Source organism: Mesorhizobium sp. RCAM 05104, assembly GCF_059683645.1.
In genome coordinates, this window is sequence record NZ_CM185033.1 from 5,500,138 (window position 1) to 5,555,169 (window position 55,032).

54 protein-coding genes, 2 tRNA genes and 2 pseudogenes (2 of these 58 cut by a window edge) are annotated in these 55,032 nt (G+C 63.5%); 33 read left to right on the forward strand and 25 right to left on the reverse strand.

Annotated elements, in window-relative coordinates:
• Positions 1-344: the 5' portion of a glutamine-hydrolyzing carbamoyl-phosphate synthase small subunit gene (carA, locus tag AC56QP_RS26930; RefSeq protein ID WP_489862720.1), read on the reverse strand. Its footprint begins 862 nt before the window's first position; 344 of the gene's 1,206 nt are visible here — the first part of the coding sequence; its start codon is at positions 342-344; its stop codon lies off the left edge, out of view.
• A gap of 277 nt (positions 345-621) precedes the next feature.
• On the opposite strand from carA, the gene AC56QP_RS26935 reads away from it, so the two are divergent.
• Positions 622-1,071 carry a GatB/YqeY domain-containing protein gene (locus tag AC56QP_RS26935; RefSeq protein WP_489862719.1) on the forward strand — a complete coding sequence of 150 codons (450 nt, stop codon included), beginning with the start codon at positions 622-624 and terminating at the stop codon, positions 1,069-1,071.
• 629 nt (positions 1,072-1,700) lie between these two features.
• The gene (locus AC56QP_RS26940; protein WP_489862718.1) at positions 1,701-2,951 is read left to right on the forward strand and encodes a hypothetical protein; all 1,251 of its coding nucleotides are present in this window, start codon (positions 1,701-1,703) and stop codon (positions 2,949-2,951) included.
• A 105-nt stretch (positions 2,952-3,056) separates the two neighbouring features.
• Here the strand turns inward: AC56QP_RS26940 and AC56QP_RS26945 are convergent, their stop codons facing one another.
• A complete protein-coding gene (locus tag AC56QP_RS26945) occupies positions 3,057-4,058 on the reverse strand; it encodes a hypothetical protein (RefSeq protein ID WP_489862717.1) in 1,002 nt (333 codons plus the stop codon).
• 319 nt (positions 4,059-4,377) lie between these two features.
• Here AC56QP_RS26945 and AC56QP_RS26950 point away from each other — a divergent pair, with 319 nt between their 5' ends.
• The gene (locus AC56QP_RS26950) at positions 4,378-5,091 is read left to right on the forward strand and encodes a DNA helicase (RefSeq protein WP_489862716.1); all 714 of its coding nucleotides are present in this window, start codon (positions 4,378-4,380) and stop codon (positions 5,089-5,091) included.
• Between the two features lie 19 nt (positions 5,092-5,110).
• Here the strand turns inward: AC56QP_RS26950 and AC56QP_RS26955 are convergent, their stop codons facing one another.
• Positions 5,111-6,064 carry a hydrogen peroxide-inducible genes activator gene (locus tag AC56QP_RS26955; RefSeq protein WP_489862715.1) on the reverse strand — a complete coding sequence of 318 codons (954 nt, stop codon included), beginning with the start codon at positions 6,062-6,064 and terminating at the stop codon, positions 5,111-5,113.
• A 314-nt stretch (positions 6,065-6,378) separates the two neighbouring features.
• Between AC56QP_RS26955 and katG the strand changes: the two are divergent.
• Positions 6,379-8,575 (forward strand): annotated as a pseudogene (gene katG / locus AC56QP_RS26960) (catalase/peroxidase HPI).
• Positions 8,576-8,763: 188 nt separating this feature from the next.
• Entirely contained in the window at positions 8,764-9,321 is a 558-nt protein-coding gene (locus AC56QP_RS26965) for a GNAT family N-acetyltransferase (RefSeq protein ID WP_489862713.1), read from the forward strand.
• 6 nt (positions 9,322-9,327) lie between these two features.
• On the opposite strand, the pseudogene AC56QP_RS26970 reads toward AC56QP_RS26965, so the two are convergent.
• Together AC56QP_RS26970 and AC56QP_RS26975 are read right to left on the reverse strand one after the other, a co-directional pair.
• Positions 9,328-10,366 (reverse strand): annotated as a pseudogene (locus tag AC56QP_RS26970) (DmpA family aminopeptidase).
• Between the two features lie 3 nt (positions 10,367-10,369).
• Positions 10,370-10,786 carry a MerR family transcriptional regulator gene (locus AC56QP_RS26975; protein WP_489862712.1) on the reverse strand — a complete coding sequence of 139 codons (417 nt, stop codon included), beginning with the start codon at positions 10,784-10,786 and terminating at the stop codon, positions 10,370-10,372.
• 106 nt (positions 10,787-10,892) lie between these two features.
• Between AC56QP_RS26975 and AC56QP_RS26980 the strand changes: the two genes are divergently transcribed.
• Positions 10,893-13,148: a heavy metal translocating P-type ATPase gene (locus AC56QP_RS26980; protein WP_489862711.1), complete on the forward strand. Its 2,256-nt coding sequence runs from the start codon at positions 10,893-10,895 to the stop codon at positions 13,146-13,148.
• Between the two features lie 36 nt (positions 13,149-13,184).
• Here the strand turns inward: AC56QP_RS26980 and AC56QP_RS26985 are convergent, their stop codons facing one another.
• Complete coding sequence (locus AC56QP_RS26985) at positions 13,185-14,015, reverse strand: SDR family oxidoreductase (protein WP_489862710.1); 831 nt, start codon at positions 14,013-14,015, stop codon at positions 13,185-13,187.
• A 96-nt stretch (positions 14,016-14,111) separates the two neighbouring features.
• On the opposite strand from AC56QP_RS26985, the gene AC56QP_RS26990 reads away from it, so the two are divergent.
• Entirely contained in the window at positions 14,112-15,008 is an 897-nt protein-coding gene (locus tag AC56QP_RS26990) for a LysR family transcriptional regulator (RefSeq protein WP_489862709.1), read from the forward strand.
• 5 nt (positions 15,009-15,013) lie between these two features.
• Here the strand turns inward: AC56QP_RS26990 and AC56QP_RS26995 are convergent, their stop codons facing one another.
• From AC56QP_RS26995 to AC56QP_RS27005, 3 genes are all read right to left on the reverse strand, one after another.
• Positions 15,014-16,198, reverse strand: coding sequence for an MFS transporter (locus AC56QP_RS26995; RefSeq protein WP_489862708.1), 1,185 nt, complete (start codon positions 16,196-16,198; stop codon positions 15,014-15,016).
• A 148-nt stretch (positions 16,199-16,346) separates the two neighbouring features.
• Positions 16,347-16,556, reverse strand: a complete 210-nt coding sequence (locus AC56QP_RS27000; protein WP_489862707.1) for a DUF2061 domain-containing protein — start codon at positions 16,554-16,556, stop codon at positions 16,347-16,349.
• 108 nt (positions 16,557-16,664) lie between these two features.
• The gene (locus tag AC56QP_RS27005; protein WP_489862706.1) at positions 16,665-18,329 is read right to left on the reverse strand and encodes a Na/Pi cotransporter family protein; all 1,665 of its coding nucleotides are present in this window, start codon (positions 18,327-18,329) and stop codon (positions 16,665-16,667) included.
• Between the two features lie 386 nt (positions 18,330-18,715).
• Between AC56QP_RS27005 and AC56QP_RS27010 the strand changes: the two genes are divergently transcribed.
• From AC56QP_RS27010 to AC56QP_RS27040, 7 genes are all read left to right on the forward strand, one after another.
• A complete protein-coding gene (locus AC56QP_RS27010; RefSeq protein WP_489862705.1) occupies positions 18,716-19,084 on the forward strand; it encodes an RcnB family protein in 369 nt (122 codons plus the stop codon).
• 139 nt (positions 19,085-19,223) lie between these two features.
• Entirely contained in the window at positions 19,224-21,170 is a 1,947-nt protein-coding gene (gene dnaG, locus AC56QP_RS27015) for a DNA primase (RefSeq protein ID WP_489862704.1), read from the forward strand.
• Between the two features lie 453 nt (positions 21,171-21,623).
• The gene (gene rpoD / locus AC56QP_RS27020) at positions 21,624-23,645 is read left to right on the forward strand and encodes an RNA polymerase sigma factor RpoD (RefSeq protein ID WP_489862703.1); all 2,022 of its coding nucleotides are present in this window, start codon (positions 21,624-21,626) and stop codon (positions 23,643-23,645) included.
• A 183-nt stretch (positions 23,646-23,828) separates the two neighbouring features.
• Positions 23,829-24,122 (forward strand): GYD domain-containing protein, encoded by a 294-nt coding sequence (locus AC56QP_RS27025; protein WP_091581675.1) that lies wholly within the window; start codon positions 23,829-23,831, stop codon positions 24,120-24,122.
• Positions 24,123-24,194: 72 nt separating this feature from the next.
• Complete coding sequence (locus tag AC56QP_RS27030; RefSeq protein ID WP_489862702.1) at positions 24,195-25,253, forward strand: DMT family transporter; 1,059 nt, start codon at positions 24,195-24,197, stop codon at positions 25,251-25,253.
• Between the two features lie 5 nt (positions 25,254-25,258).
• Positions 25,259-25,651, forward strand: a complete 393-nt coding sequence (locus AC56QP_RS27035; protein WP_489863508.1) for a thiol-disulfide oxidoreductase DCC family protein — start codon at positions 25,259-25,261, stop codon at positions 25,649-25,651.
• Positions 25,652-25,745: 94 nt separating this feature from the next.
• Complete coding sequence (locus tag AC56QP_RS27040) at positions 25,746-26,360, forward strand: GyrI-like domain-containing protein (RefSeq protein ID WP_489862701.1); 615 nt, start codon at positions 25,746-25,748, stop codon at positions 26,358-26,360.
• 61 nt (positions 26,361-26,421) lie between these two features.
• On the opposite strand, the gene AC56QP_RS27045 is transcribed toward AC56QP_RS27040, so the two are convergent.
• On the reverse strand, positions 26,422-26,679 hold the full coding sequence (locus tag AC56QP_RS27045; RefSeq protein ID WP_489862700.1) for a DUF2798 domain-containing protein: 258 nt from the start codon (positions 26,677-26,679) through the stop codon (positions 26,422-26,424).
• A gap of 273 nt (positions 26,680-26,952) precedes the next feature.
• Here AC56QP_RS27045 and AC56QP_RS27050 point away from each other — a divergent pair, with 273 nt between their 5' ends.
• Both AC56QP_RS27050 and AC56QP_RS27055 read left to right on the forward strand, forming a co-directional pair.
• Positions 26,953-27,627 carry a PadR family transcriptional regulator gene (locus AC56QP_RS27050; protein ID WP_489862699.1) on the forward strand — a complete coding sequence of 225 codons (675 nt, stop codon included), beginning with the start codon at positions 26,953-26,955 and terminating at the stop codon, positions 27,625-27,627.
• Between the two features lie 113 nt (positions 27,628-27,740).
• Complete coding sequence (locus tag AC56QP_RS27055; protein ID WP_091582075.1) at positions 27,741-28,040, forward strand: HlyU family transcriptional regulator; 300 nt, start codon at positions 27,741-27,743, stop codon at positions 28,038-28,040.
• 26 nt (positions 28,041-28,066) lie between these two features.
• On the opposite strand, the gene AC56QP_RS27060 is transcribed toward AC56QP_RS27055, so the two are convergent.
• Together AC56QP_RS27060 and AC56QP_RS27065 are read right to left on the reverse strand one after the other, a co-directional pair.
• The gene (locus tag AC56QP_RS27060; protein ID WP_489863507.1) at positions 28,067-28,540 is read right to left on the reverse strand and encodes a VOC family protein; all 474 of its coding nucleotides are present in this window, start codon (positions 28,538-28,540) and stop codon (positions 28,067-28,069) included.
• A gap of 218 nt (positions 28,541-28,758) precedes the next feature.
• The gene (locus AC56QP_RS27065; RefSeq protein WP_489862698.1) at positions 28,759-30,465 is read right to left on the reverse strand and encodes an AfsR/SARP family transcriptional regulator; all 1,707 of its coding nucleotides are present in this window, start codon (positions 30,463-30,465) and stop codon (positions 28,759-28,761) included.
• Positions 30,466-30,610: 145 nt separating this feature from the next.
• Here AC56QP_RS27065 and AC56QP_RS27070 point away from each other — a divergent pair, with 145 nt between their 5' ends.
• Positions 30,611-31,279 carry a peroxiredoxin gene (locus AC56QP_RS27070; protein ID WP_091581693.1) on the forward strand — a complete coding sequence of 223 codons (669 nt, stop codon included), beginning with the start codon at positions 30,611-30,613 and terminating at the stop codon, positions 31,277-31,279.
• 39 nt (positions 31,280-31,318) lie between these two features.
• Positions 31,319-32,452, forward strand: a complete 1,134-nt coding sequence (locus AC56QP_RS27075) for an NAD(P)/FAD-dependent oxidoreductase (RefSeq protein WP_489862697.1) — start codon at positions 31,319-31,321, stop codon at positions 32,450-32,452.
• Between the two features lie 105 nt (positions 32,453-32,557).
• Here the strand turns inward: AC56QP_RS27075 and AC56QP_RS27080 are convergent, their stop codons facing one another.
• On the reverse strand, positions 32,558-33,760 hold the full coding sequence (locus AC56QP_RS27080; RefSeq protein ID WP_489862696.1) for an MFS transporter: 1,203 nt from the start codon (positions 33,758-33,760) through the stop codon (positions 32,558-32,560).
• Positions 33,761-33,950: 190 nt separating this feature from the next.
• Complete coding sequence (locus tag AC56QP_RS27085; protein WP_489862695.1) at positions 33,951-34,409, reverse strand: Lrp/AsnC family transcriptional regulator; 459 nt, start codon at positions 34,407-34,409, stop codon at positions 33,951-33,953.
• Positions 34,410-34,582: 173 nt separating this feature from the next.
• On the opposite strand from AC56QP_RS27085, the gene AC56QP_RS27090 reads away from it, so the two are divergent.
• Both AC56QP_RS27090 and AC56QP_RS27095 read left to right on the forward strand, forming a co-directional pair.
• Complete coding sequence (locus AC56QP_RS27090) at positions 34,583-35,317, forward strand: AzlC family ABC transporter permease (RefSeq protein WP_489862694.1); 735 nt, start codon at positions 34,583-34,585, stop codon at positions 35,315-35,317.
• Positions 35,314-35,613 (forward strand): AzlD family protein, encoded by a 300-nt coding sequence (locus tag AC56QP_RS27095; RefSeq protein ID WP_489862693.1) that lies wholly within the window; start codon positions 35,314-35,316, stop codon positions 35,611-35,613. The genes AC56QP_RS27090 and AC56QP_RS27095 overlap by 4 nt, the downstream gene beginning before the upstream one ends.
• Before the next feature lie 21 nt (positions 35,614-35,634).
• On the opposite strand, the gene AC56QP_RS27100 is transcribed toward AC56QP_RS27095, so the two are convergent.
• The 3 genes from AC56QP_RS27100 to AC56QP_RS27110 all read right to left on the reverse strand — a co-directional run bounded on the left by AC56QP_RS27100 (position 35,635) and on the right by AC56QP_RS27110 (position 36,972).
• Positions 35,635-35,928, reverse strand: coding sequence for a type II toxin-antitoxin system RelE/ParE family toxin (locus tag AC56QP_RS27100; protein WP_489862692.1), 294 nt, complete (start codon positions 35,926-35,928; stop codon positions 35,635-35,637).
• A 2-nt stretch (positions 35,929-35,930) separates the two neighbouring features.
• Positions 35,931-36,170: a CopG family ribbon-helix-helix protein gene (locus tag AC56QP_RS27105; RefSeq protein ID WP_489862691.1), complete on the reverse strand. Its 240-nt coding sequence runs from the start codon at positions 36,168-36,170 to the stop codon at positions 35,931-35,933.
• 166 nt (positions 36,171-36,336) lie between these two features.
• Positions 36,337-36,972 carry an FMN-dependent NADH-azoreductase gene (locus tag AC56QP_RS27110; protein WP_489862690.1) on the reverse strand — a complete coding sequence of 212 codons (636 nt, stop codon included), beginning with the start codon at positions 36,970-36,972 and terminating at the stop codon, positions 36,337-36,339.
• A 108-nt stretch (positions 36,973-37,080) separates the two neighbouring features.
• Here AC56QP_RS27110 and AC56QP_RS27115 point away from each other — a divergent pair, with 108 nt between their 5' ends.
• Positions 37,081-38,037: a LysR family transcriptional regulator gene (locus AC56QP_RS27115; RefSeq protein ID WP_489862689.1), complete on the forward strand. Its 957-nt coding sequence runs from the start codon at positions 37,081-37,083 to the stop codon at positions 38,035-38,037.
• Here the strand turns inward: AC56QP_RS27115 and AC56QP_RS27120 are convergent.
• Positions 37,970-38,596, reverse strand: coding sequence for a TetR/AcrR family transcriptional regulator (locus tag AC56QP_RS27120; RefSeq protein WP_489862688.1), 627 nt, complete (start codon positions 38,594-38,596; stop codon positions 37,970-37,972). The two genes, AC56QP_RS27115 and AC56QP_RS27120, sit on opposite strands and share 68 nt — an antisense overlap.
• 66 nt (positions 38,597-38,662) lie before the next feature.
• Between AC56QP_RS27120 and AC56QP_RS27125 the strand changes: the two genes are divergently transcribed.
• Complete coding sequence (locus AC56QP_RS27125) at positions 38,663-39,088, forward strand: VOC family protein (protein WP_489862687.1); 426 nt, start codon at positions 38,663-38,665, stop codon at positions 39,086-39,088.
• Between the two features lie 8 nt (positions 39,089-39,096).
• On the opposite strand, the gene AC56QP_RS27130 is transcribed toward AC56QP_RS27125, so the two are convergent.
• Complete coding sequence (locus AC56QP_RS27130; RefSeq protein WP_489862686.1) at positions 39,097-40,047, reverse strand: S1C family serine protease; 951 nt, start codon at positions 40,045-40,047, stop codon at positions 39,097-39,099.
• Positions 40,048-40,215: 168 nt separating this feature from the next.
• Here AC56QP_RS27130 and AC56QP_RS27135 point away from each other — a divergent pair, with 168 nt between their 5' ends.
• Together AC56QP_RS27135 and AC56QP_RS27140 are read left to right on the forward strand one after the other, a co-directional pair.
• Positions 40,216-41,088, forward strand: a complete 873-nt coding sequence (locus AC56QP_RS27135) for a S1C family serine protease (protein WP_489862685.1) — start codon at positions 40,216-40,218, stop codon at positions 41,086-41,088.
• 8 nt (positions 41,089-41,096) lie between these two features.
• Positions 41,097-41,726: a helix-turn-helix transcriptional regulator gene (locus tag AC56QP_RS27140; RefSeq protein WP_489862684.1), complete on the forward strand. Its 630-nt coding sequence runs from the start codon at positions 41,097-41,099 to the stop codon at positions 41,724-41,726.
• 6 nt (positions 41,727-41,732) lie between these two features.
• On the opposite strand, the gene AC56QP_RS27145 is transcribed toward AC56QP_RS27140, so the two are convergent.
• Positions 41,733-42,122 carry a type II toxin-antitoxin system VapC family toxin gene (locus AC56QP_RS27145; RefSeq protein ID WP_489862683.1) on the reverse strand — a complete coding sequence of 130 codons (390 nt, stop codon included), beginning with the start codon at positions 42,120-42,122 and terminating at the stop codon, positions 41,733-41,735.
• On the reverse strand, positions 42,119-42,385 hold the full coding sequence (locus AC56QP_RS27150) for a type II toxin-antitoxin system VapB family antitoxin (RefSeq protein ID WP_489862682.1): 267 nt from the start codon (positions 42,383-42,385) through the stop codon (positions 42,119-42,121). The genes AC56QP_RS27145 and AC56QP_RS27150 overlap by 4 nt, the downstream gene beginning before the upstream one ends.
• 177 nt (positions 42,386-42,562) lie before the next feature.
• Here AC56QP_RS27150 and AC56QP_RS27155 point away from each other — a divergent pair, with 177 nt between their 5' ends.
• Positions 42,563-43,429 carry an SDR family oxidoreductase gene (locus AC56QP_RS27155; RefSeq protein WP_489862681.1) on the forward strand — a complete coding sequence of 289 codons (867 nt, stop codon included), beginning with the start codon at positions 42,563-42,565 and terminating at the stop codon, positions 43,427-43,429.
• A gap of 105 nt (positions 43,430-43,534) precedes the next feature.
• Here AC56QP_RS27155 and AC56QP_RS27160 read toward each other — a convergent pair whose 3' ends face one another.
• Positions 43,535-44,050, reverse strand: coding sequence for a TIGR00645 family protein (locus tag AC56QP_RS27160; RefSeq protein ID WP_091581741.1), 516 nt, complete (start codon positions 44,048-44,050; stop codon positions 43,535-43,537).
• Between the two features lie 321 nt (positions 44,051-44,371).
• Positions 44,372-46,525 (reverse strand): OmpA family protein, encoded by a 2,154-nt coding sequence (locus AC56QP_RS27165; RefSeq protein ID WP_489862680.1) that lies wholly within the window; start codon positions 46,523-46,525, stop codon positions 44,372-44,374.
• Between the two features lie 198 nt (positions 46,526-46,723).
• Here AC56QP_RS27165 and AC56QP_RS27170 point away from each other — a divergent pair, with 198 nt between their 5' ends.
• Positions 46,724-47,170, forward strand: coding sequence for a YcgN family cysteine cluster protein (locus tag AC56QP_RS27170; protein ID WP_489863506.1), 447 nt, complete (start codon positions 46,724-46,726; stop codon positions 47,168-47,170).
• A 262-nt stretch (positions 47,171-47,432) separates the two neighbouring features.
• The gene (locus AC56QP_RS27175) at positions 47,433-47,786 is read left to right on the forward strand and encodes a hypothetical protein (RefSeq protein ID WP_489862679.1); all 354 of its coding nucleotides are present in this window, start codon (positions 47,433-47,435) and stop codon (positions 47,784-47,786) included.
• Positions 47,787-48,086: 300 nt separating this feature from the next.
• Here the strand turns inward: AC56QP_RS27175 and AC56QP_RS27180 are convergent, their stop codons facing one another.
• Positions 48,087-48,800: an SIMPL domain-containing protein gene (locus AC56QP_RS27180; protein WP_489862678.1), complete on the reverse strand. Its 714-nt coding sequence runs from the start codon at positions 48,798-48,800 to the stop codon at positions 48,087-48,089.
• A gap of 134 nt (positions 48,801-48,934) precedes the next feature.
• Between AC56QP_RS27180 and AC56QP_RS27185 the strand changes: the two genes are divergently transcribed.
• Positions 48,935-49,010 (forward strand) — tRNA-Ile (locus AC56QP_RS27185).
• 242 nt (positions 49,011-49,252) lie between these two features.
• Positions 49,253-49,325: transfer RNA gene (locus AC56QP_RS27190), tRNA-Thr, on the forward strand.
• 832 nt (positions 49,326-50,157) lie between these two features.
• Here AC56QP_RS27190 and AC56QP_RS27195 read toward each other — a convergent pair.
• Complete coding sequence (locus AC56QP_RS27195) at positions 50,158-51,213, reverse strand: ketopantoate reductase family protein (protein WP_489862677.1); 1,056 nt, start codon at positions 51,211-51,213, stop codon at positions 50,158-50,160.
• A gap of 280 nt (positions 51,214-51,493) precedes the next feature.
• On the opposite strand from AC56QP_RS27195, the gene AC56QP_RS27200 reads away from it, so the two are divergent.
• From AC56QP_RS27200 to AC56QP_RS27215, 4 genes are all read left to right on the forward strand, one after another.
• Positions 51,494-52,447 carry a thiamine pyrophosphate-dependent dehydrogenase E1 component subunit alpha gene (locus tag AC56QP_RS27200; RefSeq protein ID WP_497103703.1) on the forward strand — a complete coding sequence of 318 codons (954 nt, stop codon included), beginning with the start codon at positions 51,494-51,496 and terminating at the stop codon, positions 52,445-52,447.
• A complete protein-coding gene (locus AC56QP_RS27205; RefSeq protein WP_489862675.1) occupies positions 52,435-53,418 on the forward strand; it encodes an alpha-ketoacid dehydrogenase subunit beta in 984 nt (327 codons plus the stop codon). Before AC56QP_RS27200 ends, AC56QP_RS27205 begins: the two co-directional genes overlap by 13 nt.
• A gap of 1 nt (position 53,419) precedes the next feature.
• Positions 53,420-54,742 carry a dihydrolipoamide acetyltransferase family protein gene (locus AC56QP_RS27210; RefSeq protein ID WP_489862674.1) on the forward strand — a complete coding sequence of 441 codons (1,323 nt, stop codon included), beginning with the start codon at positions 53,420-53,422 and terminating at the stop codon, positions 54,740-54,742.
• 64 nt (positions 54,743-54,806) lie between these two features.
• Positions 54,807-55,032: the start of a M24 family metallopeptidase gene (locus tag AC56QP_RS27215; RefSeq protein ID WP_489862673.1), read on the forward strand. 1,028 nt of this gene lie beyond the right edge of the window; the window shows 226 of its 1,254 coding nt (coding positions 1-226); the start codon lies at positions 54,807-54,809; its stop codon lies beyond the right edge, outside the window.

Here is a 55,032-nt window from a genome sequence, read left to right on the forward strand (position 1 = left end):
CACTGGTCGAGACCGGTGCCGGCGCGATAGTTGGAGGGGTTGGTGACATCGGCCTTGAACACGGCGCCGACGGCGCCGGCGCGGGCGGCCGGGTTGAGGTCCTCGACGTCCTCGTCATTGGTGCCGATGTTGCCGATATGCGGGAAAGTGAAAGTGACGATCTGGCCGGCATAGGATGGGTCGGTGAGGATTTCTTGATAGCCGGTCAGCGCGGTGTTGAAGCAGACTTCGGCGACGGCGGAGCCGGTGGCGCCGAGGCCGCGACCTTCGATGACAGTGCCGTCGGCCAGCACCAGAAGGGCGGTCGGCTTGTCTGTGGTCCAGGCGGGCGTCATCTCGGCCATAGCGGCACTCCTATCGGGCTGTGCGTTTCAATCGGCCCGGCGGGCCATCCGCGCAGCAAACCGCGCAAAGCAGCGAATTCGCGGCTTCCACGCACCTAATCTTCAGTTCATGCAAGGCCCAGTACATAGGGGAACGGGGCAGAGCGGTCAATGATGATGCGAAATGCGGCTTGGATTTATTTCATCAAGCAATATCAGAGGCTTGCCCTGACATATCAGGGTTTGCGTTGGCTTGTCCCCGGCGCTATTGTCCGCGCCGATTGAAGGAGAAAGCACCATGCGCGGAAAAATCGCCGAATCCCTGAAGAGCGCGATGAAGGCGCAGGACAAGCACCGGCTGCCGACGCTGCGGCTGATCCAGGCCGCCATCCACGACCGCGATATCGCCAATCGCGGCGCTGGCAAGCAGCCGACCAGCGACGAGGAGATCCTGCAGATCCTGGCCAAGATGGTGAAGCAGCGCGAGGAATCGGCCAAGGCATTCGACGACGGCAAGCGGCCCGAGCTGGCGGCGCAGGAGCGCGGCGAGATGGAGATCATCCGCGACTTCCTGCCGACGCAGCTCGACGACGCGGCAATAGCGGCGGCCGCACGCGAGGCGATCGCCGCGACGGGAGCCGCTAGCCAGAAGGACATGGGCAAGGTGATCGCCGCGCTGAAGCAGAAATATGCTGGCCAGATGGATTTCGGCAAGGCGAGCGGCATCGTCAAGGGTCTGCTGCAGTAGGGCGATTTCCTGACCCCTGTGGCGATGCTCGGAAGTCTCACTCAAAACCAAAGTAGTCTGACTCGGAATCCGCAAAAGCCTGACTCATTGGCCTAATTGCAGCGCGGAGCATTTTTTCCACACTGCATGTAACTGGCGACGGGGTCCGAAGGCCCCCATTTTTCACTTTGCGAGGCGGAGATTCTCCCGCGCTTCACGGGTTGTCGCTTCGTAGACGGAAGGCTGATGATCCGTGAGTACTGTTTTTCGGCCTTAAGTTGCGTGACTGACAAAGAAGATCGTCTGTAAGGATTTGATCATCTCCAACGGTTAAGACAGAGCGCTCTGGAGAAGGATAGCGCTCGATGTTTACTTGGACAGGTGTTCTTGATCGACCCTCTTATGCATGGCGAGCGGCTGTTGCCATTGTATTCCTCATCGGAACAGTTTTTCTTTTCCCATTCCTTTTGAGGGGGATTGCGACGGCTTCACACTGTCAAATAGATACATGCGGCGCCGTCTCTCTCGTTGCTTCCACCGCGCTACGCCCTCTTTTCTTTGTTGGCGCCTTGGCAATTATCCTGAGCGCATGTATCCGTAGGGCACGTGATGCGGGGTTGCGCCCATGGATAGGGGCGTTCCCACCCCTCATGTTGGTCGGCGACCAGGGCTTCCTGCAACATGCAGGGTCAGGGTGGGCGTATCCGTTCTCGGCGGGCATCCTGTCATTTCATGCACCGATCTATGCTCTGTTTGGATTGGTCCTTATCGGTCTGCTCGGCTTCCCGTCACGTTATGTCCTTCGCTATGGAGGAAATCGTGTCCTGGACAATGCGATAGGGCTCTTGGCGGGATGGTTGTCGATTGCCGCCGCGTTGCGCGCAAGTGGCTTTCCACCATTCGGCCTTACGGAACTGCCAGTTCAGATCACGGCTCGGCTATTCTTGTTCCTGATCTACGCGCCATACACGATGGCGATCTTTCTCGCTTTGGCGGTCTACCGGGTCTGGCGGTCGCATCTGATTGCTCCCGCTACGCCGTCGGCGTTATCCGTTTCGGGGGGCGAAGCGCCGAACCTCTGGCAGCCGAAGCGCGCCGCCGTAATCGGCATGATTGCGGCGCTCGCTGTTTTCTTCTCGTCGCTCTCGACAAAAGGCCAAATGAGCGGTCAGCTCCTGCCGATCTTGCTCGCGGTTTACGCGCTGCCGATCTTGATGCCAACGTTCCTTCTCTACACCGGAGTCGTGGCATCGGTTTTGCGGCTCACGGCAAAACGAGACCTGATGGCTGTCGCGGCACTACTGGTCGCCTTGATACCATTTGGCCTGTGGGCAGCGTCGTTCTCTTCGGTTCAGGCGGCCAAAGCGCGTGAGAAGGCTGCCGTTGCTGCCATTTCCAAGGTCACGCTCCCGGCAAAGGTCAGCGGTGTGGTCATTGAAGGCGACGACTGGTCATTGATCAATTGCGCGCGGACCCGCGTTCTTTCCAGCGACCGTAAGGTCGGCGACGTCCTGACTCGCGGACAAAGCAAGAGCGCGTATCTCCGGTTCACGCGCGCGGCGGCAGGATCGCCAATCAATCAGGGCCAGGCGGCTGACACAGCGCCGTCTGATTATGTCCTCATTCGATTGCCGCGCCAGCCGCAATTTCTTAAGGACAGTCGAGTCGGCCAAGATATCGCATCGCCAGCGGTGGAAGTTTACGCGGTCGATCCGGGTGGCACACACCTCGTCGCGGCGACCTATACTGCCATTAATCGGCCTCCGGTTTTTCCACCCCTGTTGACCACTCATGGTTGGTATCGGCCTGAAAATTCGGCAACCACAAAAGAGTCGTGCGAGAGCGTCGGCGATTTCATCCAACACGAGTTTCTCGAAAAAATGTCGGCTGACCCTGCCTGAGCGTTTCAGGACTTAAATAGCCGTTCACGGTCCGATAGCTCGGTCCAGAATGGCATGCAGGCTGGGGACGTGAGTCACACTTTCGTGCCGAACTGTCTTCTTGAGTTAGGGTTCCTTGCAAATCGGCACCGGCTGGGGCGGTGGTGCCGGATGATCCTTCTTGTATTGCGCGATGATTGGCTCGAGGGTCTTTCGCGGCCAGAATTTCGGAGAGCCGATTTCCTTCAGGCAGGATGCATTCCAATAGGACCCCGCGCCTGACAGCGAACGCCCGGCCGCCACCGCTTGGGCGATGGCGGCGATGTCGCGTGATTCGGGATAGATGTAGAGCGTGGTCGGATTGTCCTTCACCATCGGGACGATCCGCTCCGCATCCGCCGGTGACCAGCTGGTGCAGCCATTGCTGCGGCCGCCGGCGTACTCCACCAGCTTGCCAAACGGCACGTAGCCATCATGGTCGGCGTATGAGCGGTTCGGACTTTTCCGAAGACACATGCCGCGCAGCACCTGGGCTGCGTGGCCGCCGATCACCCGCTGTCTGGCATTGGCGGTTTCGCCTTCGCCGTCAAACTGCACGAAGGTGCGCTGGAAAACCGCGTCCTGTTTCGCCCCGACGCGGTAGTAGCCCTTGAACGACGTTTTTTCCTCGCCGGTCATGTAGGCCCCGCCGGCCGTCAATTCCGAATCCATCGCATTGCCGAAGTTCTTCGCGCACCGTCTTCCATTCGCGAAATTGACGACGCCTTTCAAATTCCGGCCGCCGCCGTGACCCGCCGAAACCGCGCGAAACGAATGGTTGGCTTCGCAGATGATGTAGTAGCGGCGCCCCAGTTCGCCATTTCCCAGGTCGCCGGGGCGTGTCGCGTCCATGGCGAAGTAGCAGGGATTCTTGACGGTGCCTTCGCCTACCTTCTTCAGGTAAAGCGCGCGGGCCCGCTCCAGCACCACTTGTGCGATTTGACCTTCGCCTTCGCCGACATGGGCCTGCAGCCATGCCGGAACGCCCGAGGGCTGCAAAGCGGCAAAGGACCGGACCGATGCCGTCAAGGCAATGATGACGAGGAAGAGGCTGGTGACGACACCTAGCGGGACAGATTTCAACCGCACCGGATCAATTCTCCTGTCGAGGTCATTCCAGAGTCCTTGCGGGTGTTACCGCCGTGAATCCATCATAAATGGCCTTGCGCCAATCGGCGAAACACATCTTGTTCAGCGCCCCGCATGTCGATGCCGAAATTGCCCGCTGTGAACATCCCCGATTTTCGATCCTCAAGGATTGGGCTATGATTTGATTCTGGCGCGGCCCGCGCCTCCTCCCTCCGCTGGGAAAGCATCATTCATGCGGGGCTATCCGATCACCGAACCGACTGTTCGAGCACCAGGCATAAGGAGGGGTTGCGAAGACGGCTCGCACCAGGAGGTTGTGATGAAGCTATCCGCGCCTGTCCACAGGCTGAAGCGTCAAGCCAGGTTGTTGTCCCGCGAGGGCAAGGTTCCGCTCCACGAAGCGCTCGACCGTATTGCTGCACAAGAAGGCTTTGCCAGCTGGAGCCTGCTCGCAAGCAAGGCAGCCGAAACGGCGCCTGCCGGCGGACTGTTCGCGCAACTGGCGCCCGGCGACCTGGTTCTGGTCGGTGCGCGACCGGGGCACGGCAAGACCCTGATGAGCCTCGAACTCGCGGTGGAGGCCATGAAGTCCGGCAATCGGGGTGTCTTTTTCACGCTGGAATATACGCAAAAGGATGTGCTGGACCGGTTTCGCGCCATCGGGGCGGAGCCGGCGCATTTCAACCACTTGTTCGAATTCGACAATTCCGACGCGATCTGTGCCGACTACATCGTCAGGACCTTGGGGGCGGCGGCGCGCGGCACGCTGGTGGTCATAGATTATCTGCAACTGCTCGATCAGAAGCGGGAGAACCCGGACCTGATGGCGCAGGTCCGGACGCTGAAGGCCTTTGCGCACGACAGGGGATTGATCCTCGTCTTCATCTCGCAGATCGACCGCTCCTACGATCCGGCGAAGAAGCCGTGTCCCGATATCGGCGATGTCCGGTTGCCGAACCCGCTGGATCTGTCGCTGTTCAACAAGACCTGTTTCCTCAACAGGGGTGAAATCAGGTTCCAGGCAATGGGCTGAGGATCAGGTCAGGCGGCCCTCATTGCGCTGCCGCCGGCAGGTCGAAGGGCTGCGCGACCGGTGCCGGACCGTGCTGCTCGCGCATCGCGTCGGCCGACTGGCGAACCACTTCGGAAATCCGCAGGAGCTGCCTGGCGATCGGGCTTGTCTTGCGCCAGATCATGCCGATCGTTCGCGAGGGCTGCGGGCTGGCGAAGCGGGCGATCGAGACACAGGCCGAGCGTGTCTCCACCGGCACGGCCATTTCCGGGATCAAGGTGACGCCGACGCCGGCGCCGACCATCTGGACGAGGGTCGACAGCGAACTTCCGTCCAGCAGCTCCCTAGGTCGCGCCGAATGCATGTTGCAGAACGACAGCGCCTGGTCACGGAAACAATGGCCTTCTTCCAGCAGGAGCAGCCGCATCTCGCGCAGCATTTCGCGATTGGGTACCGGCTTGCCCTCGTCTTCGCCCGGCCGGACCAGCACGAAGTTCTCGGCGAACAGCACAATTTCGGTCAGTGAAGGTTCCGACACCGGCAGCGCGACAATGGCCGCGTCGAGCCGACCGTCGGCCAGCTCCTGGATCAGCTTCTGCGTCTGCGTCTCGCGCACGTGGATATCGAGGCCATCATGCATGCGGGCGAGGTTGCCGATGATGGCGGGCAGAAGATATGGCGCGATCGTCGGGATCACGCCGATGCGCAGCCGTCCCACCAGATGGTCGCGCGAGGCCCGCGCCAGGTCCGCCAGTTCATCCACCGAACGCAGGATGTCGCGGACGCGTAGCGCGAATTCCTCGCCGAAATTGGTCAGCCGGACCTGGCGCGCGCCTCTTTCGAAAAGCTCCGTGCCCAGCGTCTCTTCCAATTCCTTGATCTGCACCGAGATCGCAGGCTGCGAGATCGCACAGGCATCCGCCGCGCGTCCGAAGTGGTTGTGTCGCGCCAGCGCTTCGAAATAGCGCAGCTGCTTCAGCGTCAGGTTCGCCATAATGTCATCTTATCGCTGTAATCAGGAAATCCAACTTAAACTAATCAAGCGGCTTTGCTATAGGAGCGGTAAGGGAGATAGGAGCAGCCGGTGTCACACATGCCCGACCTCATGGGCATGAGTGGCGCGATCGGGCCTGTTTTGTTTTCAAGACAGTCTTGTCCAAGGCGAGCTCCCGGCAGTAGGACATTCGCATATTCGGGCTCCTGGCCATCGCGCAGGCGACGGAGCGGACCGTCTTCCAAGGGTATTCATAACCCTTGTTCACGCAGCAGTTGAGGCAACGCCCAACACAGCCACGATCGGAGAAAGACATGGACGCCAACACCGACGACAACAGCAAGGGCAAATGCCCGGTCGTGCACACTGCCGTTGGCAGGGTCAACCGCGACTGGTGGCCGAATCAGCTCAATGTCCAGGTTCTCCATCAGCAGTCGCCGCTGTCCGATCCGATGGGTGAGGCGTTCGACTATGCCGAGGAGTTCAAGAGCCTCGACCTCGACGCCGTGATCAAGGACCTGCATGCGCTGATGACGGATCTCGCAGGAGTGGTGGCCGGCCGACTTCGGCCATTACGGGCCGCTGTTCGTCCGCATGGCGTGGCACAGTGCCGGCACCTACCGCATCGCCGACGGCCGGGGCGGCGCCGGAGCCGGCCAGCAGCGCTTCGCGCCGCTGAACAGCTGGCCGGACAACGTCAATCTCGACAAGGCGCGCCGGCTGTTGTGGCCGATCAAGCAGAAATACGGCCGCAAGATCTCCTGGGCCGACCTTATGATCCTTACCGGCAATGTCGCGCTGGAATCGATGGGCTTCAAAACCTTCGGTTTCGCCGGCGGTCGCGCCGACGTCTGGGAGCCCGAGCAGGACATCTACTGGGGTCCTGAAGGCAAGTGGCTGGCCGACGAGCGCTACAGTGGCGACCGCGACCTGCAGAACCCGCTCGCCGCCGTGCAGATGGGTCTGATCTATGTCAACCCGGAAGGCCCCAACGGCAATCCGGATCCGCTGGCCTCGGCGCGTGACATCCGCGATACTTTTGCCCGCATGGCCATGAACGACGAGGAGACCGTTGCGCTGATCGCCGGCGGCCACACCTTCGGCAAGACCCATGGCGCGGGCGATGCAGCACTTGTCGGCGCCGAGCCGGAAGCCGCCGATATCGAGCAGCAGGGCCTCGGCTGGGCCAGCAAGTTCGGCACCGGCAAGGGCGGCGACGCCATCGGCAGCGGCCTGGAAGTGACCTGGACAACGACGCCGACCAAGTGGAGCAACAATTTCTTCGACAATCTGTTCGGCTTCGAATGGGAACTGACCAAGAGCCCGGCCGGCGCGCATCAGTGGACGCCGAAGGGCGGCGCCGGCGCCGGCACGGTGCCGGATGCGCATAATGCCGGAAAGCGTCATGCACCCTCGATGCTGACCACCGACCTCGCGCTGCGGTTCGATCCTTCTTACGCGACGATCTCGAAGCGCTTCCACGAAAACCCGGATCAGTTCGCCGACGCGTTCGCGCGTGCCTGGTACAAGCTGACCCACCGCGACATGGGCCCGCTCGCCCGCTATCTCGGCCCGCTCGTGCCGAAGGAAGAGCTGCCCTGGCAGGACGTCATTCCGGCGGTCGATCATGTGCTGATCGACGAACAGGACGCCGAAGCGCTCAAGGCCAAGATCCTGGGGTCCGGCCTGTCGGTGTCGCAATTGGTCTCGGCGGCGTGGGCGTCGGCCTCGACCTTCCGTGGCTCCGACAAGCGCGGCGGCGCCAACGGCGCTCGCATTCGCCTCAGCCCGCAGAAGGACTGGGCGGTCAACCAGCCGGCCGAACTCGCCAAGGTGCTCGACAAGCTCGAAGTCATTGCCAAGGACTTCAATGCCTCGCAGACCGGCAACAAGAAGGTCTCGCTTGCCGACCTGATCGTTCTCGGCGGCAATGCCGCCATCGAGAAAGCCGCGAAGGATGCCGGTCACAGCGTGGATGTCCCCTTCTGGCCTGGCCGCATGGACGCCTCGCAGGAGCAGACCGACATCCATTCCTTCGCGCCGCTGGAGCCGACAATCGACGGCTTCCGCAACTATGTCAGCGGCAAGCAGCGGCTGACCGTCGAGGAGGCGCTGGTCGACCGGGCGCAACTGCTGACGCTGACGGCGCCGGAAATGACGGTTCTGGTCGGCGGCCTGCGCGTTCTCGGTGCCAATGCCGGGCAGTCGAAGCATGGCGTCTTCACCAAGCGGCCGGAAACGCTGAGCAACGACTTCTTCGTCAACCTGCTCGACATGGGCACGGAGTGGAAGGCGACCTCGGACGCCAAGGACGTGTTCGAAGGCCGCGACCGCAAGACCGGCGAAGTCAAATGGACCGGTACCCGCGCCGACCTGATCTTCGGTTCGCACTCGCAGCTGCGCGCGCTGGCCGAAGTCTACGCGACGGCGGACGCCAAGGCGAAGTTCGCCCGCGATTTCGTCGTGGCATGGACCAAGGTGATGAACGCCGACCGCTTCGACATCGCCTGAGCCGGCAAAGGCAATCCGGCACGGCTCAACAGCCGCGTCAGGGTATCGACCGCTCCCGACGACATTGACCAGGGCCGCGTTTCCAGCGATGGGAACGCGGCCCTGTCGCAAGAGGCTACGCCCCGGTGGTACGTTTCTTCCCGAGCGGCGCTGCTATCTTGTCGGCACAGCGTCTCCGCCGGTGCAGCATGGTTGAAATCGTCAAACCCGCGCTTGAACATCTGCCATCCTACAAGGCAGCACTCGAGCGCGGCTGGTCGCCGGACAATGTGCGGCTCAAGGAAGCGACGCGCGAGCAGCTTGCCGCGATCGAAAAGGATCCAGTGGCGTTTCTCGCCGACCTCGACGATCCCGAAGCCAGTGGCGGCCCGATCACCTTGCCCGACGGCAGGCAAGTGCCGCGCCTGCCGGGCTTCCGCCGCTGGATCTGGGATGGCGAGGCCGCTGGCTCGATCGGCTTTCGCTGGCAACCGGGCACGGCAGAGCTGCCGCCGCATGTGCTTGGCCATATCGGCTACGCGGTGGTGCCTTGGAAGCGGCGTCGCGGCTATGCGACCGAAGCGCTGCGGCTGATGCTGGACGAGGCGAGGGCGGTCGGCCTGGCCCACGTCGAGATCACCGCCAAGCCGGGCAATCCGGCGTCGCACAAGGTGATCCTGGCCAATGGCGGCAAGCTCGTCGGGCGCTTTTTCGAGGACGCCGCCTATGGCGGGGTGGAGAGCCTGCGGTTCCGGATCGAGCTGTAGCTCGCTTTACAGCCTTTCGGCCTGGTCGCGCAGCCAGTCGCCGAGCGACGCGCGATGCAAACCTGCCCGACCCGTGAAGGCGTCGGCTGAAAGCATGGAGTTCAACACGGCTTCCTGCGTGGCCTCGGTCGCCGCCCGGAAAAGCAGGTCGATGCGCGCTTCGTTCAGGGTCATCAGCGGCAGCAGGTCGCGGGTTTCATCGTGATCGACCAAATTGCCGGTGCTGAAGGCTATGGCGATATCGCCGCTGCCTTGACCCCAGAAGGAGCCAAGCCTGGCGATGCCTGCTCCGGCGCGGCGCGCCACTCTCTCGAGCTGGCGGTGTTCGAGCGGCACATCGGTCGCCAGCACGACCATGATCGAGCCGTGTTCGGGCTGGTCCGGTTGCCTGGGATCGGGCCTGCGCCCATCGGGCAGAATGAGGTCGCCGGCCCTGCCGAAATTCGACAGGACGAGAACGCCAAGATGGCGTTCGCCAGCCAGATTGATCTTTCGCGACGCCGAGCCGATGCCGCCCTTGAAGCCGAAGCAGCTCATCCCCGTCCCGGCGCCGACATTGCCCTGCTCGACCGAACCTTCGTGGGCGTCCGCCAGCGCGGCGCGGGCGTGCTCCTCGGTAATCGCCAGTGCCTGGATATCGTTGAGCGGACCGTCATTGCATTCGCCGACCAGCGGATTGACGGTTCCGGTCGTGCGGCCGATATCCGGGTTCAGGCGGATCGCCTCGCGGATCAGCGCCGTGGCGCAGGTGCCGACCGAGAGCGTGTTGGTCAACAGGATCGGCGTTTCGATGGTGCCGAGTTCCTGCACCTGCGTCAGGCCGACAGTCTTGCCGAAACCGTTGATGACATGGCTTGCCGCCATCACCTTCTCGCGAAACAGATTCCCGCCATGCGGCAGGATCGCGGTCACACCGGTGTTGATGTCGCCGGTGCGCAGTGTACAGTGACCGACGCGTACGCCAGGCACGTCGGTGATCGCCGTTATGAGCGCCCGCCGGCAGGATGCCGCAGGTCAAGCCGTAGTCAACGACAGTCCTGGTCATGTGTCAGATGTGCTCGTCGGCACACAGCGCGTGGTCGGACAGCGCGCGGATGACGTAGCAGTCGCCGACCGTCTTGCCGTCGCAGCAGGAGGCGATGCGCTCCAGCTCGGCTTCCAGCCGCTTCAGCTGGGCGATCTTTTCCCGCACGGAAATCAGCTGTTCCCCGGCGATCCGGTCGGCGTGGCCGCAGGGCTGCTCCGGGTGGCCGCTCAACTCGATCAGCGAGCGGATGTCCTCGACGGCAAAGCCGAGGTCGCGGGCGTGGCGGATGAAGGCCAACCGCTCCAGCTCCTGCTTGGAATAGCGGCGCTGGTTGCCTTCCGAGCGCTCGGGCGCCGCGACCAGGCCCATCTGCTCGTAGTAGCGGATGGTCGGCACCTTGACCCCGGTGCGGCGGGAGAGATCACCGATCGAAAACATGAATTTTGCCTCTTGAAGCTCTAGTGACTAGAGCAATTACAGTGCCTGACATCAAGTTCAAGACATGCGGGCAGATGGTTCGCGAGTGAGACGGACAGGTGACGGGATGACGGCTCCCCACGAAACACCATTCAGGCAGACGCGGTTCAGGATCGGCGGCATGGACTGCGCCTCCTGCGCGGCCAAGATCGATACGGCGATACGCCGCCTCGACGGCGTCGCCGATGTCTCGGTTTCGGTGACCGGCGCCAGCATGACCGTCAGCCACGGCGGTTCGCTCAACGACGACAAGGTGCTGCAGCAGGTTGCGCGCCTAGGCTACGGCATCGTCAAGGCCGAAGCCGGGACCGATGGACGCGCATCCCCGGCGATCGTGCATGACCATGCCGACCACGACCATGAAGGCCACGATCACGGGAACCATGATCATGACCATGGCGGCGAACAGCTCGCCAAGGCGGCCACGGGCCCATCTCATCTCCACGGCGATGCCGAGCCGGGGCAGGCGTGGTGGCGCTCCCGCCGGGCGGCGCTGACACTGGCTTGCGCGGCAGCGCTTGTTGCCGCCTACGGCATCGGCCATTTGTTCCCTGTGGCCGAGCGCTGGGTTTTCCTGGTCGCTCTGCTGGTCGGCCTGGTGCCGATCGCGCGGCGCGCGCTGATGGCGGCATTGGCCGGCACGCCGTTCTCGATCGAGACATTGATGACGATAGCCGCCGCCGGCGCCGTGATGATCGGCGCCACGGAAGAAGCGGGCGCGGTGGTGGTGCTGTTCCTGATCGGCGAACTTCTGGAAGGTGTCGCCGCAGGCCGCGCGCGGGCCAGCATCCAGGGGCTTGCCGACCTGGTGCCGAAGACGGCACTGGTCGAGCGGCCGGGCGGCACGATCGAAGTTCCCGCCGACCTGCTTGTGGTCGGCGATGTGATCGTGGTGCGGCCGGGCGATCGCATTCCGGCCGATGGCGAGATTGTCGAAGGGTCGAGCGATATCGACGAGGCGCCGGTGACAGGGGAGAGCACGCCGAAGCGCAAGGGAATCGCGGAAGCTGTGTTCGCTGGCACGATCAGCAGCGACGGCGTGCTCAAGGTTCGGGTCAGCGCCGCCGCCGCCGACAACACCATCGCCCGGGTGGTTCGTCTGGTGGAGGAGGCGCAGGAATCCAAGGCGCCGACCGAGCGCTTCATCGACCGTTTCTCGCGATATTATACGCCGGGGGTGCTGGGGGTTGGTGCGCTGGTGGCGCTGCTGCCGCCGCTCGTCGCCGGCGGTGACTGGAACGAATGGATCTACAAGGGCCTGGCGATCCTGCTGATTGGCTGCCCCTGCGCGCTGGTCATCTCGACGCCGGCGGCAATCGCTGCGGGTCTGGCGACCGGCGCGCGGCGTGGCCTGTTGATGAAGGGCGGCGCGGTGCTGGAAGGCTTTCGCCGGATCACGGCCGTCGCCTTCGACAAGACCGGCACGCTGACCGCGGGCAAGCCGGTGGTGACCGACATCGTGGCGTATGGGGGCGATGAACGCACCGTGCTGGCGCTGGCGGCGGCACTGGAGCAGGGCTCCAGCCATCCGCTGGCGACGGCCATCCTGGACAGGGCCAAGGCCGACAAGGCGCCGGTGCCGCCGGCGCTGGTTGCCAAGGCGATCCCAGGCAAAGGTGTCGAAGGCAGCGTCGGCGGCGTCGCCGTCTTCCTTGGCTCCGGCCAGGCGGCGAGCGAGCGCGTGGTGATGACCGAAGCGCAACGCCTTGCCATCGACAGCCTCAACGGCCAGGGCAAGACCGTCTCGGTGCTGATGGCCGATGGCGTGGTGGCAGGGCTGATCGCCATGCGCGACGAGCCGCGACCGGATGCGGCGGCCGGCATCATGGCGCTGAAGGCCGAGGGCATCCGCACGGTGATGCTGACCGGCGACAACCGCCGCACGGCGCAAGCCATCGCCGCTTCGCTCGGCATCGAGGCGCGGGCAGAGCTGTTGCCTCAGGACAAGCAGCGCATCGTCGGTGACTTGCAGCGCGAGGGGCTGAAAGTGGCCAAGGTCGGCGACGGCATCAATGACGCGCCGGCGCTGGCCGCCGCCGATATCGGCATCGCCATGGGCGGCGGCACCGATGTGGTATTGGAAACGGCGGACGCGGCGATCCTGCATGGCCGCGTCACGGATGTCGCGCGCATGGTGCGGCTGTCGCGGGCGGTGATGGCCAATATCAGCCAGAACATCACCGTGGCGCTCGGGCTGAAGGCGGTGTTCCTGGTCACCACCATTGCCGGCATCACCGGCCTGTGGCCGGCGATCCTGGCCGACACGGGCGCCACCGTGCTGGTGACCGCCAACGCCATGCGCTTGCTGCGCTGGCGGGGGTGATCCGGCGTTCGGCGGACGCCGCTCAACCGCTAGCCGTCAGGGGTCGATATCCATCGCGAGCGCTGCGTCCTTCTGGTTCTCCAGTTCCGTGAGCCTGCCTTGGAGCGCGCTGCGGATCGAGGCGTAGGCGGCAGCGCCGAAGGTCAATCGGCGCGGAGCGGGATTCTGCTCGACCGAAGCAATCATCGCTTCGACCATCTTGTGCGGGTCGCCCTTGACGTCGAACGAGCCCTCGGCAAAGGACTTGCGCAGGTCGCCGACCGGCGTGTTCGCATAGATTTCCTCAGACTGGGAACTGATCAGGCTGGCGCCGAAGTTCGTCTGCGTCGGTCCGGGCTCGATGAGTGTCAAGCCGATGCCAAAGGACGCGACCTCCTGCCGAACGGATTCGACGAAGCCTTCGATGCCCCATTTGGTGGCGTGGTAGAGGCTGAAACCGGGATAGGCCATCTGGCCACCCTCCGAAGAGACTTGCAGGATGCGGCCGCCGCGCTGTTTCCTCAGATGCGGCAGTGCTGCCCGGATTACCTGGATGGAGCCGATAAGATTTGTGTCGATCAGGTCGCGGATCTGGTTGTCGTCAAGCTCTTCGGCGGCGCCGAACAGGCCGTAACCGGCGTTGCTGACGATGACATCGATGTGCCCTAGATCGTCAAAGGCTTTGCCGATCGTTGCCCTGATCGCATCGCTGTCGGTCATTTGAAGAGAAGCGATCCAGAGGTGATCGCCATGATGCGCTTTCAAATCGGCCAGCGCCTGCGGCCTCCGCACCGTTGCGGCAACTCGATCGCCACGGACCAGAAGCCTTTCCGTCAGAAGCCGTCCGAAACCGGACGAGGTGCCGGTGATGAACCATGTCTTGGCCATGGGAGAAGTCCTTTCGTTGTTGACTTCAGCCAAGACTATTCCACCCAACTCATGATACTATCCGTTCAATTTTGGATAGCTTGATGAAGATTCGCCATGAATTCGAAGCCCGGACTTCCCGAATTGACGGCGCTGGCCGCAATCGTCTTGCATCGCAGCTTCCGCAAGGCGGCCGACGATCTTGGCCTGTCCCCCTCGACGCTCAGCCACATGATGCGGACGCTGGAGCGGGGCATGGGCGTGCGCCTGCTCAATCGCACCACACGCAGCGTTGCGCCGACCGAGGCTGGCGAACGGCTGGTCGCACGCCTGCGGCCGCTCTTGTCGGATATCGATGCGGCACTAGCCGAGGTTGATGACTTCCGCGGTCTTGCCTCAGGGACACTGCGGATCAACACCAGCGAGATCGGTGCCCGGCTGTTGCTCAGATCCGTGTTGCCGTCGTTTCTTCAGCGCTACCCCCAGGTCTCGCTCGATCTCGTCACCGAGGGAAAGCTGGTCGATATCGTCGCCGAAGGCTTTGATGCCGGCATCCGCCTGGGCGAGGCCGTACCGCAGGATATGGTCGCGGTGCGCTTCGGTGGGCCGACACGCTTCATCGCCGTTGCATCGCCGGCCTATCTCGCCGGCCGCCCGGCTCCGCACACGCCAGATGATCTCGGGGATCAAGCCTGCATCCGGTTCCGCTTGCCGAGCGGTAAGCCCTATCGGTGGGAGTTCGAGAAACATGGCCAGGAGATTGCCATCGATGTTCAGGGCGTACTGACACTCGACAATATGGAGTTGATGGCCGAAGCAGCGGCTTGCGGCATGGGCGTTGCCTACATATCGGACAAGACTGCCAAGCCTTACCTCGATCAGGGATCGCTCGTCACCGTGCTGGACGATTGGTGTCCGCCCATTCCCGGCTTGTTCCTCTATTATCCAGGCCACCGGCTGGTGCCGCCGGCGCTGCGCGCCTTCATCGACGTGTTGAAAGAGACGAAGGGCTGAGGTCGCTACTCGGCTGGGGCCGTCAGCGGCGGCGTGGCGTTGCTGCGCCACTCCCAGACATACGAGCCGAGCGCGACCGCGACGGCGACCAGCATGGCGAAAGCGCCAAGCAGCGGCAGGCTGCGGTAGCCGAAGCCGGCATTGAGCATGGCGGCGCCCAGCGACGCGGCCAGCGCGATGCCGACATTGAAGCCTGACGGAATGAGCGACGAGGCGAGGTTCGAGGCGTCGGCCGTCCAGGCCAGGATGCGGGTCTGGATCGGCGTGCCGATGGCGAAGTTGAGGCCTCCCCAGACGACGATGGCGATAACCATCGGCACCGGATAGGGGCTGACGGCATAGATGACGGCAAGCGTCACTGCCTGCAGGGCCAGCATGGTGATCAGCGACGGCATCAGCTTCCAGTCGGAGAGCTTGCCGCCGAGGAAGACGCCGAGCGTGGCGCCGACGCCGTTGAGCAGCAGCACCCAGGGCACCAGGCCCTCGTCGAGACCGGTGACCTCCAGCAGTGTCGGGGTGATGTAGGTGAATAGTCCGAACTGGCCGATCATCAGCATCAGCATGAGGATCAGCGAGGTCCAGACCTGCTGTCGCGCCAGCACGCGAACCTCGCGGGCAAGGCCGGCGGGCCTGGCCGACGAGCCTGTGGTGCGCGGCAGCAGCGCCGCCATGGCAAGCGTTGCCGCCACGCCGAGCGCGCACATCACCCAGAAGGTCGCGCGCCAGCCCCAGATGTTGCCGATCGCGGTACCCGCCGGCACGCCGATGACGTTGGAGACGGTGAGGCCCGACAGGATGACGGCGACCGCCATGCCGCGCTGGTCCTCGCGCACAAGGCCGACCGCGACAACCATGGCGACGCCGAAATAGGCGCCATGCGCTACCGCAACGGCAATGCGCAAAAGCAGCATCGAGGTGAAGTCGGGCGCCAGCGCGCAGGCCGCCTGGCCGATGGTAAAGGCGAGGGCGAGGCCGAGCAGCAAGGTCTTGCGCGACAGCGACTTGGTAGCGAGCGCCAGCAGCGGACCGCCGATGGCGATGCCGCAGGCATAGCCGGAAACGAGATAGCCGGCGGAGGGAACCGAAACGCCAAGCCCTTCCGCCACTTGCGGCAACACGCCGGCGATGACGAATTCGGTGGTGCCGAACGCGAAGGCGGCGATGAACAGGGCGATGAGCGGCAGCGACATGGCGGGGGAGCGATCCTCGAGTGCTGGCCTCAAACCATGGATGCGCCTCGTGGGCAATCCAGAAATTATGGACGCCGCTTTAGCTTTTCTTGATCGATTCTCGTGTGACCAGCCGCGCGTCGGCTGGGTAAGGCGGGGCCCGGGGGCGCTACGCCGGCGTCTTGCGTCCGTATGGAATCTTGAGCCACGCCCGTTCGTGGAAATAGTAGAGCAGCGACTTGGTGACGACCTCGGTCAGGCCGATGGTCGCGGCGAGCTTGAGGCTTCCGGTCACGACCAGCGAAATGATCATCGTGTCGATGGTGCCGGTCACGCGCCAGGAAAGCGCCTTGGCGAAACTGCGTGAATGGGTGTCCATCGATTTCCTCCGAAAGGCTGGGCCAACCGACCCTTATCCTGACTGATGGAAACAGAGCAAAGGTATTTTGCCGCCGAAACGAGGACGGGTGTGCGCGATGGCCGTGAATCAGCTCGCCTTCAGCCGCGATCCGGTGAGCAGGCCGCGCTCTTCCAGCACGGGATAGGCCATCGAGGCGAGCAGCGAGTTGATCTGCTTCAAGTCACGGATGGTGTCGAGGTGAATCGAGCTGGTCTCGACGCTCTTGGCGGTGCCGTCGCGCAGGCGCACGAAATGGCTGGCGCTGGTTTCCTTCTCGCGATCGCGCAGCTGGTCCTTTTCCAGGACCAGCTGGCGGGCGGTTTCGGGATCGCGCGACACCAGCACGTTGAAGGCAAGCCGCGCATTGGCGAGCACCGAGGCGTGGAAGGCGCACAGTTCGCGCCAGCCTTCGTCGGTGAATTCCAGCCCGCGTTCGAGCTTCTTCTTCACATGCACCAGCATGTTGCGCACGATGATGTCGCCGACCTGCTCCAGCTTGACGCAGGCGCCGATCAGCTCCTGGCAGCGCAGCGCCTCGTCCTCGGTCAGCGGGTTCTTGGTGACCTTGGCCAGATAGAGCTTGATCGCCGCGTGCTTGCGGTCGACACGGTCGTCAAGGGCTGCCAGCGCCTTGATCTTGTCGGCGTCGGCGCTCTCGTAGAGCTCGATGATACGCTTGAGCATGATCTCGACCGTCTCGCAGACCCGCACCACCTCCCGCGTAGCGTTGGCCAGCGCCTGGCTCGGCACGTCGAGCGCGCTTTCGTTGAGCGCCGACAGTTCGACAACGTCCAGCGTGCCGGCCGGCGCCGACCGGGTGCCCAGTGCGACGATCTTCTCCGAGGCGCGGTAGACGAACGCGGCCAGCGGCAGGCCGGCCAGGAGGATCAGCACATTGAACAGGATGTGGGCGTTGACGATCTGGTCGGCCGCCGTCGAACCGAGGAAGGCGAAGTGCGGCCTGAAGATCATGACGACGATCAGCATGACCAGCGAGCCAAGCCCGCGCATCAAGAGGTTGCCGATCGGGACGACACGCACTTCGGGGCTCGAGGAGCGCGTCAGCATCGGCGCGATGATCGAAGAACCGAGATTGACACCGAGGATGAGAACGACGCCGAGTTCCGGCGTGATCAGGCCACGGCCGGCCAGCGTTGCCATCAGGAGAACCGCCGCGATGCTCGACTGGAATAGCCAGGTGATCAGTGCCGCCAGCAGATAGGCGGTGATGGAATCGCTGGAAAAGTAATTGATGATGACCGGCAGGAGCTGGCTGTTGCGCAGCGGCTCCGATGCCTGGCCGATCATTTCCAGCGACAGGATCAAAAGGCCGATGCCGACCAGGATGCGGCCGGACTGACGCCAGTCGCGCCGCTCGGTGGCCATGAACATCACCGTGCCGGTGATCAGGCAGAGCGGCACCAGCAGCGTGAGATCGAAGGTGAGCAGCTTGACCACCAGCGCCGAGCCGATCTCGGCGCCGCGCACGGCAAGCTGGCCGGCGGCGCCCGAGACGATGCCGGAGCCGGCGAAGGAGCCGACCAGCAGCGTGACGGCAGTGGAGCTCTGCAGGGCGATGGCGAGGCCGGTGCCGGCCAGCACCGCCATGATCGGATTGCGCATGGTGGCGCGCAATTTGTGGCGCAGCACGTCGCCATAGGCGCGTTCGACGCCGGTCTTCACCATGCGGGTGGCAAACAGCATCAGCGCCACCGCGCCGGCCAGATGCAGAAGAACGACCGAACCGCTCATCGCGGCGCCCGCACGCAGGCAGGGGGCGCGACGCGGACAGCGTGGCGAGCAGGGTGAAAAACAGGATTACGAATCATGATCATGACAGTCGTCGATAATAGCTCGGATATTTTAGCCGGATAATAAAATCTTGTCGATTTCAAGGGTCCGTTGCGGCGCGACAGGCCGTGTCGGAAAATGGACGGACGCGCGGATGGTTGCATCGCCAAGCCGCGCTCGTGCCGCGGATGGCAACGTCGCCGCGCTTCTGGCGCCTCGCTTTGCGACGATGTTCAATTCCCTGCGATAAATGAAGGAATTCATTACATAATTGTAATGCGAGTATTCAGTTTCGGTTCATCCCGTGGCGGCTATCCCTTTGGCATCGACAACCAAGGAGACTTGTTATGAAACGCATTGTCCTTTCCGCCCTCGCTTTCACGATGCTGGCCGCCACGTCGCTCACCGGCCAGGCCGCGCCGATGAATGCACCGAACGCCCCGCAGTCGAATTACAGCCAGGTCGACTGGCAGAAGCCCGGCCACCACGCCGATGTGAAGAAGCGGGTCTTCAAGAAGAAGGTCGTCGTGAAGCGCAACCACTGGCGCAATGGCCAGAAATATTCGAGCTGGAAGCGTCATCAGCCGATCCGCGACTACGGCCGCTACGGTCTGCATCGTCCCGGCCGCGGTCAGGAATGGATCCGCGTCGGCAACGACTATGTTCTGGTCGGCATTGTCTCCGGCGTCATCTTCGGCGCGCTCGCCGCGCATTAAATCCCGGCCTGGAACTGAAAAAGAGAAGGTGGCCCGCAATGGCCGCCTTTTTTTTGCCCTGTGGAAACCGGGTATGGTCCGCATTAGGGGTCGTCGGCCCCGACAGGCATGATTATATGAGCGGGAAACGAGTTACCCGATGCGCTTTCCGCCCGCCTTCCTCGACGAGATACGCGACCGCGTGCCGATTTCATCGGTTATCGGCCAGCGTGTCGCGTGGGACAGGAAGAAGACCAACGCGCCGCGTGGCGATTATTGGGCCTGCTGCCCGTTCCATGGCGAGAAGAGCCCGTCCTTCCACTGCGAGGACAAGAAGGGCCGCTACCACTGTTTCGGCTGCTCGGTCTCGGGCGATCATTTCAAATTCCTCACCGAACTCGACGGGATGAGCTTTCCCGAAGCGGTCGAGAAGATCGCCGACATGGCCGGCGTGCCGATGCCGGTTCGTGATGCGCAAGAGGAGCGGCGCGAGAAGGAACGCGCCAGCCTGACCGACGTCATGGAGATGGCGACCGCGTTCTTCCAGGAGCGGCTGCAAGGACCGGAGGGGGCGAAAGCCCGCGCCTACCTGCGCGACCGTGGGCTGACACCGGCGACGCAGCAATCGTTCCGGCTCGGCTTCGCGCCCGACAGCCGCAATGCGTTGAAGGAGCATCTCGCGGCAAAAGGCGTTCCGAAAGCCGACATCGAGGCCTGCGGGCTGGTACGACACGGCGACGACATTCCGGTTTCCTATGACTGGTTCCGCGACCGCATCATGTTCCCGATTCCGGATTCGCGCGGCAAGATTATCGCCTTCGGCGGGCGGGCGCTGGCGCCCGATGCCCTGGCCAAATACATGAACTCGCCCGACACCGAGCTCTTCCACAAGGGCAATGTGCTCTACAATTTCGCCCGCGCCCGCAAGGCGCTGGCCAAGGGCGGCACGGTCATCGCCGTCGAAGGCTACATGGACGTGATCGCGCTGGCGCAGGCTGGCTTCGAGAACGTCGTGGCGCCGCTCGGTACCGCGTTGACAGAAAACCAGCTCGAGCTGCTTTGGCGCATGGCGCCGGAGCCGATGCTGTGCTTCGACGGCGACAAGGCCGGGCTGAAGGCGGCGTGGCGGGCCGCCGACATGGCGCTGCCGTCGGTGCAGGCCGGCCGCTCGGCGCGCTTCGCGCTGCTGCCGGAAGGCAAGGATCCCGACGATCTGGTCAAGGCCGAGGGGCCGGACGCGTTCCGTGCCGTATTGGCGGACGCCAGGCCGCTGGTCGACCTTCTGTGGATGCGCGAGACGGCGGGCGGCGTCTTCGACACGCCGGAGCGGCGGGCGGAACTGGAGAAGACGCTGCGCGAGCTGACCAGCCACATCCGCGACGAAAGCCTGCGCTACCACTATCAACAGGAGATGCGCGAGCGCGTGCTGAGCTTCTTCGGCTCGCAGCGCGGTGCGCGCCATGGGCGTCAGGATGGCGGCCGGCCAGGCGAGCGCGGCCAGGGCAAGGCGGCCGCGCCCGGCGGACAGTTCGCCAAGAGCGGCGGCGGCCGCATCGCGATCACTCAAAGCCTCGGCCAGTCGGCGCTGGTCAAACGCGGCAGCGAGGGGATGTCGATGCGGGAGGCGACGATCATCGTCGCGCTGGTCAACCATCCGGCGCTGATCGACGAGAATTTCGCCCATATCGAGTTTCTCGATCTCGCCAATTCCGACCTGCAGCGACTGCACGCTGCCATTCTCGACGCGATGGCGCATGACATGGCCAATGACCGCCACGCGGTGATCGCGACAATCGAGCGCGCCGGCTGCGCGGAGATCTGGGAGCGCGCCGTCGGCCTGATCCGGCGGGCGCGCCAGTGGCCGGCGCTGGAAACCGCCGCGCTTGACGATGCCCGCGACGCTTTCAGCCAGGCACTGCACTTGCAGCGCAGCGCGCGTACCTTACATAAGGAGCTGAAACAGGCGGAAGCGGCGCTCGCCACCGATCCCACGGACGAAAACTATCGGCACCTGATCGAAATTCAGGCGCAATTCCAGGATGTACAGGCGACGGAAGCGCTGATCGAAGGGTTCGGCGTGTCCTCGGGCCGGGCCGGGCGGGCTTAGAGCATGATCCCGAAAAGTGGGAAAACATCATGCTTCCACCAAAAGAAAGATAGAGCCGATTCCGGCCCACCGGGGCGGAATGGGCTCGGGCATGAGAGTGAAATGTGAAAGCGTTGTTGCGCGTGCAATCGGCGCGTGGCGGGCTAAGTCGGGTAATTGATTCGCTTTTTTCATGCGAATCATGCGAGAGGCGCTTGACCTTCCGACAGAATGGCGGAATCAGGACGATTCGAAACGTTAACCCGCACCCGCGTCGACGGGAAATGCAGCGATGTGAGGTACTGGTCACTGGACAGGCAGGCTGCCTGCCACAGATATCAGGGTTAATCTGGACTTAACGTAGATGCAGTTACTGGCCCGGTGAAGCGCGTTTCACAAGCGAGCGCATCCGATTTCACTGGTCCGGCAGCTTACGCGGCTTCGATGTTCGGCCGCTAGGAGAAGAAAAAGACTATGGCGACAAAGGAAAAGGAAGAGGTCGAAACCGAACGCGAAGGCGCCACCGATGGCCCTCTGCTCGACCTTTCCGATGATGCTGTCAAGAAGATGATCAAGGCCGCCAAGAAGCGCGGCTATGTCACCATGGACGAGCTGAATTCGGTGCTGCCGTCGGAGGAAGTCACCTCCGAGCAGATCGAGGACACGATGGCGATGCTGTCCGACATGGGCATCAACGTGGTCGAGGACGACGAGCAGGGCGAGGAGCCGGAAGGCGGCGATACCGCCGCCGACGCCGAGGAAGACGCCAACGAACTGGCCGAGCAGACCGGCACCGCCGTTGCCGCCACAACCACCAAGAAAGAGCCGACCGACCGCACCGACGATCCGGTGCGCATGTATCTGCGCGAGATGGGCTCGGTCGAGCTCCTGTCGCGCGAAGGCGAAATCGCCATCGCCAAGCGCATCGAGGCCGGCCGCGAGACGATGATCGCGGGCCTGTGCGAAAGCCCGCTGACCTTCCAGGCGATCATCATCTGGCGCGACGAGCTCAACGAATCGAAGATCCTGCTGCGCGAGATCATCGATCTCGAAGCCACCTATGCCGGCCCCGAAGCCAAGCAGGCACCGGTGGTCGAACGCATCGAGGAGGCCAAGGTCGAGGAAAAGCCGCGCCGTTCGCGCGACGAGGAAGAAGACATCACCAATGTCGGCGCCGACACGCGCGGCTTGGTCGATGACGACGAGGAAGACGAGGACGAGGCGAGCCTGTCGCTGGCGGCGATGGAAGCCGAACTGCGCCCGCAGGTGATGGAGACGCTCGACGTCATCGCCGACACCTACAAGAAGCTGCGCAAGCTGCAGGATCAGCAGGTCGAGAACCGGCTGGCCGCCGCCGGCACGCTGTCGCCCAGCCAGGACCGCCGGCTGAAGGAGCTGAAGGACCAGCTGATCAAGGCGGTGAAGTCGCTGTCGCTCAACACGGCGCGCATCGAGGCGCTGGTCGAGCAGCTCTACGACATCAACAAGCGCCTGGTGCAGAATGAAGGCAAGCTGCTCAGGCTGGCCGAAAGCTATGGCGTGCGCCGCGAGGAGTTCCTGAAGGAATATCAGGGCTCGGAGCTCGACCCGAACTGGACGCGCTCGATCGGCAACCTGACCTCGCGCGGCTGGAAGGAATTCACCAAGAACGAAAAGGACGCCATCCGCGACCTGCGCGCCGAGATCCAGCATCTGGCCACCGAAACGGCGATCTCGATCCTGGAATTCCGCAAGATCGTCAACCAGGTGCAGAAGGGCGAGCGCGAAGCGGCGATCGCCAAGAAGGAAATGGTCGAGGCCAATCTGCGCCTCGTCATCTCGATCGCCAAGAAATACACCAATCGCGGCCTGCAGTTCCTCGACCTGATCCAGGAAGGCAATATCGGCCTGATGAAGGCGGTCGACAAATTCGAATACCGCCGCGGCTACAAGTTCTCGACCTACGCGACATGGTGGATTCGGCAGGCGATCACGCGTTCGATCGCCGACCAGGCGCGCACCATCCGCATTCCAGTGCACATGATCGAAACGATCAACAAGATCGTGCGCACCTCACGCCAGATGCTGCACGAGATCGGCCGCGAGCCGACGCCGGAGGAACTGGCCGAAAAGCTCGCCATGCCGCTCGAAAAAGTGCGCAAGGTGTTGAAGATCGCCAAGGAGCCGATCTCGCTCGAAACGCCGGTCGGCGACGAGGAGGATTCGCATCTGGGCGATTTCATCGAGGACAAGATGGCGATCCTGCCGATCGACGCGGCGATCCAGGCCAACCTGCGCGAAACCACGACGCGCGTGCTGGCCTCGCTGACGCCGCGCGAGGAGCGCGTGCTCAGAATGCGCTTCGGCATCGGCATGAACACCGACCACACGCTGGAAGAGGTCGGCCAGCAGTTCTCGGTCACCCGCGAACGCATCCGCCAGATCGAAGCCAAGGCGCTGCGCAAGCTCAAGCACCCGAGCCGCTCGCGCAAGCTGCGCAGCTTCCTCGACAGTTGATATTTCCCGAACAACCACGATTTGAAGGGCGCCATTGGCGCCCTTCTTCGTTCGTGGCGCGCGCTCTTGCGGCGCATACACTTCGGGAGGATAATTTTGCGTCGGATGCATTTTCTGGGCGACAAACCCGGATGCCCGCCCCGGCGAAGCGCCGTGCTCCGTGGCCCCGGAGGGAGGTGTGCCATGACAAGCTACATCGTGCTGATGAACTGGACGGAGCAGGGCGCCAGAAGTGTGCGCGAGTCACCGAAGCGGCTCGACGCCGCCAGGAAGCAGTTGGGGGACATGGGCGGATCGTTCAAGGCGTTCTACCTGACCATGGGCGAATACGACATGGTGGCTGTGGTCGAAGCGCCCGACGATGCGGTCCTGGCTCGTTTCTCGCTGATGCTGGCGGCGGGCGGCAACGTCAGGACGCGGACACTGAAAGCCTTCCCCGAACTCGCCTACCGCGAGATCATCACCTCGCTCGGATAGAGCCCTGAAAACAGTGCGGCGGCTGACGATCAGGCGCTGTCTTGGCGGCGCCTGATCCGTTAGGATGTGGCCATGTCCGAAGCGAATTCACACGCACATCTGTGGCCAGGTGTGCCGCTTGCCCTGGGCTCCGCCGCCTTGTTCGGCGCGGCGCCGCCGCTTTGCAAGCTGCTGCTCGACAGCGTCAACCCCTTCATGCTGGCCGGCCTGCTCTATCTCGGCGCCGGTGTCGGGCTGGCCCTCTATCGCCTGGCTCGCGGCACCGGCGCCGGCGAGGCGCAACTGACCGCCAGGGACATGCCATGGCTGGCGCTGGCGATCGGCGCCGGCGGCATCGTTGCCCCGGTGCTCCTGATGTTCGGCCTCAGCCTCAACACCGCGTCCAGTTCCGCGCTGCTGCTCAATCTCGAGGGGTTGGCGACGATGGCGATCGCCTGGCTCGTCTATCGCGAGAATGTCGACCGGCGCCTGCTTCTGGGTGCCTTCGCCATCCTTGCCGGCGCCGTTCTGTTGTCGTGGCAAGGCGAGGGCGTTGCCTTCAACCTCGGTGCCGTGCTCGTCGCCGGAGCATGCCTGGCGTGGGGGCTGGACAACAATTTCACGCGCAGGATCTCGGCCACCGATCCGGTGGTGATCGCCATGCTCAAGGGGCTGGTGGCGGGTGTCGTCAATGTCGGGCTGGCGCTTGCCGCCGGGGCTTCGTTTCCCCCGGCGTCAATCGTCGCCATCACCGCGGCCGTTGGTTTCTTCGGCATCGGCGTCAGCCTGGTGATGTTCATCGTGGCGCTGCGCCATCTCGGCACGGCGCGGACAGGGGCCTATTACTCGCTCGCCCCCTTTATCGGCGCGTTGCTGGCGATCGCCATCCTCGGCGACGCCGTTACGCTCAAGCTGGCGATCGCCGGGCTTCTGATGGGCTTCGGCCTCTGGCTGCATCTGTCTGAGCGCCACGAGCACGAGCACGACCACGAAGAGCTCGAGCATGAGCACAGTCATGTCCATGACGAGCACCACCAGCATCACCATGACGGGCCAGTGAGCGAGCCGCATTCGCACTGGCACCGGCATGCGCCGATGCGCCACCGGCATCCGCATTATCCCGACCTGCACCACCGGCATGGCCACGGCTGAGCATGATGCTCGGGCAAGGGACCAAGCCGGAGCTGACTGTCTGGTACAACACGCACTGCCCGGTCTGTAACGCCGGCATCGGTAGGCAGAAACGGCGGCTGATCGAGGCGGTCAAGGCAGGCCGCATCGAATTTCGCGACATCAACTTTGAACCAGCAGCACTTGCCGGATTTGGAGCCTCGCTGGAGGATATCCGCCGCCGGTTGCACGCCACCGATGCACAGGGCCAGCTGCTGGTCGGCGCCGATGTGGCAATCGCGGTCTGGAAGGCAACGCCGGGCGAGGGCTGGCTGGCAACGCTGTTCGGCAATCCGATCGCCTTGCCGCTGACCCGCTTCGCCTATGACCGTTTCGCCGACCTGCTCTACGCCTGGAACCGGCGCAACGGCCGCTGGTAGTCCTTGTCTCGCCTGTCGTGGCATTGACCTCAATCAATGCCGCCCTTGTCGGTAGCCTCGATTGTGGAACCATCGCTTTTGATGAGGGCATGTGATGGAGAAGGTCGACTTCAAGAAAATCATGAAGGCGTTCTGGCAGCCGCCGGTGGGTGTGTTTTCCCTGGTCGATGTTCCCAAGCTGCAGTTTGCCATGATCGATGGCAAGGGCGATCCGAACACCTCCGAAGAGTACCGGCACGCGATCGAATGGCTCTACTCGGTGAGCTATCCGCTGAAGTTCATGTCGAAAAAGGAACTCGGCAAGGACTATGGCGTCGCTCCGCTGGAAGGGCTGTGGTGGGCCGAGGACATGTCGAGCTTCCTGACGGGCGACAAGCATCTCTGGTCGTGGACCATGATGATCATGCAGCCGGACTGGATCAGCGGTGAGATGTTCCAGGCGGCCCTCGACAAAGCGCGGGCGAAGCTCGGCTCGCCGCCCGAAGACCTCAGATTGCAGTTCTTTCACGAAGGGCCGGCGGTGCAAATCATGCATATCGGACCCTATAGCGCCGAAGGACCGACGATCCTGCGCCTGCACGAGGAATTCCTGCCGGCCAACGGTCTCGTGGAAAACGGCAAGCACCACGAGATCTACCTGGGTGACCCTCGCAAGGCGGCACCAGAAAAACTGAGAACAGTGATCCGCCAGCCGGTCAAGAAACGATAGACTAGGCGCCACCGCAGGCCGAAGGGCCCGAAATCGCCTTCGGGCCCTTCCGCGTTGCCGTCTAGCGAGCCGAGGGCTCGCACAGCCAGCCGACAATGCGGCGCACCAGCGGCAGAACCAGCAGCAGCGTCGGAAACGCCACCAGCCAGGACGGGCCCCAGGCGGTCATCCAGATGGCGGCCAGGCTGGGCTGGAACCCAAGGCTTTTCAACGTCGAGATGAGCGAGACGATGAAGGTCATCAACATCGACAGCACCAGCGGGCTGAGAATCGCGGCATAGCGCGCAGGCAGCTTCCTGCGCTGATTTCTTGCAGTCATTTGGGAATTTCCCTGAAGTGTCCGGTCCATCGCATTCGGCATCCGTTCGCCCATTTCGGCGTAACTGCCCGGAAAGAACCGGGTGTGGATGCGTTGCTTGACGTCAGACGCTTACGGAGCGGTCGTCGACCCTCGAGCGCCTTCTAGCCACGTGTCGCGGCGAGGGCAAGCCTCTTGCGGTACCATTTAGATACATCGTAAGATATATCTTGACTCGACAGCGATGCGCGCCTAATTAAGATATATCGTAAGATACAACTCAAGGAGCAATCAATGCATAAGCATGACAATTTCGGACACAAACATTTCGGCGAGCGCATGTTCATGCACATGGCCGGCAAATTCGGTGGACGTGGCGGCGGTTTCGGACCGTTCGGCCATGGCGGACGTGGCGGCGGACGCGGCGGCCCGGGTGACATGTTCCGCGCCGGGCGCATGCTCGCCGACGGCGATCTCAAGCTGATCACGCTGTCGCTGCTGGCCGAGGCGCCGCGCCATGGCTACGACATCATCAAGGCGCTGGAAGAGCGCACCAGCGGCATCTACAGCCCGAGCCCGGGCGTGGTCTATCCGACGCTGACCTTCCTCGAAGAGGCCGGCTACGCCGCTTCCGCCGCCGACGGCAACAAGAAGGTGTTCTCGATCACCGAGGCCGGGCAGGCGCATCTTGCCGACAACCGCGAGATGATCGACGCCGTGCTAGACCATCTCGAGCGCTTCGGCCGCAAGATGGCCAAGGCGCGCGACTGGTTCGGCTGGAACGATGAGAGCGAAGAGGGCGGGCGTCGCGGCGGTCGTTCGGACGCGCGGGACGAATTCCGCGCGGTGCGCCATCGCTTGCGTAGGGCTCTCGGCGACTTCGTCGATGCCCCGGCCGAGAAGCAGGCCGAGGCGATCGCCATCCTCGAAGGCGCCGCCGAGGCACTGGAAGCGCTGTCGCGCAAGTGAGGCCTTCCGGCCCAGCTGGATGCAGCCCTTGCCCGCCAGGCCAAGGACCGATAGTGAAATTCATCCCGCGCCACGCTACATGGTGCGGGATGAATGCTGTTGGAGGAACACCGATGTCTTTTCTGAAGCGTCTTTTCGGCGGTGGCGGCGGCAGCGGTGAGGCGGGCGAGCCAAAGAGCGCCGCGCCGGCCAAGCAGGTCGAGCACAAGGGATTCCTGATCAGCGCCACGCCCTACAAGACGGACGGCCAGTACCAGACCTGCGGCGTCGTCTCCAAGGAGATCGACGGCGTCATCAAGGAACACAAATTCATCCGCGCCGACCGCTTCGCCGGGCTCGACGACGCCGTCGACATCTCGATCAAGAAGGGCATGCAACTGGTCGACGAGCAGGGCGAGCGGATTTTCGGATAGGCAAGGCTGGGGGCAACCCAGGACCGTCAGCCGCGCCGTGCCGCCTCGATCGCGGCGACGTCGATCTTCTTCATGTCCATCATCGCATCAAAGGCGCGTTTTGCTTCATCGCCGCCGGCGGCCATCGCCTCGGTCAGCACGCGCGGCGTGATCTGCCAGGAGACGCCCCATTTGTCCTTGCACCAACCGCAGGCACGTTCCTGGCCACCATTGCCGACGATGGCGTTCCAGTAGCGGTCGGTCTCCTGCTGATCGTCGGTGGCGATCTGGAACGAGAAGGCTTCGTTGTGTTTGAACATGGGCCCGCCATTGAGGCCGAGACAGGGGATGCCGGCGACCGTGAACTCGACCGTCAACACGTCGCCCGCCTTACCGGACGGGTAGTCGCTGGGAGCGCGGTGGACGGCACTCACCGAGCTGTCGGGAAAAGTTTCGGCGTAGAACCGGGCAGCGGCCTCGGCATCCTTGTCATACCAAACGCAGATTGTGTTCTTGGCGATTGCCATTGCTTGTCCTTTCGCTTTTGAAGCCATTCCGGTGGGTTTCCCACGCACTCCAGGCTGTTCGCGGCCAGCCTCAGGGGTTGCACGCGAAGCTAGAATGCGTTCATGCGATCTGATGTTCCGGCGGCAAGGCGCACAAAAACCATGCCGGAACTCAAATCAGGGCGACCGGCGAACGGATCTTCGGATAAGCGGACCCGAATTTTCAGCGCATTTTAGCCCGGTGTGGTCATTCGCTCCAGACAACGGGCCTCATCGATGGGCCTGCCGAGAGCGGCGAAGCGCGAGGCCGCTTCTTCAAATGCCGCCATGGCGCGGTTTTCGCTCTGCTCGGCGCGGCGCTGCACGCCGCGCGCTTCCCAGACGGCCGCCACCCAGGGTCCGCCATTCCACATGCCGGCCACCCGCTCAGCCTCATCGAGCCGCCGGTTGACCTGTTCGACTTCGCCCGCCTCGGCCAGTGCAGTCGCCGCGGCGGTGCGGAAGGTCATCGAGCAAGGTTGGCAGCTGTGGCCGGCGGACAACATGCGGTCGCCTTCCCTAATGGTCGCGGCGATCTTTTCGGGCGTGGAGCCGGCCCGCACCTCGAGGCCCTTCAGGCTGATCAGCAGATGCGGTGCAAGCCAGGAAGATTGGGCAAGGGTCGTGGCGCGCCGGATCAGCCGTCCCGCCTGCCATTTCTGGCCACGCGCCAGGGCAAGTTCCGTCAGACGCTGGAGCGCCAGCACGCGGCCGGCAATGGCGCCAACCTGCGCATAGAGCTTTTCGGCTTCCGTCAGCATGCGTTCGGCCTCGGCCAACTGGCCCGAAAACAAGGCAGCTTCGCCCAGCACCAAGGAGGCGAGGCCGCGCCCGGCAAGCGAGCCGGCGCCCTCGGCGACCGATAGCAGTTCACGCGCCGAAGCGGCGATGTCGTGATGGCCCCTGGCACTGCAAAGGCAGAATTCGGCCAGGCACAGATGCCCGTCAAAGACGTTGGAGACGAAGGCTGGTTTGGCCCGCACCCATTCGATGAATTCCGCCCGGAACAATTCGCGCCATTGCCCCTGCATATGCGCCACCAGCCCGATCAAGGCGCTGGCCTCGCCAACCTCGCGGGCAAGTCCGGCACCCATAGCCAGCTCGCGGGTTTCCCTGCCGACCTGGGCGGCCTTGGCGAAATCGCCGCTTTGCAGATGCAGCAGGCCCCAGGCCAGCGAGGCGCGGATGCGGTCGCTCAACCCGACTGGGTCAATCGAGGGCACGGCCAACGCCTTTTCGTAGAGCTTCACGGTTTCAGCACCCGGGCCGACTCCAAGGTCGATGCGCAGGCTTTGGCTGAGCTGATTGAACAGCCTGATTGCTTCGGCCCTGTTGCCGGCGTCCAGCGCTGCCTGCATCAGGGCGCATTGGGCCTGCTCATCGGCGGGGTCCATCGCGATCAGACGATGCCAGAGCTTGCCTGCCCGCAGCACATCGGCATAGCGCTGGCGCAAGGCCTGCCGGGGGGTCTCGAACCAATCGACATAGGGGTCGTCCGGCAGCAGGTCGCCGGCGTAAAGGTCGGCCGCCACTTCGCAGGGGGCAGGATCGGAGCCGCGCAAGGCAAGCTTGGCGGCGGCCTCGAAAGCGTCAACGTCAATTTCAAGATCTGCCGCTGGGGCAAGGGCGATGACATCGGCCGTCTGCTCGATCAGGTCATGAGCACCCAAGGCGCGGCGGGCGAAGTGGATGGCCTTGCGGAGGTTCGCTCCGGCCGCCTCCGGATCAAGATCGGGCCAGAAGGCCTCCATGACCTGTTCGCGGTGAATGCGGTGCGAACGGGTGACGGCAAGCAGCTTCACCAGCGCCGCGCCACGGTCACGGCGCCACGCCGTCGCCGGAATGACTTGACCGTCAAGACCGACACTGAACCCGCCGAGCAATTGAATTTGAACGCGCACTCGAAGCCCCCTTCAGCATGCGATCCGCCATTGCCGCCAAAAGGTACGGCCGTCACAAGCCCCCGTGCGGCAGGGAACGCTGGCGGAACATAGGTTGCCTAGTCTGCCCTGGTAGTCAATTCCAACCCTCTGACAGGAGAACCAAATGTCTCTTCGTATCGCCGACATGGCGCCCGACTTCACCGCCGAAACCACACACGGTCCGATCAATTTCCATGACTGGCTGGGCAACTCATGGGGCATCCTGTTTTCCCATCCCAAGGATTTTACCCCCGTCTGCACGACCGAGCTTGGCTACATGGCCAAGCTGAAGCCCGAGTTCGACAAGCGCGGCGTCAAGATCATCGGGCTCTCCGTCGACCCGGTCGAGCGTCATGCCGGATGGGCTGATGACATCGCTGAGACCCAGGGCCTTGCACCGAACTTCCCGATGATCGGCGACCCGATGCTGGCCATTGCCAAGCTCTACGATATGCTGCCCGCCACGGCCGGCGACAGTGCTGAGGGGCGCACGGCAGCCGACAACCAGACGGTGCGCCATGTCTACGTCATTGGCCCCGACAAGAAGATCAAGCTGATGATCGCCTATCCGATGACCACCGGCCGGAACTTCGACGAAATCCTGCGCGTGGTGGACTCCATGCAACTGACCGCCAAGCACCGCGTGGCCACGCCGGTGAACTGGCGGCAGGGCGACGAGGTGATCATCGCGGGTTCGGTGTCGAACGACGAAGCCAAGGTCCTTTACCCCGAAGGCTGGAAGCAGCCCAAGCCCTACATCCGCATCGTCCCGCAACCGCACAGCAACGCCTGAGCCTTCTTTCCAGGCAACCCGGCAACAAGAGGTGACAGTATGAAACCCCGTATCCTTATCCTTGGCGCCGGTTTTGGTGGGCTTGAACTCAGCACGTCCTTGTCCGAAGCCCTGGGTGACAGCATTGCTGTCACCCTGATCGACAAGTCGGATGCCTTCGTGTTCGGCTTTGCCAAGCTCGATCTGATGTTCGGCCGCGCAACCGAGACGGCTGTGCGGCTACCCTATGCCGACTACGCCAAATCCGGCGTCACGATGAAGCGCGAGACCGTCACCGCAATCGACCCGGAACGGCGGCGCGTGACGACCGACAAGGGCGTGCACGAGGCGGACATACTGGTAGTCGCTCTCGGCGCGGATTACGACGTTTCGGCCACGCCTGGCATTACGCTCGGCCGCAACGAATTTTACTCCGTACCGGGCGCCGCCCACATGGCGAAGGTGCTGCCCGGCTTCACCCGCGGCCATGCCGTGATCGGCGTCTGCGGCGCGCCCTATAAATGCCCGCCAGCACCGAGCGAGTGTGCCCTGATGCTGCACGACTACCTCATGGAGAGAGGTGTCCGGGGCGACTGCCAGATCACCTATGTGAACGCGATGTCGAGCCCGGTGCCGCCTTCTCCCGAAACCTCGAAGGCGCTTCTCGCGGCTTTCGCCGAACGCGATATCGCCTTCATTGCGAGCACCCGCGTGGTTTCCGTGGACGAGGGTCGCAAGGTCGTGACGCTCGACAATGGCAGCGAACTGCCCTGCGATCTGTTCCTTGGCGTGCCCATGAACCGCGCTCCGGATGTCGTCGTCGAGGCCGGCTTGACCGAGGGCGGCTGGGTGACCATCGATCCCCGCACACTCGAAACCGGCTTTCCCGGCGTCTACGCGCTGGGCGATCTGGCCAATACGGGTGCGCCGAAGGCGGGGGTCTTTGCCGAGGGCGCCGCGCGCACCGTTGCAGCGAACCTGATCGCCAGGCTGCGCCATGAGGAGCAGACGGCAAAGAACCCAGGTGCGGGATCCTGCTACATCGAATTCGGCGCCAACAGGATCGCCAGGGTGGATGTGGATTTCTTTTCCGGCCCAAAACCCACCGGTGCTTTCTATGAACCGTCGGAGGCATTGCGAGTCGACAAGGTGAACTTCGGCTCCAGCCGCAAGGCCCGCTGGTTCGGGCACTGAGCTTCGGCAAAGGCGGGCGCCGAAGGCGCCCGTCCCGTCCGATAGAGCGGGTTTGGTTGACGCAATTCCCTGGGAAAAGCGCTACGCGCTTTTCCTGGAATTGCTTCAGGCCATCTGCAGCTGCCTGCGCGGCAGTGGCGGGAAGGCGATGGCGATGCCGGCCGCGCCAAGCCCGATGATGGCTGAGCCGATGAACAGCCAGGAATAGCTGGCGTAGGCATCGAACACCATGCCGCCGGCGAGCGGTCCGAGTGCCATGCCGAGGCTGGACAACATGGTGGCGGCGCCGAACACCGTGCCGAGGATGCGCTGCCCGAAATATTCGCGCGCCAGCACCGCATAGAGCGGCATCACGCCGCCATAGGTGGCACCGAAGATGACGGCGAGCATATAGAACTGCTCGAGCTGGCTGATCGAGAGGTAGGCGGCAATCACGATCGCCTGGATGGCGAGGCCCGCGATCAGCACCGGCTTGACACCCAGCCGGTCGGCCAGCACGCCATAGAGAAGCCGGCCACCGAGGCCAGCGAGGCCCTCGACGCTGTAAATCGAGACCGCCGCCATGGGGGCTACGCCGCACAGCATGGCATAGCTCACCATGTGGAAGATCGGCCCGGAATGCGCGGCGCAGCAGGCAAAGAAGGTCAACCCCAGCACGATGAACTGCGGCGAGCGCAGCGCCTGGCCGACCGTCATGCCGGCGCCTTCGGCAACAGGCGTGGAACTGGTCTCGTGCCCAGCCGGCTTTGGTGGTTGGCGCACCAGAAGCACCGCCGGCAACAGCAGCACCCAGGCCGTGATACCGATGTCGAACATTGCGGTGCGCCACTCATAGGCCGAGATCAGCCAGCGGGCGAAGGGCGAGATGGTCATCGGAGCCACGCCCATGCCGGCCGAAACCAGCGAAACGGCAAGGCCGCGATGGGTGTCGAACCAGCCCGTGGTCAGCGCGATCATCGGCGCGAAGAAGGCGCTGGCGGCGAGGCCGACCAGCACGCCATAGGTGATCTGGAAGGTGAGGAGCGAGCCGGCGCGGCTGGCCAGCACCAGCGCCAGCCCGAGCAGCACAGTGCCGATCATGACGACGATGCGGGCGCCAAAACGGTCCGACAGGGCGCCCCAGGCGAAGCCGCCAAGGCCCATCACCAGGAAGTTGAGCGTCATGGCGCTCGAAATGCCGGCGCGCGACCAGCCGGTGTCGAGCGCCATCGGCTCGAGGAAGATTGCCAGCGAAAACATCGTGCCGATGGCGACACAGGACATCAGCGCGCCAGCGGCGACGATGACCCAACGATAGGAAAGGCTCATTCAAATCTCCCATGCCAGAGGGCAGCGCCGCGCGCTGCTTGCATCCGAAGGACGCTGACACCGAAGCCGATCCTACAATCCGGTTGCATTTTTTATCCAGTCTGGAATGGCCTCGTTTTTCCGGCTGCTTCTGGTCGCTTTCCGTGCTGGTCGCTGCCCCAAAGCCGCTTCGCACTTTGGACGACTGCCGTCAGATCGGCAGTTCCGACGTGTACTTGATCGTCCAACTCGGAACGTCGGTCTTGACGTTCTGCACGCCCTTGATACGGCTCAGATGCTCCGACTGGAAGCGGCGATAGTCGTTGATGTCGGCCGCCACCACACGAACCATGGCGTCGCAGTCGCCGAGCATCAGGTAGCATTCCATCACTTGCGGCAGTTTGGCCACTTCGGTGGCGAAGTGCTCGATCGTGTCCTCGTCCTGCGTCTTCAGCCAGATGCGGGTGAAGAAGGTCAGCCCCTTGCCGATGCTGGCCGGGTTGAGCACCGCGACATAGCGGTCGATGACGCCGGCCTCCTCCAGCAGTTTCACGCGCCGCAGGCATGGCGAGGGCGACAGCCCGACCTCATTGGCCAGATCGTTGTTGGCCATGCGCCCGTTGCGCTGCAGCGCCCGCAGGATGCGTTTGTCGATCTCATCCAGGTTCATTGGCTATGGATTCCATTATTCTTCAAAATCGTGATGTGTGGTGCCAATTTTTGGCAGATGAAGTGCATCTTCGCAACCAAATTGCGGGCGGGCTTGGGTATCTTCGCTGCCGACATCACGAGATTTCAAGCGTAACCGGAAGCGGCGGCCGCGAGGCCAGCCCATGGATAGCCATGAGCATTTCACAGGCAGTCGAGACGACTGGCAATGGTTCGAGATCCGAGTTCCGCCGTGGCGTGGCGTCCTGTGCGCCGGTGCTGCTCGGCACCATCCCCTATGCGCTGGTGCTCGGCGCCCAGGCCACGCAGAAAGGCTTGAGCGTCTTCGAACTGTCCGTCATGACAGGGCTGAATTTCGCCGGCGGCTCGGAATTCGCCGCGATCCAGTTGTGGACATCGCCGCCGCATATCGTGCTGATCGTCGCCATCACCTTCCTGGTCAACAGCCGGCATCTGCTGATGGGCGCGGCCCTGGCGCCGTTTCTGCGTCATCTGCCGCGACGCAAGATGTTTCCGGCGCTGTTCTTCCTATGCGACGAGAGCTGGGCGCTCGGCCTTGCCGACGCCAGGCAGCGTGCCGCCGCGGGCGTAACGCCAGCCTTCAGCCCGCACTATTACATGGGCGCGGCACTGGCGATGTATCTCACCTGGGTGGTCTTTACCACGGCAGGGGCCTTGCTCGGCCCGATGCTCGGTCACGTCGAGATCTATGGTTTCGACATGGCATTTCCGGCTGTCTTCCTCGTGCTGATGCGTGGCATGTGGAAGGGCATGGCGCCGGCGCGGCCCTGGCTGGTCAGCCTGGTCGTTGCCGCCCTTGTCTATCTCTTGGTTCCCGGCGCCTGGTATGTCGCCGCCGGCGCGGTGTCGGGGCTGCTTGCTGCCTGGCTGATGGCAGGCGATGCATGATCGAGCCAGCGACCCTTTTCACCATCGTGCTCATGGCCGGCGTCACCTATCTGACGCGGATCGGTGGCTATGTCGTGTTGCGCAACCGCGTGCTCAGCGCCCGCGCCACGGCGGTGATGGAAGCGGCGCCCGGTTGCGTGCTGATTTCGGTCATCGCACCGGCCTTCGTGTCGAGGCACCCTGCCGACCTCCTGGGGCTGGCGATCACCTTCGCCGCCGCGACACGGCTGTCCATGCTGCCGACCGTGCTGATCGGGGTCGCCTCGGCGGGGCTACTGCGGCATTTCATCGGCTAGAAAAGCAGCTACCGGTCGGGCTCACAGGGTCTGCGGCCACTGTTGGGCGGCGTGTATGACGGTGAGTACTTCGATGGTATCTCCGTTTACACGGTAAGGGACGATATAGGGGATATCGACCAAAACGAGCTCTCGCGTCGCTTTGATGCGCCCAACGCGACCCATGGCTGGCTGCTCGGTGAGCAACTCCGCCGCCGACAAGATACGCGCAATGACACGAGCGGCCGCCTCGGGACTGTCTTCCGCGATATGCGCGCCGATTTCGTCAAGCCGACGCAATGCCCGCTTGGTCCAGCGGATTGTCCTTCGGCTCATAGTCAGCCGGCGGACTTGACGTATTTCCCGATCACGGTGGCCAACTCTTGCTCACTGGCAAATTCACCACGATCGGCCTCGGCCAACCCTGCCTCTATCTCCGTGAGCTGCCATTCCTGGCGGGCTACAAAGTCCTCAATGGCCTGGGCGGCCACATAAGAGCGCGAGCGGTCAAGCTTTTCGGCGAGCTGGTCGAGCCTGTCTGTCGTGTCGTCTGGGAGCCGTACGGTAAAAGCGGTCATAGTTACAATTCACCTTGGTTCACTATGATTATTGATGAACCAAGGTGAATCGTCAAGGCTGCCATATTGGGAGGCAAGCGGCGAGGGGCTGCCCACGCTTTTGTGAGACAGCAAGAAAAAGGCAGGCGCACCGCGCCTGCCTTTCGATGGGGATAGGATCAGTATTTTACGCGGCTGCCGCGACATCACGGCTGGCCGCGACCACGGCGTCGACCTTGGCGGTCGCCTTGGCAAGCGCGGCGGTCACCGCGTCAGGGCCCATGCCGACGCCTTCGATGCGGATGACGTCGACATCGGTCATGCCGAGGAAACCGAGCACGCCGCGCAGATACGGAATGGCGTGATCGAGCTGCACGGCCGCACCTTCGGAATAGATGCCGCCCGAAGCCAGCACGATGTAGACCTTCTTGCCGGTGACGAGGCCCTTCGGACCATTTTCGCCATAGGAAAAGCTCTTGCCGGAGCGGGCGATGTGATCGACCCAGGACTTCAGCGTCGAAGAGATGTTGAAGTTGATGAAGCCGGTGGCGAGGATCACCGTGTCGGCGGCGAACAGCTCGTCAAGCGCGACGTCGGAAACGCCGACGACTTCAGCCTGGCGCGCGGTACGGGCTTCGACCGGCGTGTAGATGCCGGTCGCGTAGTCGGCATCGATATGCGGCAACGGGTTGGCGACGAGATCGCGCACGACAAGCGTGTTCGACGGATCGGCGGCAAGCAGCTTCTCGGCGAATTCAGTGGCGATGCGGGTCGAGTGCGAGGCAGCGCCGCGCGGGCTCGAGGTTACAAGAAGAATGGACATGGCGGGTCTCTCCAGTGGGAATTGAATTGTCCCGCCAGATATGGGGCTACCATCTCATCTGAAAAACTGGTATATTTTCTATATTATCCATCCATAAAATAGATAGCTATGCAACCCAACCCGACACTTGACCAACTTCAGATCCTGGTGACGGTGGCCGAGACCGGCAGTTTCTCGGCCGCCGGCCGCAAGCTCAACCGGGCACAATCCGTGATCAGCTATGCCATCGCCAATCTCGAGGCACAGCTTGGCATGAAGCTGTTCGAACGCGACGGCACGCGCGAGCCGCAACTGACCGAAGCCGGACGGGCGACGCTGGAAGATGCAAGGCGCATGGTCAGTGTGCTGCAGCGCATCCGCTCGCGGGTCGACGGCTACAGGCAAGGGTTGGAGTCCGAAGTCACCGTGTCGGTCGACATGACACTGCCGTCATCGGTGCTGGTGCGGGTGCTGAAGGCGTTCGAGGTCCAGTTTCCGACCGTGACGCTACGCCTGCATATAGGCTCGCTGGGATTGATCCCCGACCACGTCGTGAATGGACAGGCCGATCTCGGCATTGGCGGCCTGCTCGGCGAGGTCGACGTCCATCTCGTGCGCATCGGCTTCATGTCGATCGTGCTGGCCGCGGCGCCCGGCCACCCGCTGGCGCTGCTGCCAAAGCCACTGGCGATCGAGGATGTGCGCGAACACACCCAGCTTGTCGTGACCGACCAGTCCGAACGCACGAAGGGGCGCGACTTCGGCGTCTTTGCCTACCGGACCTGGCGCCTGACGGACATGCGCACCAAGCATATTCTGATGCGCGAGGGGCTGGGCTGGGGCGGCCTGCCGCGCTGGCTGATCGCCGACGATCTCGCCAGCGGCCGGCTGGTGGAACTCGACCTTGAACCCTTTGGCGAGGTGCGCTCTCCACTCTTTGCCATGCATCGCAATGACAGCAGTCCGAAGCCGGCGGCAGCCTGGTTGATCGACCAGTTCAAGCGCCAACTCGGCTGTTTCAACGAGTTCGAGCCGGGCCAGGTGCCTGACGAAGAGCCGGGGACAATCCCTCAATCAGCGCCATGAGAACGGCGCGATAGTCCTCGGCTGAGCCGCCGGCCTCGATGGCCAGTGCGGCACGGTCGAAGGCGGAAGCAAGCAGCGCGGTCAGCGCCTCCGCCGGCAGTCTCGTCATCGTGTTGGTCCGCATCGCAGCGACAAGGCCTTCGCGCAGCGAGCGGTTGCCGTGGCGGTTGTCGATCGCGTCCATGGCGGCGCGCCCCAGCACGGCCGGGCCATCGAGCAGCAGCAGCCGCGTGCGGCCGGGCGCGCGCATAGCGGCGAGATAGGCATCGGAGCCGGCAATCAGCGCGTCGCGGGCGCTGAGCGAGGACGGCGAGGCGCGCTCGATCTCATCCGCCACCGCCGTCGCTTCCTGCTCGACCACGGCGGCAAACAGCGCCTGCTTGTCGGCAAAATGGTGGTAGAGCGCGCCGCGCGTCACGCCGGCGGCGGCGACGATCTCGGGCGTGCCGGTCTCGGCGTAGGATTTTTCGGTGAACAGTTTTCGCGCCGCGGCGATCAGGTCGGCGCGCGTCGCCTCGGTGCGGTCGCGGTTGGAGCGGCGCGCAGATCTCAGTTGCATGCATGCAGCCTGTATGTTATTTCAATTTACATGCAGACTGTATGTTAATTAACGGAAGAAGGAAAGATGAAGACCACGAGCTATTATCCGGTGCTGATGACCGGCGACGTCACCGGCACGGCGGCCTTCTATGTCAAGCATTTCGGCTTCCAGCCGCTGTTCGAGAGCGACTGGTACGTGCATCTGCAATCGGTTGAGAACAAGCGTGTCAATCTCGGCATCGTCCAGGGCGACCATGAGACGATCCCGCAAGAGGGGCGGGGCCGCGCATCGGGCCTGCTGATCAATTTCGAAGTCCGTGACCCGGATGCGGTGCATGAGCGGATCCTGGCCGCCGGCCTGCCGATCCTGCGTTCCCTGCGCGACGAGCCCTTCGGCCAACGCCATTTCATCACCAGGGACCCCAATGGCGTGCTGATCGACGTCATCAAGCCGATCCCGCCGACCGAGGCGTTCTTGGCGCAATATGCGGAGGGCGCGGCGGGGGCTTGAGGAGCGCCTCAACTGGCCCTTGCCACCGGCGTCACCGTCACCTGGCTGACACCGCTGCGGCGTACCACCGTGCACAGCGTCTCGCGGCCGATGCGTTCGGCGTCGAGCATGCGCACGAGGTCGTCGACGCCGGTCACCGGGCGCCCGTCGATGGCGGCGATGATGTCGCCTTCCCTGAGGCCGGCCTTGGCCGCCGGGCCGTCCTTCTCGACGCTGCGCAGCCGCACCGCCGTGCTGGTCGATACCTGTGACAGAAGGGCGGCGCGGCGCGGCAGGTTGGCGGTGTCGGCCGAAACGCCGATGAAGGCGCGGCGCACGCGGCCGAAGCGGATGATCTCAGAGATGACGAAATTGGCGGTGTTGGAGGCGACCGCGAAAGCAATGCCCTGCGCGCCATGGATCATGGCGGTGTTGACGCCGATGACCTCGCCGGCCGACGACACCAGCGGCCCTCCGGAATTGCCGGGGTTGAGTGCCGCGTCGGTCTGGATGACGTCGTCGATCAGCCGGCCGGTCGAGGCACGCATCGAGCGGCCGAGCGCCGAGACGACGCCGGAGGTGACGGTCCATTCGAAGCCGAGCGGGTTGCCGATGGCAATGGCGATCTGGCCGCGGCGCAGGCGCTTGGAATCGCCAAGGGGTGCGACATCGGTAAAGCTGCCGTCGGCGCGCACCAGTGCGATGTCGGTGTCGGGATCGCGGCCAAGCACGCGGCCTTCGCCGGAGGCGCCGTCCGGCATCGAGACGCGCACCGTCCTGGCGTCGCCGACGACGTGGAAATTGGTCACGACCAACCCGTCCGGCGCGATGACGAAGCCGGAGCCATGGCCACCCTGACCGCCGATGCGCTCGATGCGGCAGACGGCCGGGCCGATGCGGTCGACGGCGTCGGCCACCGTCGTCGAATAGGCGTCGAGCAACGTGTCGTCGGATTCGAATTTGGCTGCGGCGAGGGCCATGGAAGGGCTCCGTGTTTTCAGGCTTGATCGTGACTATATGTGCGGAGCAGTCCAATCGGCCGCGACCTGACCAGATGGCCAGTCAAACCAGCAACTAGCCGTCAGGCGAGTACCTCTGAACACGCCGCCGAGCGATATCTGGGGCATGACAGAACCCAGGAGACCAATATGAGCGATTTCAATCTGAGCGCATTTTCCGACGCCATCGCCGATCTTGCCGCGAAGGCGGCACCGGTTACAGTGAGCCTGTCCACGCATCATCACCGCACGGTCACCGCCTTCCACTGGCGCGACGGCTATTTCGTCACCGCCGAGGAAGCCGTGGAAGCCGGCGAGGAGATCGAACTGACGCTGGCTTCGGGCGAGACGGTGAAGGCCGAACTGGTCGGCCGCGATCCCTCGACCGGTGTCGCCCTGCTGAAACCCGCAGATGCGGCCACCGCGCCCACGCTCGTCAAGGCGGACGCGGTACGGCCGGGCAATATCGCCATCGCCATCGGCAACAGCGACGGTTCCGCGCTGGCGGTGTCGGGCTCGGTCGGCGAGGTCGGCCCGACCTGGCGCTCGATGCGCGGCGGCACCATCGACCGGCGGCTCAATCTTGCCATCGGCGCCGGTGGCCGCTTCGAGGGCGGCCCGGTGCTCGACGCCAAGGGCGCACTGATCGGCATGCTTCTGTTCGGGCCGCGCGGCCGCGCGCTGGTCATGCCTTACGAGACGATCGAGCGGGCGGTGGCAACGCTGCGCGAAAAGGGTCATGTCGCGCGCGGCTATCTCGGCGCCGGCCTGCACCCGGTGCGCGACCGCGATGCGCGCGGTGCGATGGTGATGAGCCTCGACGACGATGGCCCGGCCAAGGCAGCCGGCCTCTCTCTCGGCGACATCATCGTGGCGTGGAACGGCGAGGCCGTGCACGGCCCGCGGGACTTGATCCGCAGGCTCGGGCCCGACAGCGCCGGCACTTCGGTGACGCTTGGCGTGGTGCGCGGCGGTGAACAACGTGATGTTCAACTCACCATCGGCGAAAAGCCGCTTTCCTGAGAGGATTGATGGACAGGCTCGCCAGCGACCGGATCACGGGTGACGGCACCGCCTCGCGGCGGCTGGTGGTGCTGATTGCGCTTGGCGACGCGGGCCGCGCCGAGGGCCTGTCCGCCGCTCTTGCTGCCAGCGATGACCTGTTGCCGGTCGTGGCAGGCGCCGCCGACGTCGCCATCGTTGACGACGGGAGCGGTGATGCCGTGCCGGCCTCCACGCCACGGGTGCTGTTGTCGGGGCGCTCCAACGTCGAGCGGCCTGCTGGCGAGGTGATGGCCATCCTGCCTGCAGGCGCGGATGATCAGCTGATCGCCGCGGCGGCGCGGCTGGCGGCGGCCGGCTATCGCGTCTCGGGCGATGGCGGAAGCAGGCGCCAGGAGGATTTCCATGCCGGCGAGGGCGAGCCGTTCGAGGATGAGACCTCCGACGAGCACGCCATGCGACCGACGCTGTCACCGCGCGAGGCGGAAGTGCTGGCGCTGCTGGCCGAAGGCGCGCCCAACAAGGTGATCGCGCGGCGGCTCAACATTTCCGTGCACACGGCAAAGTTCCACGTCGCCGCGATCCTGATCAAGCTCGGTGCCGCCAACCGCACCGACGCGATCGCCATCGCCATGCGGCAGGGCCTGGTGCTGGTCTGATATCGATCACACCGCCGCTTCGATGTCGGTCAGCCGAAAATCGTCGCCCTTGAACAGCAATGGCATGGCTTCAAGACGCGCCGTCGCATAGGCGATGCAGTCGCCGAAGTTCAGCGCTGCCGGATGCCGGCCCTTGCCGTAACGCAGGAAGGCCTGGCGGGCGACGGCGGCGTGGTCGGCGGTGAAGGCGATGGTTTCGATCGAGGCCGCGCGCAGGAAATCGTCGAGGCGATCAAGGATCTCATCCTGCCAGCCGCCAGCGAGCACCATGGTCGTTTCAAGAAGTGTGGGCGCCGCCAGCAATCGCCTTTTTGCCTGTGCGATCGCCAGCACGAAACGCTCATGGCCGGGCTCGGCGCGCAGGACCGCAACCAGGGCCGAGGAATCGATGATCATTTCGTCGGGATTCCGAACTCGTCGTAGCCGAGAATCTCGTCGTCGGTCATGGCGCCTTCACGTTTGGGAACTTTTCCGGCCCTGTCGGAGATCGCCATCAACCGTTGAAAAAGGTCGCTGGTTTCGTCGCGCGGCACCAGCCGCTCGCGCGCTACCTCGCGCGCGAGACTCTGGCGGATCGCCTCCGTCACCGATACGCGGCGACGACGCGCGAGTTCGCGCGCCAGTTGCTCGACTTCCGTGTTCTTGATCGACAGTGCCATTCTATATTCTACCTATTCGTATGGAATATATACCGAGCACCAGGTAAATCCAACAGGTTTCAAGCGGAGGCCCCGCCAGCCTCCGCAGCGTCACCATGGCTTCCCGCCGCAAGCTCTTGTATCCGGCAGCGGCGCGGGCAAGGATCGCGTGAAGAGGCACAGGGAGGCGGAGGAAAAATGTCGCTCAAGGGAAAGACGCTGTTCATCTCCGGCGGGTCGCGCGGCATCGGGCTGGCGATCGCGCTGCGCGCCGCGCGGGACGGCGCCAATGTGACGATCGCCGCCAAGACCGCCGAGCCGCATCCGAAGCTGCCGGGCACGATCTATACGGCGGCGCAGGAGATCGAGCAGGCCGGCGGCAAGGCGCTGCCGGTGCTGTGCGACATCCGCGAGGAGGCACAGGTCGCCGAAGCGGTTTCAAGGACCGTCGAGAAATTCGGCGGCATCGACATCTGCGTCAACAATGCCAGCGCCATCCAGCTTACCGGCACGCTGGAGACCGACATGAAGCGCTATGATTTGATGCACCAGATCAACACGCGCGGCACGTTCCTGGTGTCTAAAATGTGCATTCCGCACCTGAAGTTGGCAAAGAATCCTCACATCCTGAATCTGGCGCCGCCGCTCGACATGAAGGCCAAGTGGTTCAAGAACCACGTTGCCTACACCATGGCCAAGTTCGGCATGTCGATGTGCACGCTGGGCATGAGCGCGGAGTTCGCCAAGGACGGCATCGCGGTCAATTCGCTGTGGCCGATCTCGACCATCGACACGGCGGCGGTACGCAATCTGCTGGGTGGCGCGACGGTCGCGGCGATGAGCCGTTCACCCGACATCATGGCCGACGCCGCGCATGCCATCTTCATGCGGCCGTCGCGTGAAACGACCGGCAATTTCTACATCGACGAGGAGGTGCTGCGCGCCGAGGGCGTCACGGATTTTTCGATCTATGCGCCGGGCGCGACTGGGCCGCTGGCCGGTGACTTTTTCGTGCCGGACGAGGTGTTCGCCCGGACGGACAGCAAGATCAAGAGCATCTATTAGGCAGGCCGGCTTGCCACCTGCAAGTCGCCGAGCCGGGGAAAGCCTTGCTCATACAAGGCGATAGGGCGTCGATCCTGCCGGAATGATTCAACATCCGGCAGGCGCTCAGCCCTCGTCCTTCTTGGCCTTGCCCAGGCCCATCAGCCGGTCGATATAGGCGAGCATCAGCGCCGAGACGACGAAGGTGAGGTGGATGATGGTCAGCCACATCAACTGGTCGGTCGTATAGGAGACCGAGTTCAGGAACACCTGCAGCAAATGGATCGACGAGATCGCCACGATGGTCGAGGCGACCTTGACCTTCAGCGAGCCGACGTCGATCGTGCCCAGCCAGTGGACCTTGCCGTCATTCTCGTCGAAACGGCTGACGAAATTCTCGTAGCCCGAGATGATGACCATCACCACCAGCGAAGCGACCAGTGCGGCATCGATCAGGCCGAGCATCTTCAGGATGGTGTCGGTGTCGCCGAGCGTGAAGGCCACGGTGACGAACTCATAGAGCTTCTTGCCGAACGACAGCGCGTAGATCGCCAACGCCACGCCAAGACCGAGATAGAAGACGACCAGCAGCCAGCGCGAGGCAAGAATGATCGATTCGATGGCCAGTTCGAGACGCTTCATGAGTGATTCCGGTCGACTTTCCCCAGGGGTGCGGGCCGTATTTCGGTCAGGTCGCCCCTGTTTGCAAGACAAAGTTTGCCAGGCAAAAAAGCCCCGCCGGAGAGGGACCGGCGGGGCTCAATGCGTCCCGCTGGAGTCGGGACGGGGCAGGGAACGCCCAGTCCTGAATCTGGGGTAGGCAAGTCCGCGATTCAATGCCCGGATACAATTCCTGTTGAACCGCGGATTGCGTTCGTAGTCCTGTCCATCCCGGCGAGCCGGGATGGACTTTTCTCTGGTGGTCTGATTCCAGAAGCTCCTTCAAGCCTTTGGAAAAACGCCCTAATTGTTGCTGGCGACAGGCGCCACCAGCGAGGTGATGCGGCGGATGGCGACGCGCCGGTTCTCACGGTTTGGCGCTGGCGTGTTGACCTTCAGATATTCCTCGCCATAGCCCTGTGTCGTCAGGTTCTCCGGCGGGATGCCGAAGGCGTTGGTGAGCGCCTCCGCCACCGCTTCGGCGCGACGGTCGGACAGAGCAAGATTCGCCTCCGGCGTGCCGACGGCGTCGGTATGGCCTTCGATCAGGAAGGTCTCGGCCGGATTCTTCTTCAACAGCTTGTCCATGGCGCTGGCAACGCCTTCGAGCTTCTGCACTTCGGTGTCGGAGATCGAGGACGAACCGAACTCGAAGTTCAGCGTGTCGAGATCCACGCGGCGTGCAATGTCGCGCACGCGGGCCGAACGCTTGACCTCGTCGATCGAGTAGAGACGCTGGACCCTCTCGACCGGAGGCTGGTCGAGGAAGGTGTAGTAGTCGTCCGGGCTCTCGACGTCCTCGGAATTGAGGATGTAGTCACGGCGTGGGATGGTCAGCCGCATCGGCGGCAGATCGTCGCCGGGATCGCGCCAGTCGCCATCATCCTGATAGCTCCGCTCGTCGACATAGCTCAGCACATATTCGCGGCCATCGGGCGTGATGCGCGAACGCTGGATAACGTCGCCGTAACGGTTGCGAATGGTGACGATCCGCACGCCATTGCCGCGCTCGACGGTCTCGCGCGTCCGGCCCTGCGGCAGATCCTCGTAATAGACATCCTTGGCGCCGCGGTTCATGCGCGGGGCATCGTTGCTCTGGACCATCGTCTGGCCGCCGAGCTGGATGATGACGCGGTCGCCGATCTCCTTCAGCACGTCGACGCCCTTCGGGCGGCGGCGGTCGCGGATGTTCTCGTCGGGCGCGCGATCGAGGCGCGTGCCCTTTTCCTCCGTCACCGGGACGATCTTCTCGGGCTTGATCTCCTGCTGAGCGGCCTTGTCGTCGGCTGGCGGCGGTCCCTGGTCGACGGGAGCGACCGCCGGCTTGCGGCCCTGAGTGCCACCTTGCTGGGCGTCCTGCCCGCCATTCTGCTGCTCGCCAGTCTGCTGGGCGTTCTGCTTCCTGCCGCCCTTACGCACGGCATCCTTCTGGCTGTCCAGAATGGGGGCCGCATTGGGATCGGCGGGTGCTTCGCCCTGCACGGGGTTTTCACCCTGGACAGGTGCTGCCTTGTCGCCACTGGCCGGTTGCCTGCCGATGGCTGGCTGTTCTCCGGTTACCGGCTTCTCACCAATGGCGGGTTGCTCACCTGTGGCGGGCTGTTCACCCGTGGCCGGCTGCTCGCCAACCGGTTTCTTGCCGTGCTTCTTTCTCTTGTCCTGCGGCTGGTCACTCTGGAGCGCGGGCTGTTCGCCGGCAGGAGCCGGTTCGACCTTGGGCGTGGCTTCCCCGGCAGGAGCTGCCTTCTGGGTCGGCGTCGGCGCGACGGCCGGTTCGGCCGGCTGGGTCTGCTGGTCCTGCTTGCGCTTCTTGCGCGGATTGGCCTGATCGGCCGGCTGGTTGTCGTTGGCGGGCGCCACCTCGCCGGCGGGGGCCTGTCCTGCCGGAGCGGTTTCGATCTGCTGTTGCTGATCGCGCTTCTTCTTGCGCGGCTTCAACTGCTGTTCATCGACAGCGGGAGCAGCCTGTTGCGCTGGCGCTGCTTCGGCTGGCGCCTGCTCGGTCTGCTGCTGCTGGTCACGCTTCTTCTTGCGCGGCTGCTGTTGTTCGGCCGCCGGAGCGGCCTGTTCGGCTGGCGCGGCTTCGATCTGCTGCTGCTGATCGCGCTTCTTCCTGCGTGGCTGCTGCTCGGGCTGCGCCTGCTGATCGGCGGGTGCCTGCTCGGTCTGCTGCTGCTGGTCACGCTTCTTGCGCGGGGGCTGCTCGCCTTGCGCGGGCTGCTCCGCCTGGGCAGGCTGGGCCTGTTCCTGCTTTTTCTTGGGGCCCCTTTGCTTCAGCGCACAGGCTTCGGCCGATTCGCCCTCGGCGCACGCGGCCTGCGCTAAAATGAATGGGGCTGACGTTCGCTGGGCCAGGCCGAATGCGGCATTGCCTTGCAGCGGGTACGCGCCCAACGGCGCGGATGCCATCAGCAGGCCAAGTGCGGTGCCTGCCAGAATCCGTGGTTGGCGTTTCATCGAGAATTCTCCTTGTGGGGTCCCATCCTTGCCGTAACCGATCTTGCGCCGATTGGTTCCGGTTGCGCCGGGATTAGAGGCCGTACAGGGCGATTGGCCGGCCTTTTGAAGGCAACTTCGTGTCATTTGGCTGGCGACCGCCGCATTCTGGCTGTTGCGGCGCTTGACCTTGCCGGCGGCCGGGGCCACATCCCGGAAATGGAAACACCCTTCTGGAAGACCAAGACGCTGGAGGCGATGAGCCCGGCCGAGTGGGAGTCGCTGTGCGACGGCTGCGGCAAATGCTGCCTGTCGAAGCTCGAGGACGAGGATACCGGCGAAATCTACTGGACCAGCGTCGGTTGCCGGTTGTTCGACGCGCAGACCTGTCGCTGCTCGGACTATGCTAACCGGCTGGCGCGCGTTAGCGACTGCGTCGGGCTGACGCCGCGCAATGTCCGCACCATCAGCTGGCTGCCCAGCACCTGTGCCTACCGGCTGGTGGCCGAGGGCCGTGATCTCTACTGGTGGCACCGGCTGGTGTCGGGCAGTGCCGAGACCGTGCATGAGGCCGGCATCTCGATGCGCGGCCGGGTCAAGGCGAGCGAGACCGACCTTGCCGAGCCGGAAGATTATTTCGACTATATGCTGGACGAGGAACCGTAGGGCCGGCGTTTAGACGACTGGCCTGATCGTGCGCCATCGACGCAGGAGACCGTCGCAAGTCGGGAACCGGCGCGAGAAAAAAGCGTTGGGGGCCATTGTTCGAAAACCGACGAAGATCGAGAAGCGGCCAGCAATTTCCCTTTTCCCGCCACATGAACCGCGGATGAACGGCGAGTTCGTAAATGGTTCAGACAGGCTGGTGCATTCTCCCCCCATCGATTTCACGAGGACGGGCGAAAGCCCGCAACAAGGAGAGAAGACCATGTTCAATACGATAAAGACGGCGGCCCTCTCGGCCCTGATCGGCCTCGGCACGCTGGCGGCCATGCCCGCCCATGCCGACAGCCTCTATCTCGGCTTCGGCAACAACAACGACCCACGCTTCGGCGTCTATGCCGGTGATGATGGCTACCGCCATCGCCGTGACGAACGCCGTGACTGGCGCCGTGGCTGTTCGCCGGAGCGCGCCCTCGACAAGGCCGAGCGCATGGGCCTCTACCGGGCCCGCATCGTCGACGTGAGCCGCCGCACGGTCAAGGTGATGGGCCGCCAGGATGGCGACCGCGTCGTCATCGTGTTCGCCAACGAGCGTGGCTGCCCGGTTATTTATCGCTGAGGGCAGGTTCGGCATGATCCTCTGCGAGGATCAGCCGGGAGTTTGGAGGCATGATCTTCTCTAGAGATCAGCCCGGAAGCATCATCTTCTGCGAAGATCACCCAGAGGCATGATGCTCTGCAAAGGTCGGTAGCGGCATGATCCTCTGCGAGGATCAGCCCGGACTAGCGGAGCCCCTTTCCACTTGAAGGGTGTGGCTCGAAAAAACCTCGCGGGAGCAATCCCGCGGGGTTTTTCATGCACATTGGCCGATGCCCTCCCGTGGCCAAACGAAGCCCGGCCACGGGTCGGCAGAGCGGGTTATTTCAGTTCGAAGGTGACGGTCACCTGGACGTTGTAGGAGTTCTCGCCGGCCTGTACCGGAACCGGGGCGCCGGCCGCGGCATCGAAGGCCTTGGCGTTGATCGGCATCGGCGACGGCGCGATGTTCTGGTCGGTGATTTCGAGCACCCGGCCGAGGCTGACGCCGGCGGCTTCGGCCAGCGTCTTGGCCTTGGCCATGGCGTTGGCGACCGCCTTCTTGCGGGCCTCGGTGACGGTGGCCGCCGGGTCGTCATTGGTGAAGGCGATGCCGCCGCCCTGGTTGACGCCGAGCGACACCGCCTTGTCGAGAATCTCGCCGGTCTTGTCGACGTCCCGCACGCGCACCGAAAGCGTGTTGGTCACCTGATAGGCGACGAGTTCGGCTTCCTGGCTGCCGTCCGGCTTGTTGGTGTAGTTGTAGCGCGGATTGATCTGGATGCCGGCGGTCTGCAGGTCGCGGTCCTTGATGCCGGCCGACTTCATCGCCGCGATCACGGCGGCCATGGCGTCGTTGTTGGCGTCGAGCGCGGCGCGCGCCGTCTTGGCTTCGCGCATGACGCTGAGCGTCAAGACCGCCAGATCGGGGGCCACGGTTGCTTCGCCTTCGCCGCTGACAACGATGCGGGGCGGCGTCGGCAAGTCGGCGGCTCCAGCCATCGCCGGAAAAGCGATCGCGGCGGCGAGCGCGAGGGGCAAAAGGTGTCTGGTCATGAAAATCTCCTTGGTCGGCGATCAAGTCGCACGGCTCGCGTAGAGCGCGATTATGGGTTGATTTGGGCGATCTCGGAAAGCCCGTCGGGAAAGCCTTGTGCCGCGATGCGAAAAACATTAATCCAGCCCGCGTGGGGCCTGTAGCTCAATGGTTAGAGCCGGCGGCTCATAACCGCTTGGTTGGGGGTTCGAGTCCCTCCGGGCCCACCATAACCATTGATTTTGTTGCCAAAATTCGGATCGGCCCAAAACGTTCTGGGCCCATTGTGGGCCGCCGGCGCCTCGGTTCGGTTGCGGGTCCTTCCCTGCTGTTTGTTAATCGCGTTCCAAAAACGGCTCGCAGACTTCATCAACCATCGGTTTTGTAATTCGCCGGATCAATCAGCTAACGCGTTGGAAAGCCGCGATGTTTTTCAAAGCCGGGTTTTAGGGGGATACGCACGGGTAAATGTGCCGCCTTAGCTCAGATGGTAGAGCAGTAGTTTTGTAAACTATTGGTCGGAGGTTCGAGTCCTTCAGGCGGCCAAAAGCGGACAATGCTGCTGCAGCGGCTGAGGTCGCGGTTGCCTAGGTCGTGAACTCACAAATGCGGGATGACCGAGATGGGGTGGGACAACGGCCTGTCCGCTTCTGGCGATCACAAGGGACAAGCCGGTCATCGGGTGGATGTCGGGTAATAGCCTTAGCCCTTTGTTTTGAAAGCACCTGAGGTTAGCGTTCGCACTGGGAGATCTTTTGTTTCTTGATTCTTCTGGCTATTATCGACAAAGCGGACCGCGTAATAATTTGGCAACCACCACAGAATTTTCTCCACGGGGCCGTCAGTCACCGCTTGGCGCTAGCGGCGCAAGGCATGGTAATGAAGCAGGCATGACCACAAATACCGGCCATGGTTTGCATTCTCGGATGATATCTTGCTTCCGCCGGCCCGCTGGCGGTTTGGCCATCGTGTTGTTCATTATTATTCTCATTATTTATATCGCGATCAACATCTCGTTGACCCCTTAACAACAGCACAAGGCTGGAACTGCCGCCCTGCGGCTCAATCGCGTGGGGCGCCGCTGCCGCCGGTGTGACATTGGTGCTACAATTACATGATATGCCCGGCGTGATCCGGCATAGCCAACAGAACTCCCTCTGCGTTCGGCCGCTGTGCCGCGCATTGGCAAGACACCTCAGAGGGTCGGCGACGGTCAGCTTGGGGGACTACGTCCTCAGGGATTGGCGACGCCGATGCCAGGAGGTCCTTGGTTGTGCGAAGCCTCATGGAATCGTCAGGATAGCTAGGCACTGGGGCACATCGTCCGTCCAGTGGTAGCCACAGAAGACGGCGCATCCTCGCCCGGCGGCGGCGCATTTACCGCCAGTCCGCCACGGCCTGAGAAGCCTCAATGAGAAGCTTGGCATTCTCAGGCTTCGCATCAAGTCTGCCTTTCTCGATGTCGAGTGCTAGTTCTACAACGCGCTTATTGACCGGAGCTTCCCGTCCGTGGCTCTTGAGAATGTCAGCCACCCAGCCGTTCACTTCCTGAACCTCGGCGCGGCGGCCCTTTCGCCAATCCTGCAGCGACGTGGTCAGCGTGTCCGGTTTGGAAAAGGTAGTGAGCACCTCTTCGAAGATTCGGTCGACATAGCGCTCGGGGTGGTTCTGGGTCATGGGCGGCATGCCGATGATCGGGACGATCTTGGCACCGTCGGCCAGCGCGGCGTTCATAGCCTCATAACCCGCTGCCCGCATGACTTCGAGCATGCCCGGCGCCCGTGCGGCGTCGGCTAGCGGCAGGTTGACGATCGCCGAAGGGATTAGCTCGGCGGCATTCACCACCAGTTTCATCCACTTGGCGGAATGGATGTCCTCGGTGACCTCTACCCTTCCGGAATTTCGGAGCAGCTCGGCAACCACTTCCACGCGAGCCTGGGTGATCGGATCGAGGGCGCCGAGGGCGAACCAGGAGGTATCATGGTCGTTTTGCCGGTTGGTGATTCCGGGAGTGAACATGTTGGAGGCGATCTCGATGACGGCGCCTACGGTTCGCTCCCGGCCTACGATTCCGGCGATGTCCTCGTGCGTCATGCCATTCTGGAGCCCAACGATGAGGCCATCGGGTGCGAGACAGGACGAGATCAATTGGGTGGCCCACTTGGTGTCGTAGGCTTTGACGATGAGGAACACCAGGTCGAACGGCTCCTTGACCTCGGCGACTTGGCAGAGATGCAGCACCGGGACTCTTGCGTTGATCGTTCTGGTAGGTAGGTTGACCGTGATGCCATGTGCGCGGATCGCGTCCACATGCTCAGGCCACTGCTCGATGAATGTCACGTCGAGGCCGGCGAGGGCGAAATCGGCGCCTATCGACGCGCCCTGGGCGCCCGTTCCCAAAAAAGCGATGCGTGGGCCACGCTCCCAGGTCATGAATGCCTCCTCCATTGTCCATTTCGACCCTCCGCCGTGACGGAGATCAGAACAGCCACGCTGGCCCCAGCGCTCTGCGGATGCTCGACGGAAGATTCTCAAATTGGGAAAATTGCAGAACTGAAGCCTCGGCTTTGTCTGGCAAATTCCACGTCTGACAAGGTCGCCCTTGAGGAGAGGCGCGGGAGGAACCGGTTAAACAATGAAAGATTCAAGAGCTGGCCCTCGGCAGGGCGGAGCGTTGCCAAATGACGATATCGGCGTCGAAACGCGCCTTGAAATGTTTCGGCTTCAAGTCGAGATCAGGGACTGCGAAAAGCGGGCCCACGACCTCTTCCTGCAGAATCTCGTCAAAGGCACCAGCCACCTGTCACTCGGCCAGGAAGCGATCGCGGCGGCCTTTGGGACCGCGATGCAGCCGGGCGACAAGTCCTTCTGCACCTACCGTGGCCATGCGCACACGCTGGCGCGCGGCGTGGGCATGGAGAAGATGCTCGGTGAGCTGATGCTGCGTGACATCGGCCTGATGCGGGGCAAGGGCGGATCGATGCATCTGACCTCGGTCGAACATGGTGTGATGGGCTCGTACGCCATCATCGGTGCGCATCTGCCAATCGCGTGCGGTTCGGCCTGGAGGGCGCAGTATCTCGGCGACGGAGATGTTTCCGTCTGCTTCTTCGGCGACGGGACGACCAACATCGGCGCTTTCCACGAGGCGCTCAATTTCGCGGCCGTCTGGAAGCTCCCGGTCGTCTTCGTCTGCGAGAACAATCTGTACATGGAATACACACCGATCGCCGATGTAACGGCGGTTGCGCATCCCGCCGCGGATCGTGCGGCGGCCTATGGACTGGAGCGGATTGTCATCGACGGCAATGATGCCGACGTCGTCTACCGCACGGCGATCGCGGCCCTGGAAAAGGCCCGGGTAGGGGACGGGCCTTCCCTCATTGAATGCCTGACCTATCGGCATTCCGGTCATTCCCGAGCCGATCCCGCCAAGTACAGGCCGGAGGGCGAACTGGATCGCTGGCTCGAGCGCGACCCCGTCAAGATCTACCGCCAGCGCCTCCTCGATTTCGGTATCGCCCCGGAAGAAATTGCCCGGATCGAGGAGCGGAGCCGAGAGAAAGTCGACGAAGCCACGGCCGCCTGCAAGGCTTCGCCGCCAGCGCCAGAGGCGCTCCTGACTGCCGATGTTTACGACGATGGAGGCTGGGCATGGCGGAACTGACCTATCGCGACGCGGTCGCGCGTGCCATCGCCCAGGAAATGCGTCGTGACGAGCGCGTGGTGTTCCTCGGCGAGGATGTCGCCAAGGCCGGCGGCGTGTTCAAGGCCACTGTCGGTCTTCTGGAGGAATTCGGCCCGCGTCGGGTCCGCGACACGCCGATATCGGAACAGGCCATTCTCGGCGCGGCGATGGGGGCGGCCATGACCGGTCTGCGCCCGATCGCCGAGATCATGTTTTCGGAGTTCATGGCCGTGTGCTTCGACTATGTAGCCAACGAATTTCCAAAGACGCGCTACATGACCAACGGCCAGCTGTCCGTGCCGCTCGTGGTGCGCACCGGCAACGGAGGGGGCGTTCGCTTCGGCGCGCAGCACTCGCAGTCCATCGAGAACTGGTCGATGATGATCCCGGGCCTCAAGGTCGTGGCACCGTCCTCGCCGATCGATGTGATCGGCCTGATGGCGGCTGCGGTGCGTGACAACAATCCAGTGATCTTCCACGAGCATAAGGCGCTCTATGCCGTGAAGGGCGAGGTGCCGGACGGGGAAATCGTCGACACGCTCGGCACGGCGAAGATCCTGCGCGCCGGCAAGGACTGCACGATTGTTGCGCTGGCCATGATGGTGCCTCGGGCGTTGGAAGCGGCCGACCGGCTTTCCAGGGACCACGGGATCGATGCCGAGGTGATCGACGTGCGCTGCCTGGTGCCGCTCGACACCCAGGCGATCCTCGCTTCGGTGGTCAAGACCGGAAGATTGTTCACCGTCGAAGAGAACCCCCGCCTGTGCGGCTGGGGCGCCGAGATCGTCTCCATCGTGGCGGACGAGGTGTTCTGGGATCTCGACGGACCCTGCGTCCGGATCACCACTCCGCACATTCCGCTGCCTGCCGCCGACCATCTCGAAGACATTGCCCTTCCAACGGCTGATCGGATCGTCGAGCGCGTCAGCCGCGTCATGAACGGGGACTGAGATGGGCGCCAATGTCGTCATGCCGCAACTCGGCGAGACCGTCGCCGAAGGCAGGATTGTCAGCTGGTTCAAGAAGGTCGGCGATACCGTGAAAGCCGGCGACCGACTGTTCGAGGTCGAGACGGACAAGGTGACCATCGATGTCGAGGCCATCGAGGCTGGTACGATCATGGAGATCCGTGTCGTCGATGGCGCGACAGCAGCGGTAGGCGCCGTGGTGGCCGTTCTGGGCAGCGCCGCGACGGGCTCGTCCGCGGCCGCGCCCGACGTTGAAAACCCGGTTGCCGACAAAGCCAAGGTGGGCCCGAAAGCCGCACGGGGTCTTTCTGTTTTCGAAGAGGTCCGCACCTCGCGGGGTTTGTTCGGTAAGGCCATGCAGGATGGCATTCGCCTCACCCCCTTGGCGCGCCGGCTGGTCGCCGAACAGGGGATAGATCTGAAGGGCCTCGTCGCTGACGCAAGGAAGAAGGGGCTCGACCGGATCACGGTCAAGGATGTCCACGCCTATAGCGCTACGCATTCGCAAGCCGGCGCCGCTCCCCCGCCGTCGGCGCCGCAGGCGGGACCCGCCGTTCTTGCGTCTATCACTTCGGCAAGCCTGCCAATCGGGCCTCGCGACACGGTCGTGGCCTTCTCCAGCATTAGAAAAAAGACGGCGGACCGGCTGGCCGAAAGTTGGCGCACCATCCCGCATGTGTTCCAGGCGCTTGAGGTCGATTTCACCGCCATCGATATCGTGCGCAAGATGCGCAAGGACGCCTTCAAGGCCGAGTCCGGCCTAGCGCTGACGTTCCTGCCGTTCATTGCCAGGGCGGTCTCCATCGCGCTACGCGAACATCCCGACATAAATGCCAGGACAGACGGTGCCAGCCTCGTCCGTTGTGCGGACGTCAACATCGGGATTGCCGTCGATCTCGACCACAAGGGCCTCATCGTGCCGGTTCTGCGGAATGCGGACGAACTGACCGTTCCCGGTCTAGCCAAGGGCATCGGCCGTCTGGTGGAGAAGGCGCGCGCCGGCAAGCTCGGCGCCGACGACTTGGCTGGCGGCACGTACTCGATCACCAACAACGGCGCGTTCGGAACGCAGTTCACCGCGCCCATCATCAACGCGCCGCAAGTCGCCATCCTATCGACCGACGCGATCCGTCTGCGGCCGGCAGTGATTTCGACAGCCGCCGGCGACTTCATCGCTCCCCGAATGCTCGGAATGATCGGTCAGAGCTTTGACCACCGTGCCTTCGACGGAGCTTATTCAGCCGCCTTCCTGTCGCGGCTGAAGTCGGTGCTCGAGAAACGAAACTGGGAACAGGAATTCGCCTGACGTGACATGACAGGGATTGCGCCGTTCGCGATCCCCGCCTGCAGGAAAATCGGAGGAAATCGCCTTGAAATACAACAGTCCATATTCGACAGCAGCCTATGGAACCCAGGCCAAGGATTGGGAGCAGGGTATAGATTACCACCGATTGTCCAAGGAGCGCCTGAAACGGGCCCAGACTTCAATCAGGTTCGCCGGGCTCGGCGGCGTGCTCTGCTTTAACTTCGACAATATCCGCTACGTCACCGCGACCCATATTGGAGAATGGGCCCGCGATAAGTTCTTCCGATACG

Coding starts and splice junctions, on each gene's coding strand:
- AC56QP_RS26935 (WP_489862719.1), top strand. CDS start 622: ATGCGCGGAAAAATCGCCGAATCCCTGAAGAGCGCGATGAAGGCGCAG.
- AC56QP_RS26940 (WP_489862718.1), top strand. CDS start 1,701: ATGTTGGTCGGCGACCAGGGCTTCCTGCAACATGCAGGGTCAGGGTGG.
- AC56QP_RS26950 (WP_489862716.1), top strand. CDS start 4,378: ATGAAGCTATCCGCGCCTGTCCACAGGCTGAAGCGTCAAGCCAGGTTG.
- AC56QP_RS26955 (WP_489862715.1), bottom strand. CDS start 6,064: ATGGCGAACCTGACGCTGAAGCAGCTGCGCTATTTCGAAGCGCTGGCG.
- AC56QP_RS26965 (WP_489862713.1), top strand. CDS start 8,764: ATGGTTGAAATCGTCAAACCCGCGCTTGAACATCTGCCATCCTACAAG.
- AC56QP_RS26975 (WP_489862712.1), bottom strand. CDS start 10,786: ATGTTTTCGATCGGTGATCTCTCCCGCCGCACCGGGGTCAAGGTGCCG.
- AC56QP_RS26980 (WP_489862711.1), top strand. CDS start 10,893: ATGACGGCTCCCCACGAAACACCATTCAGGCAGACGCGGTTCAGGATC.
- AC56QP_RS26985 (WP_489862710.1), bottom strand. CDS start 14,015: ATGGCCAAGACATGGTTCATCACCGGCACCTCGTCCGGTTTCGGACGG.
- AC56QP_RS26990 (WP_489862709.1), top strand. CDS start 14,112: ATGAATTCGAAGCCCGGACTTCCCGAATTGACGGCGCTGGCCGCAATC.
- AC56QP_RS26995 (WP_489862708.1), bottom strand. CDS start 16,198: ATGTCGCTGCCGCTCATCGCCCTGTTCATCGCCGCCTTCGCGTTCGGC.
- AC56QP_RS27000 (WP_489862707.1), bottom strand. CDS start 16,556: ATGGACACCCATTCACGCAGTTTCGCCAAGGCGCTTTCCTGGCGCGTG.
- AC56QP_RS27005 (WP_489862706.1), bottom strand. CDS start 18,329: ATGAGCGGTTCGGTCGTTCTTCTGCATCTGGCCGGCGCGGTGGCGCTG.
- AC56QP_RS27010 (WP_489862705.1), top strand. CDS start 18,716: ATGAAACGCATTGTCCTTTCCGCCCTCGCTTTCACGATGCTGGCCGCC.
- dnaG (WP_489862704.1), top strand. CDS start 19,224: ATGCGCTTTCCGCCCGCCTTCCTCGACGAGATACGCGACCGCGTGCCG.
- rpoD (WP_489862703.1), top strand. CDS start 21,624: ATGGCGACAAAGGAAAAGGAAGAGGTCGAAACCGAACGCGAAGGCGCC.
- AC56QP_RS27025 (WP_091581675.1), top strand. CDS start 23,829: ATGACAAGCTACATCGTGCTGATGAACTGGACGGAGCAGGGCGCCAGA.
- AC56QP_RS27030 (WP_489862702.1), top strand. CDS start 24,195: ATGTCCGAAGCGAATTCACACGCACATCTGTGGCCAGGTGTGCCGCTT.
- AC56QP_RS27035 (WP_489863508.1), top strand. CDS start 25,259: ATGCTCGGGCAAGGGACCAAGCCGGAGCTGACTGTCTGGTACAACACG.
- AC56QP_RS27040 (WP_489862701.1), top strand. CDS start 25,746: ATGGAGAAGGTCGACTTCAAGAAAATCATGAAGGCGTTCTGGCAGCCG.
- AC56QP_RS27045 (WP_489862700.1), bottom strand. CDS start 26,679: ATGACTGCAAGAAATCAGCGCAGGAAGCTGCCTGCGCGCTATGCCGCG.
- AC56QP_RS27050 (WP_489862699.1), top strand. CDS start 26,953: ATGCATAAGCATGACAATTTCGGACACAAACATTTCGGCGAGCGCATG.
- AC56QP_RS27055 (WP_091582075.1), top strand. CDS start 27,741: ATGTCTTTTCTGAAGCGTCTTTTCGGCGGTGGCGGCGGCAGCGGTGAG.
- AC56QP_RS27070 (WP_091581693.1), top strand. CDS start 30,611: ATGTCTCTTCGTATCGCCGACATGGCGCCCGACTTCACCGCCGAAACC.
- AC56QP_RS27075 (WP_489862697.1), top strand. CDS start 31,319: ATGAAACCCCGTATCCTTATCCTTGGCGCCGGTTTTGGTGGGCTTGAA.
- AC56QP_RS27080 (WP_489862696.1), bottom strand. CDS start 33,760: ATGAGCCTTTCCTATCGTTGGGTCATCGTCGCCGCTGGCGCGCTGATG.
- AC56QP_RS27085 (WP_489862695.1), bottom strand. CDS start 34,409: ATGAACCTGGATGAGATCGACAAACGCATCCTGCGGGCGCTGCAGCGC.
- AC56QP_RS27090 (WP_489862694.1), top strand. CDS start 34,583: ATGAGCATTTCACAGGCAGTCGAGACGACTGGCAATGGTTCGAGATCC.
- AC56QP_RS27095 (WP_489862693.1), top strand. CDS start 35,314: ATGATCGAGCCAGCGACCCTTTTCACCATCGTGCTCATGGCCGGCGTC.
- AC56QP_RS27100 (WP_489862692.1), bottom strand. CDS start 35,928: ATGAGCCGAAGGACAATCCGCTGGACCAAGCGGGCATTGCGTCGGCTT.
- AC56QP_RS27105 (WP_489862691.1), bottom strand. CDS start 36,170: ATGACCGCTTTTACCGTACGGCTCCCAGACGACACGACAGACAGGCTC.
- AC56QP_RS27110 (WP_489862690.1), bottom strand. CDS start 36,972: ATGTCCATTCTTCTTGTAACCTCGAGCCCGCGCGGCGCTGCCTCGCAC.
- AC56QP_RS27115 (WP_489862689.1), top strand. CDS start 37,081: ATGCAACCCAACCCGACACTTGACCAACTTCAGATCCTGGTGACGGTG.
- AC56QP_RS27120 (WP_489862688.1), bottom strand. CDS start 38,596: ATGCAACTGAGATCTGCGCGCCGCTCCAACCGCGACCGCACCGAGGCG.
- AC56QP_RS27125 (WP_489862687.1), top strand. CDS start 38,663: ATGAAGACCACGAGCTATTATCCGGTGCTGATGACCGGCGACGTCACC.
- AC56QP_RS27130 (WP_489862686.1), bottom strand. CDS start 40,047: ATGGCCCTCGCCGCAGCCAAATTCGAATCCGACGACACGTTGCTCGAC.
- AC56QP_RS27135 (WP_489862685.1), top strand. CDS start 40,216: ATGAGCGATTTCAATCTGAGCGCATTTTCCGACGCCATCGCCGATCTT.
- AC56QP_RS27140 (WP_489862684.1), top strand. CDS start 41,097: ATGGACAGGCTCGCCAGCGACCGGATCACGGGTGACGGCACCGCCTCG.
- AC56QP_RS27145 (WP_489862683.1), bottom strand. CDS start 42,122: ATGATCATCGATTCCTCGGCCCTGGTTGCGGTCCTGCGCGCCGAGCCC.
- AC56QP_RS27150 (WP_489862682.1), bottom strand. CDS start 42,385: ATGGCACTGTCGATCAAGAACACGGAAGTCGAGCAACTGGCGCGCGAA.
- AC56QP_RS27155 (WP_489862681.1), top strand. CDS start 42,563: ATGTCGCTCAAGGGAAAGACGCTGTTCATCTCCGGCGGGTCGCGCGGC.
- AC56QP_RS27160 (WP_091581741.1), bottom strand. CDS start 44,050: ATGAAGCGTCTCGAACTGGCCATCGAATCGATCATTCTTGCCTCGCGC.
- AC56QP_RS27165 (WP_489862680.1), bottom strand. CDS start 46,525: ATGAAACGCCAACCACGGATTCTGGCAGGCACCGCACTTGGCCTGCTG.
- AC56QP_RS27170 (WP_489863506.1), top strand. CDS start 46,724: ATGGAAACACCCTTCTGGAAGACCAAGACGCTGGAGGCGATGAGCCCG.
- AC56QP_RS27175 (WP_489862679.1), top strand. CDS start 47,433: ATGTTCAATACGATAAAGACGGCGGCCCTCTCGGCCCTGATCGGCCTC.
- AC56QP_RS27180 (WP_489862678.1), bottom strand. CDS start 48,800: ATGACCAGACACCTTTTGCCCCTCGCGCTCGCCGCCGCGATCGCTTTT.
- AC56QP_RS27195 (WP_489862677.1), bottom strand. CDS start 51,213: ATGACCTGGGAGCGTGGCCCACGCATCGCTTTTTTGGGAACGGGCGCC.
- AC56QP_RS27200 (WP_497103703.1), top strand. CDS start 51,494: ATGTTTCGGCTTCAAGTCGAGATCAGGGACTGCGAAAAGCGGGCCCAC.
- AC56QP_RS27205 (WP_489862675.1), top strand. CDS start 52,435: ATGGCGGAACTGACCTATCGCGACGCGGTCGCGCGTGCCATCGCCCAG.
- AC56QP_RS27210 (WP_489862674.1), top strand. CDS start 53,420: ATGGGCGCCAATGTCGTCATGCCGCAACTCGGCGAGACCGTCGCCGAA.